Source organism: Streptomyces sp. NPDC023481, from assembly GCF_055560195.1.
The window spans coordinates 57,672-115,342 of record NZ_JBVHJE010000023.1 but is presented as its reverse complement, the minus strand read 5'-3'; the positions used below and the strand labels follow the sequence as shown (position 1 = coordinate 115,342).

The window sequence follows — 57,671 nt, the reverse complement described above, 5'->3', positions numbered from 1 at the left end:
CGCGGGCGGCGGTCCTTGTCGATGACCTGGGCACGGATGCCCTCGACCAGGTCGGGCGTGCCCAGGGTGGCGCAGGAGACGCGGTACTCCTGGTCGAGGACCCGCTCCAGCGAGCCGAGCCGCCGGGCGCGGCGGATCGCGGCGAAAGTGACCTTGAGCGCGGTGGGCGACTTGGCGAGCAGGGTCTCGGCCGCCTCCTTGGCGTCCGGGCCGCCCTGGCCGAGCAGCCGGTGGACGATCTCCTCGACCGTCCCGGCGGTGTAGCAGGCGTCGATCCACACGCGCCGGTCCGCCAACTCGCCTGGCGGGGCGGGCTGTACGTGACGCGCGAGGGCGTCCCGTACGGGCAGGCCGGCGAGGTCGGCCAGGAAGTCCGGGAGGGCGGCGGACGGTATGTAGTGGTCGGCCAGGCCGCACAGCAGCGCGTCGCCGGCGCCGATCCGCGCGCCGGTCAGCGCGAGGTGGGTGCCCAGTTCGCCGGGGGCGAGAGCGAGCAGACGGGTGCCGCCGACGTCCGGGACGAAGCCGATGCCGGTCTCGGGCATGGCGATCCTCGACCGTTCGGTGACGACCCGGACGCTGCCGTGCGCGGAGACCCCGACGCCGCCGCCCATCACGATGCCGTCCATGACGGCGACGTACGGTTTCGGGTAGCGGGCGATGCGGGCGTTGAGGTGGTACTCGTCGCGCCAGAACGCGGCCGAGGCCGTGCCGTCGCCGTCGAGGGCGTCGTCATGGATGGCGCGGATGTCGCCGCCCGCGCACAGGCCGCGCTCCCCCGCGCCCGTGACGACGACGGTCTCGACGGCCGGGTCCCGCTCCCACTCGGTCAGGGCCGCGTCGATCCGGCGGACCATGTCGTGGGTGAGGGCGTTGAGCGCCCTGGGCCGGTTGAGGGTGACGTGCGCGGCGCGCCCCCTGGTCTCCAGCAGGACGGGTTCCTCGCTGCCGGTCATCCGAACGCCTCCCTCAGGCCGCGAGCCACGATGACACGCATGATCTCGTTGGTTCCTTCCAGGATCCCGCGAACGCGCCAGTCACGGACGATCTTGCCCGCTGCGGCAGGGCCCCCGTCGGCGGAGTGCCGGCGGGGGCCCTGGGCGTGCCTGCCGCGAACGGTGAGAAGACGATCACGGGCAGGACGGTCGTGCGGCTACGGCGTCACGGCTTGAGGAGCAGGCTGTCGCCGCGCTCCTTGGCGGCGGCGTAGCGCCTGGCCACGTCCTGCCAGTTGACGACGGCCCACATGGCCTCGATGAAGTCCACCTTCTGGTTCTTGTACTGGAGGTAGAAGGCGTGCTCCCAGGCGTCGAAGACCAGGATCGGGGTGGAGCCCTGGCCGACGTTGCCCTGGTGGTCGTAGACCTGCTCCACGATCAGGCGTCCGCTGAGCGGCTCGTAGGCGAGCACGCCCCAGCCGGAGCCCTGGGTGGTGGCCGCCGCCTTGGTCAGCTGCGCCTTGAAGCCGGCGAACGAGCCGAAGGACTCGGTGATCGCGTCGGCCAGGTCACCCACGCCGTCGGCGGCCAGCGGCTCGCCGCCGCCGTCCTTCGGGCCGGTCATGTTCTGCCAGTAGATGCTGTGCAGGATGTGCCCGGAGAGGTGGAAGGCCAGGTTCTTCTCCAGGCCGTTGATCGATCCCCACGACTCCTTGTCCCGCGCCTCGGCGAGCTGCTCGATCGTGTCGTTCGCGCCCTTGACGTACGCCGCGTGGTGCTTGTCGTGATGCAGCTCGATGATCTCGGGGCTGATCACGGGCGCGAGGGCGGAGTAGTCGTAGGGAAGTTCCGGGAGCGTGTAAAGCGCCATGTCCAACGTCCTCCGAGGTTATTGCGAGTCGTATGCAACTGCACGCTAACAGTAGGAACGGTATCTCGCGATCATGCGTTGGACCTAGGACCCCCGTCCCATGTCGCTCCGTGCCGGAGCCGCGCGAGGGCCGGGGGCGCCGCCGTCGGACCGGGCGCTACTCGGCGCCCTCGTCCGCGGTGGCCGGCCGGGCCGGCCCGGCCGTCCACTTCTCCTCGATGCGGCCGGCCTTCCACACCAGCAGGGCGATGAGCCAGGTGGCGAAGAACAGACCGACGATGACGTAGCCGACGATGTTGAGGTCGAGTCCGGAGACCCAGTCCCAGAACGGGCCGTGCAGGCCGGCCTTCTCGGCGACCAGGCCGAGGAGTTCGACGGTGCCGATGACGAGGGCGACGGCGGCGGACAGACCGGTGATGGTGAGGTTGTAGTAGACCTTGCGGACCGGCTTGGAGAACGCCCAGCCGTAGGCGAAGTTCATGAACGAGCCGTCGATGGTGTCCAGCAGCGACATGCCGGCCGCGAACAGGACCGGCAGGCAGAGGATCGCGTACCAGGGCAGGCCGGAGGCGGCGCCCGAGCCGGCGAGGACAAGGAGCGCGACCTCGGTCGCGGTGTCGAAGCCGAGGCCGAACAGGAGGCCCAGCGGGTACATCTGCCAGGGCTTGGTGATCGACCTCATCAGACGGCCGAGCAGCCGGTTCATGAAGCCGCGGCTGTTCAGCTGCCGCTCCAGCGCGTCCTCGTCGAAGTGGCCGGCGCGCATCTGCCGGAACACCTTCCAGATCCCCGCCATGATCACCAGGTTGAGGATCGCGATGACGTAGAGGAACGTCCCGGAGACCGTCGTACCGATCCAGCCGGTGATGTCGTGCAGGGCGGAGTCGTCGTTCTGGACGGGGCCCGCCAGCGTCCTCACGCCCAGCGAGAGGAGGAAGGCGAGGGCGAAGACGATCGAGGAGTGCCCGAGCGAGAACCAGAAGCCGACCGACAGCGGGCGCCTGCCCTCCCCCATGAGCTTGCGGGTGGTGTTGTCGATGGCGGCGATGTGGTCGGCGTCGAAGGCGTGCCGCATGCCGAGCGTGTAGGCGGTGACGCCGATGCCGAGGCCGAAGGTCCTGGTGCCCAGGCTGTAGTGCTCCGGGGCGACGATCACGACCAGGGTGAACCAGCCGATGACGTGCAGCGCCAGGATGAAGGCGGCCATCCCGCCGACGCCGGTCCACTCCTTCCGCGTCATCGACGTGCGGATACGGTGCCACGAGATGCCGCGGCCGGCAGCAGGAGCGGTCTGCCGGGTGGGTGCGGAATCAGGAGCGGTGGTCATGGGGAGTGACCCTTACTTCTCGGCGAGCGGTTGTTTTCAGCCGCGCCCTCCAGCATTTCTGCAATCGTATTGCAACAACAATAGGGCCGCAGCAAAGCCCCTGCCAGGTTTCGGTCAACGTGCCGCGTCGTGCGGGCGCCCGCCGTGGGCGAGGGGCCGGGCCGCGTAGGTGATGCGGACGACACCGTCGGCGTGCCGTTCGGCGCTCGCCCGGACGCCGAAGACGTCGGCGAGGAGGCCGGGGGTGAGCACCTCCAGCACCGGGCCCGCCGCGGCCACCGCCCCGTCCTGCAGGACGACCAGGTGGTCGCAGAGGCGGGCGGCGAGGTCGAGGTCGTGGAGTACGGCGAGGGTGGTGATGCCGGTGGCGCGGATCAGGTCCAGCAGCTCGAACCGGGCCCGGATGTCGAGGTGGTTGGTGAGTTCGTCCAGCACAAGCAGCGTGGGATTCTGGGCCAGCGCCCGGGCCAGCAGGACGCGTTGGCGTTCGCCTCCGGAGAGGGAGGCGTAGGCGCGGTCGGCGAAGGGCCGTACGCCGCAGCGGTCGAGGGCGTCGGACACGGCCGCCCGGTCCTCGGGTCCGTCGCGGCCGAGGAGGCCGTGGTGGGGGGCGCGGCCGAGGGCGACGATCTCGGTGACGGTCAGGCCGGTGGTGTGGCCTCCGGCGTCCTGGAGAACGGCGGCCGTACGGCGGGCCGCGGCGCGTGGGGACAGGTCCCACACGTCCTCCTCGCCCACCCGGACCACCCCGTCCGCGGGGCGCAGTGAGCGATAGACGGTGCGCAGCAGGGTGGACTTGCCGCTGCCGTTGGGCCCGACGAGGCCGACGATGTGGCCTTTCTCGGCCTCAAGGCTGACGTCGTGCAGGATCGGGGTGTGGTCCAGGGTGACGTGGAGCCGGTCGACGTGGAGTCTCATGGTTCAGTCCAGCCCCTTGTCACGGCGCAGCAGCCACAGGAAGAAGGGGGCGCCGAGGAGGGCGGTGAGGATACCCAGGGGCAGTTCGTTGGGGCGGTCGAGCGTGCGGGAGAGCAGGTCGACGAGGACCAGGTAGACGGCGCCCAGCAGGGCGGTCAGGGGCAGCAGCCGGCGGTGGTCGGCGCCGGTGGTCAGCCGCACGAGGTGGGGGATCATGAGGCCGACGAAGCCGATGCTGCCGGCGACCGCGATGACGGTGCCGGTGAGCAGCGCGCTGAGGACCAGCAGGACGGCACGCAGCCGGTTGACGTCGACGCCGAGCGCGGTGGCCGACTCGTCGCCGGCGAGGAGCACGTTGAGGCGGCGGCCGAACAGGGACAGCAGTACGGTCGTGGCGAGGACGACGACGGACACCGTCGGGAGCTGGTCCCACCGGGCGCCGGCGACGCTGCCCAGCATCCAGAACATCACCGTCCGCAACTCGGTCGGGGTGGCCTGGAGTTGCACGAAGCTGGTGGCCGAGAGGAAGACGTACCCGACGGCGACGCCGGCCAGGACCAGCCGGGTCGGTGCCATCCGGCCCCGGCGCCGGCCGAGCGCGAACACCAGGGCGCCGGCGGCCACCGCGCCGAGGAAGGCCGCCGCCGACACCCCGAGTCCGGCGAGGGCGACGCCGCCGCCGAGGGTGATGACGAGGACCGCGCCGAGCGTGGCGCCGTAGGAGAAGCCCAGCACGATGGGGTCGGCCAGCGGGTTGGACACCACCGTCTGGAGTACCGCCCCGGAGACGGCCAGGCCCGCGCCGACGAGGGCGGCCAGAACCACCCGCGGGGTGCGGAAGTTCCAGACGATCTGGTCCAGCGCGGGATCGCCGGGCCCCGTCCTCGCCCCGGTGACGTGGTGGAGGACGATCCCCCACACGTCACCGACGGGTACGTCGACCGCGCCGATGCTGATCGCCACGATCATGGTGGCGACCAGCGCGACCGGCAGCAGCGTGAAGGCCAGCGGCACCCTGAGCCGGGTCAGAAGGCGTCCGGGTGCAGCATCTCGGCGATCTTCCGGACGGCGAGGTCGTTGCTGGGACCGAGGTACATCGAGTCGGACAGCGTCACGTACGTGCGGTTCTCGGCGGCCGGCCACTGGGGGAACTCCTTGAGCAGTGCCCTGGCGTAGGCCGCCGGGTCGGGGTCGTTGTAGCCGATGACGACGAGGGCGTCGACGTCGGTGGCGGCCACCTTCTCCTTGCTCAGGTCGGCGAAGGAGGTCGGGGAGGCGTTCTCGAAGGCGTTGGTGCCGCCGGCCCTGGCGAGGATGTCGTTGTAGATGCCCTTGGCCACGACCGAGCTGAAGTCGTTGCCGCCCATCGACATGTGGGAGAAGAGCACCATGACCTTGGGCTTCTTCTTCCCCCTCACCTTGTGGGTGACGGCGGCGATGTTCTTCTCGGAGGCGGCGATCAGCTTCTCGGCCCTGCCGCCGACGCCGAAGATCCTGCCCAGGTCGCGCAGCAGCCGGTAGCTGTCGGCGATGGTCATCCCGGACGTGTCCTGACCGCAACCCTGCGGGGAGACGTAGGTGTGGGCACCGACGTCCTTCAACTGCTCGCGCGTGGCGAAGCCGTTCTTCTGGTCGAAGCCGTACGAGGTCGTGGACAGCACCAGGTCCGGGCGCAGGCCGATCATCGCCTCGCGGGGGATGTCGTAGGCGTCGTTGAGCTTCACGTCACCCGTGGGCAGCTTCTTGATCGCCGCGGCCCGGCCCGGCACCTCGGACATGCCGTAACTCTGCTGGTTGGCGACGATCCTGTCACCGAGGCCGAGGGCGAGCAGGGTGGAGATCTCGGCGACGGAGGCGCCGTTCATCACGACGACCCGGCTGGGCGCCTTCTCGAAGGTCTCCTTCACACCGCAGTTGTCGAGGGTGACCGGGTAGCCGTTCTTCGCGGCGGCGATGTCGGCCGTCGTGCTGCCCGCCTTGTCGTCGGGCGGCGAGCCGCACGCAGCCGTGAGCAGGCAGAGTGCGGCGGCCAGGGCTGCGGCGGCGGCCGGCCGGTTCATCGGCATGCGGGCTCCTTGCGTGCGGGGCGTGCGCCTGGGGTGCGGGTTCTGTTGCAGTAGTCGGGTCGAAGTGGCCGCGGGTTCCCGGAAGTTTCCGGCTATGTCGCGGACGGCCGGGTGGGGGCCGGCAGCAGGCCGGCCGTCACCGAGTGGTCCAGGTAGCGGAAGAACAGGGCGCGGTCGACGGGCGGGCAGGTGATGCCGCTGCCGGCCAGGCCCGCGCGGGCCCGGTCGGCGCGGACGTGCCCCGGGCTCGGATCGGCGCCCTGTCCGGCGGTGCCTCCTTCGGCGGAGTCGAAGAAGGCGAGTGCCGTGGCCGCCGCGTCGGCCGAGCGGGGCAGCCGCGCCCGCCAGTCCGCGAGCGGCAGGGTCCGTACCGGATAGCCGTACTCCCGCACCCAGTCGTACACGTCCGCGAGCCGTACGCGGGGCAGGACGGCGTGGTGGAAGACCGGGCCGGCGGCCGTCGGGTCCTCCAGGCCGAGAGACAGACGGACGAGGCAGCGCGCGACGAAGTCCACCGGGGTCCAGACCTCGTCCGTGAAGAGGTCGGGCACGATCCCCGCGGGGATGCCGGCCCGCAGCACACCGAACAGGAAGTCCCGCTCGTTGACGTGTCCCGTCCGGGCGGGTCCGACCACGCGGCCCAGCCGGTGGACGGTGACGGGCAGGCCGCGTTGCGCCGCCTGTTCCAGGAGGCGTTCGGAGGCCCACTTGGACTGCTGGTAGCCGTGGCGCAGGCCGTCGTGGAACGGCAGGAACGCCTCCGGCACCTCGGGGCTGTGGCGCGCCGGCGGGGCGACGGAGAGGGTGGAGACGTAGTGCAGGGGTGTGGTGTTCACGGCCGCGAGGCGCAGCAGTTGCCGGGTGGATTCGGTGTTGGCGGCGCGCAGGGTCGCGTAGTCGCGCAGGATGCTGACGGTCGCGGCGTTGTGGAGGATCGCGTCACAGCCCTCGGCGAGGACGGACCGGGTCTGCGGGGGCAGGCCTAGGTCGGCGCGGGCGAGGTCTCCGGGCAGGGCCGTGACGCGGGCCGCCGCACGGGCGTCCAGGGCGATGCCGTGCCGGGCGAGGGCCGCGTGGACGCGGGCGGTGGCCTCCGCAACGTCGGCCGCCCGTACCGTGCAGACGATCTCGGCGTCCGTGTCGGCCAGCAGCCGCGCCAGCAGGTGCGCACCCACGAAGCCGGTGGCGCCGGTGAGCAGGATCCGTCGGAGGGGGGCACCCGGGGTCCGCTTCCTGCCGGGCCGGATGCCCGGATCGAGTGCGGTCCCGGCCGGCGGGGCGGGGGGCGCGGACCGGGCGGGTCGGGTCCGCTGGGCGGCGGCCGCGGTGAGGAACCGGGCGAGGGCGGCGGCGGTGGGGTGCTGGAAGAGCCAGGCGACCTTCACGGTACGGCCGGTGTCCGCGGCGAGCCGGTTGGCGACCTGGATGACCTGGAGGGACTGGGCGCCCAGGTCGAACACGTCGTCGTCCACGGCGACCGCGTCGGCGCCGAGGATCTGCCGCCAGATCCCGGTGATGGTCTGCTCCAGAGGGCTGCCGTCCGTGGGCTCCCGGTGAGCGGGCGGCCCGGCGAGCGCGGCCCGGTCGGTCTTGCCCGAGCCGGTGCGGGGCAGCCGGTCGACGACCTCGACGGCGGAGGGGACCAGCGCCGCGGGCAGCCTCGGCCTCAGGTGTGCCCTGATCTCGGCGGCGGACGGTGCCGGGGGCTCGGCCACCACGTGGGCGACCAGGCGCCGGCTGCCGTCCGGCAGGACCTGCCCGGCTACGGCCGCCTCCCGGACCCGGGGATGGGTGAGCAGCGCGCTCTCCACCTCGGCGGGCTGCACCCGGTGCCCGCTGAGCTTGAACTCGTCGTCGGCGCGGCCGAGATGGCGCAGTTGCCCGTCCTCGCCGATGCGGACCAGGTCCCCGGTGCGGTAGGCACGGGGAGCGCCGGCGAGGGCCGTGAGCGGGGCGAAGCGGGCGCCGTCCGGGATGTCTCCCCGGTAGCCGTCGGCGAGGGTCGGGCCCAGCAGGTACAGCTCGCCGTCGACCACCGCGGCCCGGGTGCCGGGCAGCGGCAAACCGATGGGAACGTCACCGGGAGCGAGCCCGGGGTCGTTCAGGTCGGCGACGGTGGCGACCACGGTGGCCTCGGTCGGGCCGTAGGTGTTCAGCAGCGTGACCGAAATGCCCACGGCCCTGCGCCACCGCTCGACCCGTTCGGGCAGGGCCGCCTCGCCGCCGATGACGACGGTCCGCACCCGCTCCGGCAGGGCGGCGGCGCCGGTCGACACCGCGTAGGCGACTTCGTGCCAGTAGGCGGTCGGCAGGTCCAGCACGCTGATGCGCAGCCGGGCGCAGGCGTCGAGGAAGTCGGGTACCGACTCCGTCATGTCGTCGGTCCGCACCACCAGGGTGGCGCCCGCGCAGAGGGTCAGGAAGATCTCCTCCACGCTGGCGTCGAAGTGCAGCGGCGCGAACTGCAGGACGCGGTCCTCGCGGCGCAGCCCGTAGCGGTGCGTGGCCGCGGCGACGAAGTGGGCCAGCGCGGCATGGCCGACCGCCACGCCCTTGGGCCGGCCGGTGGAGCCGGAGGTGTGCAGGACGTAGGCGAGGTCCGTGAGCCGTGGCGCGGGCGGGGAGCCGGTAATGGTGCCGGGCCCGGACGTCAGCTTCCCCAGGGGCAGTACGGGGTGGTCCGCGAACCCAGTCGCATGCTCGCCGGTGGTCAGGACGAGCGCCGGCGCGGTGTCGGCCGCCGACAGGGCCGTACGGCGGCCGGGTGCCCCCGGGTCGAGGGGGCAGTAGGCGGCGCCCGACAGCAGCACACCGAGCAGGGCGGTGACGGCGTCCGCACCCCGGGGCAGGGCTACGGCCACCAGGTCGCCCCTTCCGACGCCACGGCCGGCGAGTCCGCGCGCGATGTTTGTTGCGGTACCGAGGAGTTCGGCGTAGGTCAGCCGCGTCCCGGCGTGCTCGACGGCGACGGCTCCGCCCCTCCGGGTGGCGTGGTCGGCGATCAGGCTCAGCACCCGGCGGGCCGGGGCGGGCAGCGGGCCGCCGTCGAGAACGGGTACGGTCCGGTATGCCCCCGATCCGCCGAGCGGCCGATTCGGGGTGCCCGGCGGACGGTTCGGGGCGGTGAGCGGGCGGTCCGAGGCGCCGAGCGGACGGTCCGGGACGACAAGCAGCTGGTCCGGATTGGCGAGCAGCCCGTCTGCGTCGGCGAGCGACCGGTCCGGGGCGCCGAGCGGGCGGTCCGGGTCGGCGAGCAGCTGGTCCGAGGTGCCGAGCGGACGGTCCAAGTCGGTGAGCCCCAGGTCCAGGTCGGCGCGCCCCAGGTCCAGGTCGGCGAGCCGCCGGTCCGGGGCGGCGAGTGCCTCCGTCAGCAGGGCGAGCAGACCGTCCCGGAAAGCGGCTGTCCCGGACCGCGTGTACAGCTCCGGGTTGGCGTCGACGGCGACCCGCAGACCGGTGCCGTCCCCGCGGTCGTAGACATTGACCGCCAGGTCGTCCACCGGGCCGGCGGACACGTTGTGGACGGTGCTCGGGTGCCCGGCGAAGGTCAGGCCGTACTCGAACGGCATGATGTTCACGCCCGGCCCCGACAGCCGGCGCCGGCCGCCCACCAGCCTCAGGTCGCGCCGCAGCTGCTCGTAGCGGTAGCGCTGGTGGGGCAGTGCGGCGCGCAGTTCCCGCGAGACCCGGGAAACGAGGTCGCGGAGGCTGTCGTCGGGGGTGACGGGGATCCGCAGGGGCAGGATGTTGCGCACCATGGCGGGCACCCGCAGGGAGACCGAGCCGAGGCGGCCCATCGCCGGCAAACTCAGGACGATCTCCCGTGCCCGGGTGAGCCGGTGCAGGTGGGCGGCGGTCACCGCGAGCAGGGTCTCCGACCAGGTGACCGACAGGGCGCGGGCGACGGTGCGCAGGTGGTCGGCGGCGGCCGGGTCGAGGTCGGTGACGTGCCGGTGGAAGGTGCGGGCGGGCAGGGCGGAGCGGCCCGCCGGGGTGGCCACCGGCGGGTGGTCGGCGTAGCGCTCGGTCCAGTAGGCCCGGTCCGCCGCGTGGCGGGCGGAGTCGCGGTAGGCGCGTTCCTCGGCGAGGACGGCGTCCAGGGTGCCGAAACCGCTGTCGGGGACGGGTTCGCCCGTCTTGAGCGCGGTGTAGACCTGGGTGACGCGCCGGGCCACGAGGGAGAGGCCGAAGCCGTCGAGGGCGATGTGGTGGACGCGGTGGTACCAGAGGAACTCCTCCGGGGCGGTCCGCAGCAGGGCGTGGCCGAAGAGCGGCCCGCGGGTGAGGTCGACGGGACGGGCCAGGTCCTGGTCCATCCAGGCCAGTGCGGCGGTGTGCGGGTCGTGTTCGGCGGTCAGGTCCGCGATGTGGGTGTGCCAGTCGCCGGCCGGGGTGCCGGTCTGCCGGGGGCGGCCGGTGTCGTCGGTGTCGAAGGTGACGTTCAGGGCCTCGGTCTCGGCGACGACGTGGTGCAGGGCCCGGTCGAAGACGGCCGTGTCCAGCGGGCCGGCGATGCGCAGGTACTCGGCGGTGTTGTAGGCCGGGGAGTCGGTGTCGAGCTGCTGGCCGGCCCAGATGCCCTCCTGGGCGGCCAGCAGCGGGCGCCGCTCAGGCGCCGGCACGGCCGGATCCCGGTGTGCGCTCGGTGAGCAGCTGCCACCACTGGGCGAAGGAGGCGCGCTCGGCGAGTTCCACGAACGTCACCTGGGCGCCCGCCGCCCGCCAGCGTTCCAGCAGGGTGGCGATGCGCAGGGAGTCCAGTCCGGCGTCCAACGGACTCTCGGTCAGGTCGACTTCGCCGGGTTCCAGGAAGAGAAACTCCGCGAGGTCCTCGCGGAAGCTGTCCAGGGTGAGGTGTGCGGGCATGGGGGCTCTCTCTCGGTGGCTCGTCCGCCGGTGCGGCGGTGGGCGCGCCGGCCCGTCCGCGCCGGGAGGACAACGGCGGGCGCGGGCCGGTCAGTTGACTTTGCGTGCGCGGCCGTGCCAGAAGCGGTCACGTAGTTCGCGGCGGAGGATCTTGCCGCTCGGGTTGCGCGGGACCCGGTCCGTGAACTCGTAGCCGGCGGGCAGCTTGAACGCGGCCAGGTGCGGGACGAGGAAGGTGTGCAGGTCCCGGGGGCTGGGCCGCTCTCCGGCCGCGGGTACGACGAAGGCGTGGACCTTCTCGCCCCACCGCTCGTCGGGAACGCCGATCACGACCGCCTCGCGCACCGCCGGGTGGCGCTCCAGCACGTTCTCGATCTCGGCGGGGTAGACGTTCTCGCCGGCGACCAGGATGGCGTCCTTGATGCGGTCGCGAAGGAAGAGGTAACCGTCCGCGTCGAGGTAGCCGGCGTCACCGGTGTGGATCCAGCCGTCCACGAGCGTCTGGGCCGTCCTGTCCGGCAGGCCCCAGTACTCGACCATCCGGGCGGGGGTGTGCAGGCAGACCTCGCCCACCGCGCCCGGGGGCAGTGCGCGGCCCTGGTCGTCGATCACCTTGGCGCGCACCCCCGGGTAGGGGCGCCCGGCGGCCTGCATGAGGGGGCCGCCGGGCACGTGGGCGGCCGGGGGCAGGCACACGGCGGTGTTGCCGGTCTCGGTCAGGCCGTAGATCTGGGCGAACTCGCAGTCCAGGACGGCGAGGCTCTCCTCCAGCAGTGCCTGGGAGATGGGGGAGCCGCCGTACACGGTCTTGCGCAGGCTGGTGAAGTCCTCGGCGCTCACGCCGGGTTCGGTGAGCATCATGCGGAGCATGGCCGGGACCACGCAGGCGGTGGTGATGCCGAGGTCGCGGATGAGGTCCACGGCCTGCCGGGCGGTGAAGGCGCGCAGGGCGACGACGGTCGTGCCGGCGTTGAGGTTCTGGGTGGCCCACCACAGGCCGCCGATGTGGAAGCCGGGGATGCCGATCAGGGCGATGTCGCCCTGCCGCCAGTCGATCCAGTCGAGTTCCTCGCTCGCGAGCGCGTCGCGGATCGCGAAGAAGCTGCGGTGGGCGAGCACCACGCCCTTGGGCAGACCGGTGGTGCCGCTGGTGTAGAGCTGGGCGACCGGTGTGTCGGGAGTGGCCTCGAACTCCGCGTCCGTGTCGGGGTGTTCGGAGCGCCACGCCGGGATCGACCGCACGGGGACGACGGACTCCGGCGGCGCGGTGGGCATGGCCTGGACGACGGGGGCGCACTCGTCCTCCAGGAACAGCAGCCGGGTACCGGAGTCCTGGAGGATGTGGCTCACCTCTGGCGCGGTGAGCCGCCAGTTGACCGGGACGAGCACGGTGCCGGTCTTGGCGCAGGCGAAGAGCGCCTCGTAGTAGTGCTCGGACTCCTTCCCCAGGTAGGCCACCCGGTCGCCCTCGCCGAGTCCCGCGGCCAGCAGGGCGTGCGCCATGCGGTTGCTGCCGCGGTGCAGGTCGCCGTAGGTCAGGGTGCGGCCCTCGCAGATCACCGCGGCGGCCTCGGGCCGACGGCCGGCGTGGAAGCGGGTGGTGTGGACGAGGGTGCTCGGCTCGGGGTGGCGAGGCCTCGCGCCCCGGGGCTGCGGCACCGTGGACATCTCCATGAGCGGTCTCCGTTCGGTGTCGGGGTCAGGGGAGGTTGACGAACGCGAGGGTGGCCTCGCCGTCGCACCGGCCGCCGTGGGCGTCCTGGTAGCGGAACACGGTCCGGGCGTGGAGGAAGGGTCGGGCGCCGCCCGGGGTGCGCCGCGTCACGGAGTGGAACTCCATCTCCCCGGTGAAGTGGCGGGGGTCGACGGGCCGCCGGAAGGTCACCGCGAAGCGGGCGATGAGGATGTCGGGGAGCTGGTGGCGCCAGAAGTCCTCCAGGGTCCAGTCCTCGAACCCGGTCAGCCGTCCCTCGTGCACGGACTTGGCGACCAGGTAGTACATCATCTGGTTGTAGGCGATGTTGACCTCGACCGAGTTCAGGTGGCCGGTGTCGGCGATGTAGCAGGACTCCGGGACGCTGAACGCGCAGTGGGCGGAGGAGAGCCGGCCCGAGGCCGTGACCTCGGCGGACCTCAGGTACCTGCAGTGCCGCTTGTACGGCACCAGGACCCGGGCCAGCAGTTCCTCGTCGGTGGGGTACGACCGCGGTGCCGCAGCGTCCTGGTCGGTGACGGGCGCGGTCACGCGGCGCGCATCCCGTCGTAGAGCCGCCGCTCGTCGTGGACGGTGACGCGGTGGGAGACGGTGGGTTCGGGGGTGGTGGTGTGGCGGGCGCGGTGGACGAGACTGCGGTTGTCCCAGACGAGCAGGTCGCCCTTCTCGAAGGTCTGCAGGTGGATGTTCGGGTGCTCGAAGGAGTCGTCGAGCTGGCCGGTGGCGTCGAGGAGTCTGGTGAGGAGGTCCTCGCCCAGCGGTTCGCCGTCCTGGTCCTCGATACCGAGGGTGAAGCCCTCGCTGAGGTAGAGGATCGTTTCTCCGGTCATCGGGTGGGTGAAGGTGGTGGGCTGGACGACCGGCGGGGTCTTCTTCTCGACCTCCTCGACGACTTCGGAGATCGGGCGGTAGACGTCGTGCGGACGGATCTTGAAGTACCTGCGCACGGAGTGCCGGCAGCGGGTGCCGGCGATCTCCTTCTTCAGCTCCTCGGGCAGCCGCTCGTAGGCCCGGCCCATGTCGATGAAGTAGGTGCCGCGGTCGCGCTCCGGGACGACTCGCGGGTGGATCAGGGTGATGCCGAAGGGGTCGGGCATGAACTGGTAGTCGGCGTGCCAGAACATGCCCGTCTTCGGCACCCCTGTCCGCCTGCCGTTCTCCGGCACGTTGGACGAGACGAATATCTCCGGTACGTCCGGGTGCCGGTACATGGATTCGTAGTACGTCTCGGGGCGGCCCAGGCGCCGGCCGAGGGCGAGGAACTGCTCCGGGGTGAGGTCCTGTCCCTTCAGGACGGCGATCTTCTTCGCGTAGACGGCCCTCTTCAGGGTCTGGACGTCGGCTTCGCAGGCCGTGGTGTGATCGAAGCCCTCGACGGTGACGCCGAGCGCGGCGCCGGGCTGGTCCGTGATCTGCATGGCTGCCGGTCCTTCCGGGGTCAGACGGTGGTGGTGCGGCGGGAGTCGACCAGCTCGGCGAGCCGGCCGAGGGTGAGATCGGGCTGGAGTTCGTCGTCGCCGACGGTGACTCCGAGGTCGCGTTCGATACGGATGCCGATCTCGACGGTGGTCAGGGAGTCGACGTCCAGCGCGCCGAGCGTGGCCTCGGGGCGGACGAGGTCGGCGGGTACGTCGTGCAGGCCGGCGATGACGGCGACGACGCGCTCGTAGGTGGTCATGGTGTGGTCCGTTCCTGTTGCGGGTGTGGGGCGAGCCGGGGCCAGGTCAGGAGGCAGGAGCCCCAGGTGAGGCCGCCGCCGAAGGCGGTGAGCAGGAGGCGGTCGCCGGGGCGGAGCCGCCGGTCCGCCGTGGCGTCGGCCAGGGCGAGCGGTATGGAGGCGGCTCCGGTGTTGCCGCGGGTGTCGATGTTGGTGACACAGCGCTCCCGGGGCAGGCCCAGGTCGTCGGCGACGGAGTGCAGGATGCGCAGGTTGGCCTGGTGGGGCACGAAGTGGTCGACGTCGTCGGTCGTCCAGCCGGCCTCGGACAGCGCGGCGCGCGCCGAGGCGGCCATACGGGTCACCGCATGCCGGTAGACCTCCCTGCCCCGCATCGCGAAGTGCCGTTCGGCGTAGTACTGCTCGGCGGCGGGGGGTTGAGGGAGGGCGAGTTGGGTGAGGGTGGGTCGGGTGGTGACGGGTTCGGGGGTGACGGTGGTGGATCCGCCGCCGGGGGTGGCCGGTCCGCCGCCGGGGGCCGCGGGTTCGGCGTCGGGGGGCGCCGGTTCGCCGCCGGGGGTGGCCGGTCCGCCGCCGGGGGTGGCCGGTCCGCCGCTGGGGGTCGCGGGTCCACTACCGGTGGCACGTCGGCGGGAGCCGCCGGCGGCGACCGTGATCAGATCCTCGTGGGCGCCGTCGCTGCCGAGGTCGAAGTGGCCCACCGCGCCGGGCTCGTCCGCGTCACCCGCGCGCAGGACCACCGCTCCGGCGCCGTCCCCGAAGATGATCGCGTTGGTCCGGTCCAGCGGGTTGACGATGCTGGAGTAGGTGTCCGCGCCGATCAGCAGAACCCGCTCGGCGACACCGACGGCGATCAACCCGGCCGCCGTGGCGAGGCCGTACACGAACCCGGTGCACACGGCGCCGACGTCGAAGGCGGCGGCTCCCGCGAGGCCCAGGCGGGTCGCCACCACGGGCGCGGTGGCGGGGCAGGGGCGGTCCGGGGTCGTCGTGGTGACGATCACCGTGTCGACCGTCCCGGTTCCGGCCGAGCGCAGCGCGCGCCGCCCGGCCTCGACGGCGAGGTCGGAGGTCGCCTGGCCGGGCTCGGCGATGTGCCGTCGGCGTATTCCGGTGCGGGTACGGATCCAGGCGTCGTCGGTGTCCAGCCGCTCGGCGAGTTCGTCGTTGGTGACGACGCGGGGCGGCACCCAACCGGCCAGGCCGCACAGTACGGCCGCCGGCCCCGGCGGTCTGGGGGTGGTGCTGGGCACGGCTGTTCTCCTCTTCGGGTGGGCAACTCGTGGGTGGGGCAGGGGGGTTCACGCGGCGGCGGTCGTGGGGGTGCGCAGGGCCAGGGTGAGCGGCACGCCGCAGCAGAGGCCGGCCGCGATGGCGAAGACGGCGATCCGTATCCCGGTGAGCAGGGCGCCGTCCGGCGGGCCTTGGCCGACCCCCGACGACAGCGCGACCAGCAGGGCGAGGCCGACCGCGCCGCCCACCTGGAGGGCGGTGGAGGCCATGCCGGAGGCCACGCCCTGGTCCTCGGCGGCCACTCCGGAGGTGGCGGCGATCCACATGCCGGTCCAGGCGGCGCCCTGGCCGGTTCCGAGGAGCAGGATGCCGGGCAGCAGCAGGGGGTACGAGCCGTCCTCGGTGAGCGCGAGCCCGAGGACGGCGGCTCCCGCCGCGCCCAGCGTCATGCTGCCGGCCAGCATCCGTCCCACCCCGACCCGGGCGACGACCAGTTCACCGGCCTTGGTGCCCAAGGCGGTCACCACGGCGGGGACGAGGAAGGCCAGTCCGGTCGCGAACGCGCCGTAACCGCGCACCCTTTGGAAGTAGAGGGTCATGAAGTAGTGCAGGGAGCTGAAGGTGGCGCTGTAGAGCGCGGTGACCGTCATCGCGGCGATGAGACCGCGGTGGGCGAACAGGCGCGTCGGCACGAGGGGTTCGCGCGTACGGGTCTCCACCACCGCGAAGCCGGCCAGCAGGGCGACCGCGAGTGCGGCACTGAGCAGCGCGGCCGGGCTGTCCCAGCCCGCCTCGGGGGCGTGCACCAGCACGAACACCAGGAGGGTGACCCCGCCGGTGCCGGCCAGCGCGCCCGTGACGTCGAACCGGCGGGTGCCGGTCGGCGGACCGTCCGCGGGGAACAGCCGGTGCCCCGCCCACGCCAGCGCCGCGGCCACGGGCACGTTGACGAAGAAGACGGACGGCCAGCCGAACGCCTCGACCAGGACGCCGCCCAGCAGGGAACCGAAGCACAGGCCGCCGGCCCCCGCCGCGCCCCACACCGCCAAGGCCCGGTTCCGGGCGGGTCCCTCGTCGTAGAGGGTGTTGATCAGGGCGAGGGTGGCCGGGAACAGCAACGAGCCGCCGATGCCCTGCACCGCGCGGACGGCGACCAGGACGCCCGCCGACCCGGACAGCCCGCCCACCAGCGAGGAACTCGCGTACACCAGGGCCGCGGCGACGAAGGTCCGCCGCCGGCCCAGCAGATCGGCCGTCCGACCGCCGAGCAGGAGGAAGCCGCCCGTCGTCACGACGTAGGCGCTCACCACCCACTGCAGGTCGTGCGCCGAGAAGCCGAGGCCGGTGCCTATGTCGGGGAGGGCGACGTAGACGATGTTGTAGTCGAGCGCGATGACCAACTGGGCCAGCGCCAGGACGAGAAGGGACAGTCGTGCCCGCACCGTCAGTCGTCTCCCATGAGGCGCCTGACCTCGTTGACGAGCGCGGTGAGGGCCGCCCGCTCCGGAAGGGTCGTTTCCGGGTGCCAGAGGTCCACGAGAAGGCAGGTCCGGGGCCTGTCCCCGGCATTGCGCGCTTCATGCTCGAAGGAATAGTCGAAAAGCAGGCACTCCCCCTCCATCCAGGAACGGGTTTCGCCCGCCACCGTGATACTGCACCCGTCCGGAATGTCGACGGCCAGATGCAGATTGATGCTGAAGTTCCACAGGTCGCAGTGCGGGGCGATGACCGCGCCCGGCAACAGGGTGGAGAAATGGCATTCCAGGAGGGGGCATATCCGCTCCGTCGCCACCGCGGACTCGTCGAGCACCTTGTACGCCGTGGGCATGATGTCCGCAGCCTCCTCGACCAGTCCGCCGCCCCGGTACAGGTGGAGGGCCAGCCAGTCGTCCTGGCGGGTCAGATAGTGCTCGTAGTCCGAGAACGCCTCCCGGCGCCCGGCCCAGGCGGCGGCCGCCTCCTCCTTGATCACCGGGTGAGCGGCTTCGAACGCCTCTACGACCGGGGCCAGTTCGGGATGGCCATGAGGGTCGTGCCAGGGGGTGGGCGACAGCCCGGGCAGGACCCACTTGGCGCCCTGCTGGAGCGGGTGCCGCGGCCCCCCTCCCCCGGGCCCGAGCATGAGTTCCACACGTCTGAGGGAGTCCGCGCCGTACTCTCCTCTGATCGCCGCGAAGGCGTCCACGATCTCGGGTGTCATACAGGGCCCCTCCTGACCACTTCCGTCCCGGCCGGCCGCCGGGTCGGTGTCGCAGTAGTAGTCGGGGGGAGGTGCCGGGGAGTTCCCGCCGGATTGCGCCAGTTCCGCCAGACGGCAACGCATTTGTGAGCGCGGTGGTGGTTCCCCACTCCACCAGTCGGCCGGGCTTGTCATCCGGTTCCCGGCGGGACGGCCCGGTCCGAGGACCGGGCCGCCGGGAGGGGGACCGCCACCGCTCGCGCCCCGGAAGGCGTCAGGCGGCCAGGGCGCTCGCGGCCTCGGCCTCCCGCAGGAGCCGTTCGAGCGTCACGCGGGCCCGGGACACCCGGGAGCGGACCGTACCGACGGGACAGCCGACGAAACCGGCCGCCTCCTCGTACGACAACCCGACCACCTGGGTCAGCAGGAACGCCTCCCGGCGCTCGCCGGGCAGGGTCTGCAAGAGGTCGAGCAGGGCGACGCCGTCCTCGAAGCCCGGCAGACCGCAGGCCTGGGCGCCCTCCACCGCCGTCTGCCAGTCGACGGCGTCCGCGATCCTGGGGCGCACCGCGGCGCGCCGCAGGCTGTCGGCGACCGCGCGGCGGGCGATCGACAGCAGCCAGATACGCGCCGAGGCCCGGCCCTCGTAGCGGTGCAGGCTGCCGAACGCCCGCGCGAAGGTGTCCTGGGTCAGGTCGTGGGCGGTCTGGGGGTCGCCGCTGAGGTGCGCCACGTAGCGCAGCACGTCACCGTGCAGGGCGCGGACGAAGCGCTCGGCCGCGTCGGGGTCGCCACCGCGGGCGGCCAGCGCCCAGGCGGTCGCCGACGCGTCCACGGCGGCACGGTCCGCCCGTGCGGCGGGCATGACAGAGATCATCTCGTGATGTCCTTCTCGGGTCTTCCGGGGCCGGGCCCGCACAGGGGCACGGCTCACCGGCGCGTGGGGTGCGCCCTGCGCGGCGGCAGGGCGAGTCCCGGAGCCCGTCGGGAACCGACCGTTCGCGGCGGGGCGGTGGGTGTGCCGAGCGGAGGAGCCGGCTGGGCACACCTGCGCGCGAGAGCACCGCAGAACGGGAGAAGAGGGGGCTCCGGTGGATCCGGCTGTCTCAGCGGACAGCGGCCCCCACGGGTGGGCCCCGGAAGGTGAGGGCGCAGCACAGAAGCAGACGCACCGGGGGCGGCGCGGTCGCGGCGCGGCGCCTGTGCGGCTTCGGGCGGCCGACCGGTGCGGGCAGGGCCCCGAGCAGCCGCAGCGGGGCCGCGAGCCAGGCCGCCGTCGCCCTCAGGACGCGGAAGACGGCCCGTTCGCCGTAGGCGAGCCACAGCCCGCACAGGGCCGCGGCCAGGAGGTGCGCGGCGAACATGCCGACCGAGGCCGCGCCGCTCATGCCGGCCATACCGTACACATGCCCGAGGCCGGCCGCGCCGTGAACGGTGTGGCCGGCGGACCCCATATCCATCGCGCCCATGTGCATGGAGCCCATGTGCATGCCGTCCATGTGGACGGAGCCCATGTTCATCGCGCCCATGGAACCCATCGAGCGCATGTCCATGGCGCCGCCGCCCGTCGAGGGACCGGCGTGGGGCATGGCCGTGCCGCCGGACGCCGACGACTGCGCCAGCGAGAACGTCTCGTGGAGCACCGCCTGGGCCGCGGTCACGACCGCGACGACCGACGTACGGCCGCGCTCCCGGCCGGCCAGCAGCCAGCCGGCCACGCCCGTCCCGACCGCTCCCGCGGCCATGGCCCACCAGGGCACGGACGTACCCGACATGAGCGCGTGACCGAGGGCGGCGAGCAGCACACAGGCGGCGGCGAACACGCCGGCCCGCGCTGCGCGGCACCACCCTGGGACAGTCATAGTCCGCTCATCCTCGCACCCGGGGCCCGATCCTCGTCAGGGGGTACGCACAAACCCCCACCCCCCGACTCACCGACGGGGAGGTGACACACGCCACAGCAGGCGCACGGGAACTCCGGGAGCGCAGGGAACGACTACTGGAGAGACACCGCGCCCGGCCGCACCACCACGGCCAGGCCCCTGACCGGGCCGGAACTCCAGGGTGGACGGCACCAGTTCGCCCGACCGCCGCCCGTCCGAGGGCACGGGCACCGTCAGGTCGGTCCCGCTCGCCGGCATGGCGAGACTGTCGCCCCCCGCGGGGGACAGGACCCGCCCCTGCCGTGACGCGGATCCGCGCCGGGCCGCCGGCCCGGCCCGTGCCGGCCCAGGTGGTCAGCCTCGTCGGCGCTCCCCCCGGAACGGCGTTCCGGGGGCGCTGCGGAAGGGCTGCTGGGCCGAACGCTGCTTCTGGCCAAGTTCAGCGAACTGTGTAGTAGCCGTGATCGCGTTGTGTAGCTTCGAGCAGTCCGGACGGCGTCATGGCCAGGCGCCCAGGCCTGGCGAGCCGTGTCGACCTCTCCCTCACCCTCTCGCAGACGGGAATCGTCATGAGCACTCCGAGCACCGGAACACCTGCCACCACACCGGCGGCGAGCACGACAGCGCCCACGAGCACGGGCTCGGCGAGTACGCCGCCCAAGTACGAAGTGGACAAGGCGATGCTCGACGGCGCCACGCCGACGGATCTGCTGCCGACCACCGGCAACTATCCGACGGAGATCGTCCGGTACCGCTCGGTGGTGCTCACCGACATCCCCGGGGCGAAGCCGGCGCGCAAGCTGACCGGAGCCATCGATCTGGGCGAGGAGAACCTGCCGTTCTACGACCGCCCGGCCGAGGGCATGATCGTCACGACGGAGCAGAGCTGGTCGGCCCAGGGCGTCACGCTCGGCCGGTTACTGCACAGCCTCGCGCTCGCGCCCGGGGAGAGCACCAGGGTCGCGGTCGTCGACTGGCAGCGCACCACCAAGGCCACGGGCACCGAGACGACTGCCGAGGCCGACACGCTGTCCAGCACCACCGACCAGAGCCGGTCGATCAGCGAAGTCGCGAACGCGATCGCCCGTGAGGAGCAGTACGGCACCTCCCAGGCGTTCCAGACGAGCAGGTCCTCCAGCTCCGGCGGCAGCATGGGAGTGTCGCTCGGTTTCATCAGCGGCGGCGCTTCCTGGAGCGAGTCGTCGAACACGGGCTTCGCGACCGCGGTGTCACGCTCGACCGGACTGAAGTCGGTCGCGGACGAGGCGACGCAGCGGATCAGCGCGCGGACCCAGCAGCTGGCGACCGCGGCCCGCAGCCGGAACATGACGGTCGTGCGCGAGACGTCGCAGTCGGAGAAGGATCAGGTCGTCACGCGGGTCGTCACCAACTACAACCACATGCACGCGATGTCGGTGCAGTACTACGAGGTCGTCCAGGTCTACAACGTGACGACCAAGCCGACCAAGCTGGAACGCTGCCTGTTCATCCCGCTGCAGGAACTCACCTTCAACTACTCCAGCCTGCAACGCTACAAGGAGGTGCTCGCCTCGGTGGCACCGGCCGACTGGGCGGCCAAGATCCGGGCCGCGAACCCGTTCGACACCACCGTGCGCAAACTCGACGCCTGTTCGGCGGCGGAGACGCCGCAGGGCCAGGCTTTCGACGGAGTGGATCTGGTCGACATCGCCGCGTCGGCCATGGGCATGTACGGGGTCCGCAAGTACGACGGCAGCCCCCTCCGGTTCGATCCGGCGGGCCGGCAGTGGAACCCGCTGGAGACCACCGGACTGGACAACGACCTGCGCCGCATCGCACCCGGCAAGGACACCGTCTGGGCGCTCAGGACCGACAACGTCCTCGTGCAGTTCGACGGGACGAGCTGGCGAACGGACCCGCAGAACAAGGACGGCCTGGCCCTCACCTGCGGTCCGGACGGCGCGCTGTACCTCGTCGGCACGGACAACAAGCTCTGGCAGCGCGCCGTGAACGGCACCTGGACGGACCTGAACGTCGAGGCCGACGACGTCGCCGTCACCGGCAGGGACAAGGTGTGGTACACCCGGCAGGGGAAGCTCTACGAGCGCAGCGGCACCAGCTGGGTGGATCGAGGAGTGGGGGGCGTGCAGCGGGTGTCCGCCGGTCCGGACGGCGCACTCTGGCTCGTGGCCAAGAACAACAACGACACCCTGGCCGTCGTACTGGAGCCCGGTGCGGCCAGCTGGAGCCTTCCCACGAACGGCCTCAAGGGACTGCCCGGCGTGGCGGAGGTCGTCTCGTCCCCCGGCGGGGACTGCTGGGCGCTGATGAACAACGGGACGCTGCTGAGGTTCATCACCACAGCACGCGAGACGCCCCTGCCCTTCGACGACCCCTCGAAGGCCGACTCCCCTTACGCGACCAAGATCGACGTCTGGTACGACGAGGCCGGAATCCGCAGTATCCAGGTCGTCTTCCCGGGCCGTACCTTCCGCTGCGGCGACACCGGCGGCTCCGGCATACAGCGGCACGTGTCCCACGCCCTCGGCGCCACCGACAAGCTGATCTCCGTCGACGCCTGGTCCGGCACCGCCGCCCGTGGCAGCCTCGCCGGGCTGCGCCTGACGATGACCTCGGGCGTGGTCAACTTCGGCCCGGCGGCCACGACCTCCGTTCCGCCCGACATGTCCGAGGACGCCGGCGGCGCCTCGGCCATCTGCGGGCTGTTCGGTTCGACGGTGAAGTCCGGCAGCCGCACCTACGTCGCCTCTCTCGGTTTCTACGTGCGCGGCGGGAACGTGCCGCAAGCGGTCCTGGACCATCTGAACGACAACCGCCGCCATTACAGCCAGGCCGTGTGGGCCAACGCCGACGAGCTGACGCTCAGCCGCATCCTCGCCAACTACTCGTACACGCCCGCCGGCTCCAACGCCGCCCCCGTCCTGCTCGGCACGCTGCTGGACCCCAAGCCGATCGCCGCCACCGGCAACTACCTCGGCTTCCGGTGGAACTTCGGCAGCGACAAGGAGCGCGACGACTGGACCAACTCCCGCAAGGCGAGCGACAACACCTTCGGGACGCCGGTGACCAACACGATCGCCATCGCCACCAAGGGCGTCTTCGCCGAGGCCGTCCTCGGCCGGGCCAACTCGGCCGAGAAGATCGACCTCACCCGCTTCTGGAACTGGAAGGACTCGCCCATCCAGATCACGCCGGCCGACATCGCTCCCGTGTCCACCGGGACGCGTGCGCAGAACCTCGACACCACGGTGGCCGCCCTGGGCGCCACCCAGGCGAAGTTCACACCGCTGGCGGCCATGCCCGACCCGACCGCCCTGCAGACGGTGCAGGCCATCAGCACCGCGAACCTGTTCCGCGACATGAGCGGCCTCAACACCCTGAGTCAGGTGCTCACCAAGGGCATCGAAGCCGCCGCCGGCAACGACAAGGAAGCCGGCGAACGCGCCCAGGCGGCCATGAAGACCGTCACCGAACACCTGGAGAAGATGGCCAAGATCGTGGCCGATGCCGCCGCCAAGGGCGGAACGGCCGCAGCCACCGGCGGCGCCGGCAACCTCAGCGCGGTCGGCGGCATGATGAACCAGGGTGGCAAGGCCTAGGTGTATTGACCCGCAGGATGGTTGACGCGGCTGATGGGTGGTTGGCCGTCGAGTGCGGTGTGGCACCGGTGGTAGTTGTACCGTCCACGGCAGACGGCTCCTCGTCGACCGGGTCCGCGCTGGCAGGGGTGGGGCACGGGAAACCTCTGGGATGGTGCGGAACCTGATGCGGAGTCTGAGTTTGTGCCCGAGGCCGCCGATCTGGTGATCGACGTCCTCGGGCGATAGAGGGCGAGCCTTTTGTGGGCGGCGAGTCAGGCCGGGGCCGCCTGCGCGCCCCGCTGGATCTATTCGTCCCAGGCATGCTTTAGCTGCGTGCGGAAGGTGGCGGGCTCTCGCCCGATCAGCTCGGCCAGTGTCGAGTCGACAGCGGTGAACTCGCCATTCCGCGCCGCGGCGAAGATGCTCAGCATCAGGTCGCCGATCGGGGCCGGGGCGCCGTGCGCCAGAACCTGCTCGCGGAAGGCGTCGTCGGGGACGACGGTGCGGGTGAAGGGCCGTCCGGTGGTCTGGGACGCGATCTCGGCGACGGTGTCGAAGTCGAGCGCCGCCGGGCCGGTGAGCGGCGGGGTGGGCCCCTCGAAGCGGTGCTCCTCGGCGAGGATCGCCGCGGTGGCCTCGGCGAGGTCGTCGTGGCCGGTCCAGGCGACGGGGCCGTCGGCGGGAAGGGCGATGTCCCCGGTGTGGCGGGCGGACTCCAGGAACTGCAGGGCGCTGGAGGCGTAGAAGCCGTTGCGCAGCGCGGTCCAGGGCAGGCCGGTGGCGCGCAGCAGGTCCTCGGTCTGGGCGTGGTCGCGGCATGCCAAGAACCGGGAGTCGTGGGCGGCGCCCATCTGGCTGGTGTAGAGGATGCGGCCGACGCCGGCCTTCACGGCGGCGTCGATGGCGGCGCCGTGGCCGCTGACGCACTCCTGGCCCGTGCGGTCGAGGGAGACGAGGAGCAGTTGCTCGGCGCCCTCGAAGGCGTGCACGAGCGAGGCGGGGTCGTCGAAGCTCCCCTGCCGGACGCGGACGCCGCGGTCGGCGAGGTCCTGGGCCTTGCGGTGGTCGCGGACGCTGACGCCGACGCGGTCGGCGGGGACACGCTCCAGGAGGCGCTCGACGATGCGGCGGCCGAGCTTTCCGGTGGCTCCGGTCACGATGATCATTGGGTTCTCCTGACCCTGTTTCCGATGGAATCACTTTAACGGTAACACTGGAAATTCCGGTGGAACCAAATTTTCGGTATCATCGGTTCATGGCTACGCGCGACTCCACCGACAGCCCTCGGCGCCGCATCGTCGAGGCGGCCGTCGAGCTGCTGGAGAACGGCGGCCCTGACGCGGTGAGCACCCGCGCGGTCGCCGCCGCGGCCGGAATGCAGCCGCCGGCGATCTACCGCCTCTTCGGCGACAAGGAGGGGCTCCTTGAGGCCGTCGCCGAGCACGGCTACGCGCAGTTCCTGGAGAGAAAGCGCGCGCAGCTCGACCCCGCTCCGCAGGACCCGGTGGAGGAGCTGCGCCGCGGCTGGGACATGGTGGTCGAGTTCGGGGTCTGTCGCCCCGAGTTGTTCGCGGTGATGAACAGGGCCACCGGCCGGGGATCGGACGCAGCACACCGCGCGGGCCTGGAGATCCTCCATGGGCGGGTGCGTCGGCTGGCGGCCGGGGGGTGGCTGCGGGTCGACGAGGAGCTGGCCGCCCAGATCATCCAAGCCACCGGCCAGGGCGCCGTCACCACCTGGCACTCCACCCCCGCGGACCGCCGCAATCCGGCACTGTTGACCGTCCTGCGCGAGTCCATGGTCGCGGCCGTCACCCGCGCCGAGCCGGCGCTCCCCACCGCGGAGTCCGGTCCCGCCGCAGCGGCCCGCGCGCTGCGCGCCGCCCTCCCCGACGACGCCGGTGCCCTGAGCGACGCCGAGCAGCGCCTGCTGCGTGAGTGGCTCACGCGCCTGGCGGCGGACGGTGGCGCGCCGCCTGCCTGATCGCGCTCAGGCGCCCTCGCGCAGGTTGAACCTTCCGAGGGAGAGATCGCGCGATGAAGCGGCGTCCACCAGATGAGACAGTGGACGACCACACGGCTCCGGCCGGCTCCCCCCTTGCCCAATAACGCGCCTCCAGCCTTGATCACGTCTCGGCCGCCCATGGTTGACAACGCTCGTGGTCAATACACCTAGGCAGCATCCAACGGCGGTTCCGCGGCGAAAGCCTGATTACCGCGCCGCACGGATCCGGGCCGCCCTCCGCACCCCGCCCCACCGACCTGTCCGAGTGCCTGCCGATCCACGTGCGAACGACCTCCGGGAGTGGGTGGCTCCGCTGCTGCCACCCACTCGCCCCTCGCCGGCCGATCGCGCCCGCTCCGGCTCCGGGCACCACCCGATCACCGACCGCCATGGCACTCCGCCGGCCGTCACACTCACCGGCGGCAACCGCCACGGCGTCACCCGGCCTCCTCCGTCGTCGAACGCGGTCCCTGCGATCCGGGGCCTTCGCTGACGCCCCGCCGCACGCCCCAGCGCCCGTATGCCGACCGCGGCTACGACTCCGACAGGTACCGCCGCCTTCTTCAGGGGCGCGGCATCATCTGCCTCCGACGGCTCCGAAGGGCGTTCTGAACGATCAGTCAGCCCGGAACGCCGGCACGCTCGGCGTTTCGGCCACCGTCGCTCCACCGCCCGGCCCAGCGGCCGCAAGGGTCGGTGCAACCCGCAATCTCCGGCGCGCGCTCAACCCCGGGGACACCGACCCGGCCGAAACACATGTGTTCGAAATACGGGGCCGGCTCGTTGAGCAGCGGGAGAGAAACGGGACCGTCAAGGGGGACCACATTGACTTCGGCCAGGACACCAGCACACACGACTCCCGACGCCACGGCACGGCCCGCCCGGGACGGGAGGCACGCTGTGAAGAGGTTCTTCGGACGCGTACGGATGGCCGAGCCCGAGGTCTCCGACGCCGAGCAGGAGCTGTTCGGCGGTCCCCTGCGCTACGACATGGGCTGGTCGGAACACGAGCGCGCCTGGCTCGACCTGACGATGATGTCGGCTCTGCGCTCCATGCCGAGGCTGGTCGGGGCGACCCTGCGGACGGCGTGGCAGGCGGACCGCCGCGCGCTGCTCACGGTCGCCGTCAGCGAGATCGGTCAGGGCCTCGCCGCCGCCGTCGGGCTGCTCGCGGTCAACGCCGTCATGCACGCCCTGCTCGGCTCGGGCACCCCCGGGCAGCGGCTGCACGCGGTCCTGCCCGGGCTGCTCGCCGCCGCCGGAGCCGCCGTGGTCAACTCGGGCCTGGCCGGATGGTCGACCTCGCGGGCGGGCCGGCTGGAGCCGCTGATCGAGCGGATCGCCACGACCCGGTACCTGGCAGCCGCCGCGTCCGTGGAGCTGGAGGCCATCGAGGACCCGGAGTTCCGGCGGCTGATCGACGTCGCCCAGTACGGCGCCGCATCCGCCCGCCGCATGATCAGCTCCTGTGTGGCCGCCCTGAACGGGATCATCTCCCTGATCTCCACGGCCGGCGTGCTCACCATCCTCCACCCCGCGCTGCTGCCCATGCTGCTCCTGATCGCGGCGCCGCGCGGCTGGGGCGCGATGCGGGTGGCGCAGGAGCGGTACGTGTCGGTGATGAGCTGGGTCGAGCACGTGCGGGCCAGCCGCCTGATCGGCAACCTGCTCACGGAGCGCACCGCCGCGCAGGAGGTGCGCCTCCACGCCGTAGGGCCGTTCCTGCTCAGCCGTTACGAGCGGATGGCGGAGAGCGCCGAGGCCGAGCAGGAGCGGCTGGCCGGCGGCAAGGCCGTCACCGAGTGGGTGGCCGCCGCGCTGTCCGGGCTCGCCATGGCGGCGACGTACGCGGCCATGTTCTGGCTGATCACCAGCGGGCGCATGGGTCTGGCCGTGGCCGGGACCGCCGTCATCGCCGTCCGGTCCGGCTCGGCGAGCCTGGGCGCGCTGGTGATGAACGTGAACCAGCTGCACGAGGAGTCCCTGTACGTCCGTGACCACGCCCGGTTCCTGGACGAGGCGGCCCGGCGCACCATTCCCGGCGGGGGCGATCCCGTTCCGGCGCAGGTGCAGCAGGTCGTCCTCGACCGGGTGAGCTACCGCTACCCGGACCGGGAAGCCCCCGCCCTGGACGCGGTGTCCCTGACGCTGCCCATGGGCTCGGTGACCGCCGTGGTCGGCGAGAACGGCTCCGGCAAGAGCACGCTGATGAAGGTGTTGTCGGGTCTGTTGCTGCCGCAGACCGGGACCGTGTGGTGGGGAGAAGCGGACATCGCTTCCCTGGACCGCTCCGAGGTCTTCGACCGGGTCGCGTTGCTCACCCAGGACTTCCAACGCTGGCCCGTGACCGCGGCGTTGAACGTCCGCATCGGCCGGCCGGCCCGGGCCGCCGGCCCCGACGACCTCCGGCCCTCCGTCGACTACGCGGGAGCCGGGCCGCTCATCGACAGGCTCCCCCACGGTCTGCACAGCCTGCTGGCCCGGATGTTCCGCGGCGCGAGTGAACTCTCCGGTGGCGAGTGGCAGAAGATCGGTCTCGCCCGGACCCACTGGCGCAGCTCCACCTCCGAGGCCGACGGCGTGCTCATCGTGGACGAGCCCACCTCCGCCCTCGACCCGGAAGCCGAGATCGCCGCCTTCGACCGCATCCGCCGGCTGGCCGCCCCGAACCGGGCCGTCGTCCTGGTCACCCACCGCATGTCCGGCGTCCGCCACGCCGACCACATCCACGTCCTGCACAACGGACGGCTCGTCGAGCAGGGCAGCCACGACGAACTGATGGCCGCCCGAGGGCGCTACGCGGCCATGTTCGACGCGCAGGCCGCCCAGTACGCCCCCGCACGCCCCGTCCCCCGCCCCGCCTCCCCGACCGTCACCGACCCCGCGTGACCGCTGGAGAGGCCCGGCGTGACGACAGCCGGCCACCGGGCCTCCTCACCCTCGCCGACGACAAGGACCCGTCCCGTGACCACTCCACGCCGTGCGACACCCGACGACGCCGACGGCATCGGCCGCCTGTGCTCCGAGCTGATCCTCTCCCCACCGCTCGACCCGGTCCGGCCGGACCCGTGCCGCGACCAGCTGCGCGAGCGTCTTCGGCCCGGCGGCGACGCCCGGGCCTACGTCGTCGACGCGGCCGACGGCGGACTCGCCACCTGTGCCCTGGCGCTGGTCGGTCCGGTGCTGCCCGCGCCCCGGTACCCGAAGGGGCCGGCCGCGTGCATCCAGGCCGTGGCCACCCGACCCGCGTACCGGCGCCGTGGCCACGCCAAGGCCGCCCTGACGGCACTCCTCGCCGATCTGGAGCAGGAAGGCGTCACCCTCTTCGAGCTGCACGCCGACGACGAATCCAGGCCACTGTACGAAGGGCTCGGATTCGCGGGCGATCCGGCACTGATGCGCCGGACCGCTGTGCCCCCACCGTCCCGGGAACGGGTCGTGCACGCCGCCGCGGCCGACGACTGGCACACGATCCACCGTCTGGCCGACAGGTTCAGCCGGTTCGACGCCGACAGCGGACTCGCGCCGGAGGAGCAGTGGACCCTGCAGGTGCTCAAGCTCGCCGAGGAGGTCGGTGAGGCGGCACAGGCCGTCATCGGCGCACGGGGCAGCAATCCCCGCAAGGGGCACAGCCATACGTGGACGGACGTCCAGGACGAGATCGCCGACGCCGTCATCACCGGCATGGTCGCCCTGGCACGGCTGCGCCCCGACGCCCGCGACCACCTCACCGCCGTACTGGCCCGCAAGGCCGCGGCGTTCCTTCCCCCCGAGGACGACAGCGCCCAGCGGTCGCCGGCGGGCACCGGCACGCGTCCCGAGGCGACCGTGTGGCCACATCACGTACCCACGTGATGCCGTGGACCGGACACGCGTTCACGGGATGGGCGGGTCCGCGACTCCGGCCATGATCGTCGGGACGGCGGTGAAAGCACGCCGTCGCACCCTCACCAGCGGGAGAAGGAAGAAGTCCGGTGACTCAACCATCCAGCCCTGTACCGGGTCTCGTGCCGGCCCGCCCGACGCCCGCACCGCACACCGTGCGCAAGGCTGGTCTGGTCGCCGGAATCATCCTGGTCTCCCTCAACCTCCGCCCGGCGATCACCAGTCTCGGTCCGCTGCTTCCGCAGATCGAGGAGGACCTGCGGCTCTCCGGTACCGGCGCGGGCCTGCTCACCATGCTGCCGGTGCTCTGCCTCGGGGTGTTCGCGGGGCTGGGTCCCGCTCTGCGGCACCGCTTCGGCGAGGACCGCGTGCTGCTCGGCTGTCTGCCCGTGCTGCTCGCGGGCATCCTGGTGCGGCTGCTCCACCCGACCGCCCTGCTGTACGTCGGCACCGTCGTGGTCGGCGGTGCGATCGCGGTGGCCAACGTCGTGCTGCCCAGCCTGATCAAGCGTGAGTTCCCGGACCGGATTCCGCTGATGATGGCCACGTACACCATGGCGCTCACCTTCGGCGGCGCCGCGGCGGCCGGTGCGGTCATTCCGCTGGAGCGGGTGGTGGACACGGACTGGCGCGGCTCGCTGGGCCTGCTCGCCGTGCCCGTGGTCGTGGGCATCGTCGCCTGGCTGCCGTACGGCAGGCGCGCTGTGCGGGCGAGCGGGGGCCGCCGCGCGGCCGTCCGGCCGTTGCTGCGGGACCGGCTGGCCTGGCTCGTCACGGCCTTCGTCGGTCTCGAGGCCCTGCTGGCCTATGTGATCTTCGGCTGGCTGCCCGCGATCTGCGTCGACCGCGGGCTGAGCGAGGAGGCGGCCGGCTACATGATGTCGGCGATCACCTTCCTCCAGGCCGCCGGCTCCATGGTCGTCCCGTTCTTCGTCGACCGGGGCGGCCGGGGCCAGCGGGGCTTCTGTGTCGTCGTCTCGCTCGGCACCGCCGTGGGCCTGGTCGGCGTGGTCGTCGCGCCGATGTGGACCATCTGGCTGTGGGCGCTGGTCCTCGGCATCATCGGGGGCGCCGCGTTCAGCCTGGCCCTGACCCTCATCGGCCTGCGCGCCGGTGACGGTGACAGCGCCGCCGGACTGTCCAGCATGTCGCAGGGCGTCGGCTACGCGTTCGCCGCGGCCGGACCTTTCGGGGTCGGCGCGCTGCACCAGCTGTCCGGTGGCTGGGGCGTACCGCTCGCGGTGCTCGTCGGCCTCTGCTTCCTCATGGCCGTGATCGGGCTCGGCGCGGGCCGCGACACGACCCTCTCGCTCCGGCGCTGACCAGGCTGCCGACACCGCGCCGGCCGTCTCCCGCGGTCCCCCACCGTCCCCCCCTCATGCCCCGCCCCCTACCCGCACGTCTTCACACCCACCTGCTCCGGCCGTCCGGCACGCAGGCCCGGCTCGGGCCTCGTGCTGCCCGCGACCGCCGGTAACCGTCCGATGGGAAAGAGAAGATGCAACCTTCACGTTCACCCGTCACCGGCACGGACCCGGGTACGCCCGCCGCTGGGGCCGATCCCGCGGCCGTCGTCCACCGGCACCTGATCCGGGACCGGTCGCCCTCGGACCGTCCGATGCCCGTGGTCGCCCGTCAGCAGGGCGCCCGGATCGAGACCCGGGACGGCCGAGTGCTGCTGGACGCCGCAAGCGGCGGTTTCGGCACCCACCCCCGGGTCCGGGCCGCCATCGCCGACCAGGCCCGCCGGGTCGCGCTCTCCAGCCGGATCCTCGTCAGCCGGCCGCTGGCCGGGGCCGTGGCGGCGCTCGCGGAGTTCTGCCCGGGCCCGCTGTCGGTGTCGTACCTCTGCAACAGCGGGGACGAGGCGCTGGACTCGGCGTTCAAGCTGGCCAAGGGCACCCACCCGGACCGCCCGTACGCGCTCGGCGTGCGCGGTGAGGACTTCGGCGCCCTCAGCCACGGAAGGGCCCTCGGCACGGGCAGCGCCGTGCTTCCCGGGGCCCCGCTGCGCCCGCGCACGGTTCCCGCCGGTGCCCCCGAGGAACTGCTGGAGCAGGTCGACGAGTCGGTGGCGGCCGTGGTGGTCGCCCCGGCGGCGCCCGGCCGTCCGCTCGGCCGGCTGACCCTCGACTGGTGGGTGGCGCTCCGGGAGCGCTGCCACCGCACCGGCACCCTGCTCGTCGTCGACGAGCGCCGCACCGGGCCGGCCCGGCTCGGCCGTCCGCTCGGCACGGGAGCGCTGGGGATCTTCCCGGACGTCCTGGTACTGGGCGAGACGCTCGGCGCGGACGCCGTCCCGGTCGGTGTCTCCGTCATGACGCGGGCCGCCTACCAGCGGGTCTACGGCCGCCGCAACCCCAGCCTGCACGGCTCCACCTTCGGCGCCAACCCGCTCTCCGCGGCTGCCGTGAGCGCCGTACTCGACGCGGTGATCGGCGACGATCTCGCCGCACCGCAGCGGGAGTTCGAGCAGGCGGCCCGCCGGCTGCGGGGGGAGCGGACCGGATCCTTCGAGCTGCACGCGGACGGCTCCCTGCTGTGGGTCCGCACCCGGAGCACGGACACCGCCCGGCGGCTCGCCGCCGAACTCGCCGCCCGCGACGTCCTGGTGCGTGATCCGGCCGCGGACCTGGTCACCCTCGCACCGCCGCTCACGGCCGAGCGGGAGGACACCGACCGGATTCTGGAACGGCTCGCCGAAGCGCTCAAGGAACTCGACACCGAGGAGGCCGGACGATGAGCACCGCGACCGCGGTGGCGGCCCTGGACCGGCAGCAGGTCCTCACCACGCTGGGCCGCCACTGGAACCCCACCGCCGCGTTGATGATGGCCGCGACCGGACGGCAGTTGGAGTCGCACGCCCGGGGCAGCGAGGTGTTCGCCGAGGACGGCTCCCGCGCCCTGGACTTCGCCGGGAGCTACGGCGTCTTCCTCGTCGGCCACCAGAACGACGCGGTCCGCACGGCGGTCCTGGACGCCCTGGAGACGGCACCGGCCCTGGTACCCGGGACCGTTTACCCGGCGACCGCCGAGCTGTTCACCCTGCTGACGGAGATCCTGCCGGCCGGGCTCACCGAGTTCTCGCTGGGCTGCTCCGGCGCGGAGATCGCCGAAATCGCCCTGCGCGCCGTCTACTTGGCCCGACCCGGTCGCCGCAGGATCGTCATCGTGGCCGGCGGCTATCACGGCAAGACGCTCGGCGCCCTCACCGTCCTGGGCCAGCACGAACACCGGGACCCGTTCACACCCGCCGCCGACGACCTCGTGATCGTGGAGCCGGGTGACGCACGGGCCGTACGGGAAGCCCTGCGCGGTGGCGACGTGGCCGCCGTGTACGTCGAACCGGTGCTGGGCGGCGCCTACCTGAGGGTGCCGCCGGCCGACTTCATGCCGGAGGTGGCGGCGGCCTGCCGGGACACCGGCACCCTGCTCGTCGCCGACGAGATCCAGACCGGCTTCGGGCGCACCGGCAGGATGTTCGCCGTCGAGCACTCCGGTGTGCGGCCGGACATCATGCTGCTGTCCAAGGCACTGACCGGCGGCTTCGTACCGGTCGCGGTGTTCGCCACGACGCAGGAGGTGCTGGCCGACGCCCGCCGCTCCCCCCGGTGGTACCCGGGGGTGCTGGACGGCACGGCGGCCTCCGCCCTGTCGATGGCCGCCGCCGTGGCCACCATCCGCGAGGTGCGGGAGAAGAACCTGCCGGAGCGGGCCGAGACCGTCGGCCGGGCGCTGCGGGAGGGCCTGCAGCGGGCGGTCCGCAAGCATCCGCGGCATCTCGTGGACGCGCCCGGCATCGGGCTCATGACCGGACTGCGCACCCGCAACCCGTCGGTGGAGAACCTGATCTCGATGCAGATGGCGGCCCGGGGGATCCACCTCGGGCACTCGCTCAACGAGCAGATGGACCAGCCCGTCCTGCGCTTCTACCCGCCGCTGACCGTGTCCGCCGCCGACATCGAGCGCGTGCTGGTCGCGCTGGACGAGTCGCTGGACTGGCTGGACCGGCGTCCGGCGTGGCTGATGCGCCGGATCACCCGGCTGCTGCGCCGTCAGTACCGGCTGCCGCCGGCGCTGGTGCTGAAGCTGATGCACGCCGACCTCGAAGTGAACTGGTGACCGGGCGACAGGGGAGGATTCATATGGAGATAGCCATCGCTCAGGCCGGCACGCGCGAGTACCACGAGGCGCGGACGTTCGCCCAGCACAGCTACCGCAAGGTCTACGGCGCGACGACGACGCCCGGACCGGACCGCTTCGTCACCGTGCGCGAGGCGCCCGGCGGTCCGATCGCGGCCTGCGCCGGGCTCACCGGGCCGGGCTCGCGGGGGTTCTTCTCGGAGAACTACCTCGGGGCGCCCGTGGAGCGGGTGCTGGCGTCCGTGGTGGAGACCGCCCCGGAGCGCGACGAGGTGGTGGAGGTGGGCCCGCTGGCCGGCACGGGCGGCGCGGGAGGCGAGCTGATCCGTCTGCTGCCGGTCATCGCCTGGTGCCAGGGGAAACGATTCATCCTCGCGACGGTCACCGACAAGGTGGATCGGGCGATGGCCGGTGCGGGCGTGCCGTTCCTGCCGCTGAGGCAGGCCACCACCCACTGGATGGACGAGGACACGCGCGCCGGCTGGGGCACCTACTACGACAGTTCGCCGAGGACCGGAGTGGTGCCGCTGGACAGCATCGGCCGGCTGGTCAACAGTCTCACCGGCCGCTACAACTTCGTCGAGCTCTCCGTGCGGACCCTCGTCGGCACGGCCCAGGAGGTATCCGGTGCGCACGCTTGAAGAGACCCTCCTGGCCCTGGCCCAGGACGAACGGCCCCTCGTGGACGTGCTCGACGCCGACGGCTCGGTGGCCCGCTCGTACTCCTACCGCCGGATCGTCGGCGCCGCTGCCGCCGTCGCCGCGGCCCTGCGCGCACACCCCGTGCGCCCGCGCGGCCCCCGCCCGGACGGCGACCCCACCGACCCCGCCCAGCTCCAGGTGGGCGTGGTCACCGCCAACGGTCCGGAGTTCCTCGTCGCCGACTTCGCCGTCCTCGGCGCGGGCGCCGCCGAGGTCGTGGTGCCCCTGGCCTTCACCGCCGAACAGACGGCCACCATGCTCGCGGACATCGACGTCTGCCTCGCCGACGAGGCGGGGGTACGGCGGCTGCGGGAGTGGGGCCTGGACAAGGTGCTGCCCGCGGACGCCGAACTGCGGGTGCTCGACATCGAGCAGGACCCGTCCGGCACCGAACCGCTGTTCACGGACCTCGACGCCGGTGACCGCCTCTGCAAGATCATCCACACCTCGGGCACCACCTCCACGCCCAAGGGTGTCTGCATCCGCGAGGCCGCGCTGGAGGAGCTGATCGGCTCGCTGCGCTCGGCCATGCCGGCCGACGCCTACCGGCGCTACCTCTCCCTGGTGCCGATGAGCCTGCTCATAGAACAGGTCACCGCCGTCTACCTGGTGGTGTGCGACGGCGGCACGGTCGTCCTGCTCCCGCCCGGGGTCCCGCTCGTGGGCACCTCCTCCTTCGCCCCCCAGGCGGTGCTGCCCCACATCCGCGCCGCGCGTCCCACCGCGCTCGTCGTCACCCCCGCCCTGGCCGAGGCCCTGCTGACGGCGGCGGACGGCGCACGTGCCGCCGGGCGCGATCCGGTGCCCGCCCTGTTCGGGCGCGCCGAGGCCCCGCTCGTGTGCTGCGGCGGCGCCCCTGTGGACGCCGACACCCTGCGGCGCCTGGACGCGCACGGCATCCCCGTGTACGAGGGGTACGGGCTCAGCGAGAACAGCTCCGTGGTCAGCTGGAACACCCCTTCCGCGCGCCGGCTCGGCAGCGTCGGCGCCCCGCTCCCCCACGTGCGGGTGCGCACCGCAGCCGACGGTGAACTGCTGGTCAGGAGCACGTCGTTGTTCGCCGGGTACAAGGGCGGCGACGACCCGTCCGGCTGCGAGGTGGACGCGGACGGCTGGCTGCACACCGGCGACCTCGCCGACATCGAGGACGGCTACGTCTGGATCAAGGGCCGCAAGAAGAGCGTCATCATCACCGCCGCTGGCCGCAACGTCGCCCCCGAGTGGGTGGAGGCCCAGTACCGCTCCCACCCGGCCGTGCTGGCCGTCGCGGTCGTCGGCGACGGACTGCCCGGCCTGCACGGCCTGTTCCTCGTGGACCCGGTGGCCTCGCCGGACACCGTACGCGCCGAACTCGACGCGCTGGGCCGCGAACGGCTCTCGGAGGTGGAGCGGGTCGAGGTCGCCCATCTGGTGCCCGCGGACGAGTCCCTGCACGCCGAGTTCTTCACCGTCACCGGACGCCCCCGCCGCTCCGCGGTGCGGACGGCCCTCGCGGCCGGCCGCTTCACGTGACACTTCCGCTCCCCCAGTCCCGACCCTTACGGCAAGCGAGGAGAAACCATGATCGACCATGCGCGTGTGACCTCCTACGGCTCCGGCACCGGCCTGCTCCTCCAGCCGGCCGAGCCGGGTACGACGTTGGGCGGCCTGGCGCCCGGACAGGTGGCCCGGACGCTGCGCGAGGCGGGTTTCCTGCTGCTGCGCGGCTTCCGCCCGGACCTGGAGGAGTTCTCGCGGTTCGTCGGCGCCCACTCCGAGCGCGTCACCCTCGACCCGGCCCGCTCCTTCCACGGCGGTTCCACCGCGCAGAAGGTGGACGCCGGATACGACGCGGTCGGCCTGCACCTGGAGAACGGCAACAGCCCGTTCGCTCCCACTCTCACCTGGTTCTTCTGCGAGAAGGCCGCCTCGTCCGGCTCGCAGACCACCGTGTGCGACGGCTACCGGGTGTGGGACGCGCTCAGCGAGGAGACCCGCGCCGCCTTCCGGGAGCACGAGATCGTCTACAGCCGACGGGTCGAGGAGGAGAAGTGGAAGGCCTTCACCGCCTTCCACCTCGGCACCCCGGACGCGGCCTCCGTCACTGTCGGCCAACTGCGCGAGCTGGCCGGCGGTCCCGGCGAGACCGTCATCGACCTGCTCGACGACGGCTCGATCCACTACGCGTACCGGGTCTCCGCGGCGCACGGGACCCTCTTCGACGAGCGGTTGGCCTTCGCCAACAGCATCCTCGGTCCCTCCAACCACTACGAGAAGCCGCGCATCACCTTCGCCGACGGCCGGGACATCCCCGTGCACATCCTCAAGGAGGTGGAGAGCGTCACCGAGGAGCTGACCGAGGAACTGGACTGGTCCGACGGTGATGTGGCGCTGATCGACAACACCCGGGTCATGCACGGCCGGCGCGCCATCACCGACCCCGAGCGCTCCATCTACAACGCCCAGAGCGACCTGGACCGGGTGCTGCTGACCGGCTGACCGTGCCGGCCCGACAGAGGTGCCGCCGGGAGGCTCCCGGCGGCACCTTCGTACGCCGGCCACGGCGTACGTCAGGATCCGCGCGACATCAGTCCCACAGCCGGCGCCGGCCCGGCTCCAGCAGCGACTCCAGCAGTTCACCGTCCCGGTCGCCGCCGACCACCCGGGCCGCCGGACGCTCCTGGCGGTGCGGTCGCCAGCCGTCGGCCGGTGTGCCGGTCCGCACGAACTCCCCCCACAGCCTGCGCACCCGCGCCCGCAGCGCGGCCATCTCGTCCTGGTCGGCGTCGGCGAACAACGGGGCGTGCCGCGCCTCGTCACGGCCCAGCAGGAACGGGATCTCCACGCAGTGGCAGGCCCGCAGGCGCGCGTTGCGGCCCGGCACCCGCCAGTCGAAGCGGAACAGCCGGACGGTCGCGCCCGACGCGTCGGCGAGGTCGGCGAACTCCTGGGTGGGGGCGGTGAAGAAGAAGTCGGTCTTCAACTCCTCGAAGGCGACGCGTGGCTCGGCACCCGGGTCGTACCGCCGCAGTGCCTCCTCGGCCCGGGACCCGAACACCGCGGTGAACTCCGCCGCGACCTCCGCCCGGGTCATCGCGTCCAGCGCGGGGTTCGTGCCGTACCAGAGCGCGCACTCGTGCCGGGTGACGCCCGCGAGGAGGTCGAGGCCGTCGAGCCGGGGTGCCGCCCGCAGGGCTCCCGGCAGGTCGGAGGGGACGACCGTCTCGTCGGCGACGAGCTGGAACGGCGGCCGGACGTCACCGCGCGGGCGGGGCCGGGTGAGCACGTCCCGTTGGGCGAGCAGCAGCCGCTCGGCGGAGACATCCCGCAACCGTCCGGGGTCCGTGCCGAGCGCCGCGAGGAAGTCGTGGGCGACCCGCGCCGCCTCCTGTCTGCTCTGCGGCGCCATGCCCAGCGGCGCGCTGTGCAGGACCGCGCGCCGGAACAGCGGGCGCACCTGCTCCAGTGCCAGCAGCGCCGCGAGGGACTGCCCGCCCGCGGACTGGCCGGCCACCGTGATGCGGTCCGGGTCGCCGCCGAAGGCGTGGATCTCCCGCCGGACCCAGCGCAGCGCCGCGATCTGGTCGAGGAGCCCCGCGTTCGTGACATGGGTGCTTCCCGGCGGTGTGCGGAAGGACAGCGAGGTGCCGGCGCCCTCGACGGCGGCCGGTTCCGCCCAGGACGGGGCGAGGAAACCCAGGGCGCCCAGGCGGTAGTTGACGAGGACGACGACGAGGTCTTCCTGCGCGGCCAGTTCCGCGCCGTCGTACCGGGGCAGGTCCGCGCCGCCGGTGAGGAAGCTGCCGCCCGGCAGCCACACGAGCACCGGGTGGGGGCCGCCCGCGGGGGCGGCGGGTGCCCACACGTTCACCGTCAGGCAGGCCTCCGTCCGCGGCGGTTCGACCGGATCGCCCATCAACGCCGCCAGGGGGGAGGTCAGTTGCAGGGGCACGGTGCCGACCGGGCCGTCCGCGCACAGCGGTTCGGTCCAGCCGGGGTGCTCGCGTGGTGGTGCGAACCGGTCCGGGCCGACGGGCGGGGCCGCGTACGGCACACCTCGGTACGCCGCCACACGCTGGCCGGGCCCTTCCAGTCGGCCGACCACGGGGCCGCCCGACACCTCCGTCCGGGTCCGGGTCGTCGCCGAGGCGGTGTCAGCAGCGGGCATGGATGCTCGTCTCCCTGTCGGTGGGGGCTATTTCGGGGTGGGCGCCGGGACCTGGTCGAAAAGGCTGTTCGCCAGCACGTAGCGGGCCAGCTCCACCCGCCGTGACACGCCCAGCTTGGCGAAGGCGCGGCGCAGATGGGAGTCGACGGTGTGCGCGGAGACCGCGAGCCGCTGGGCGGTCTCCCGGTTCGTCAGGCCCTCCGCGACCAGGCGTACGACCCGCACCTCGGACGGTGTGAGGCTGTCCCAGTCGGCCGCGGCCTCCGGGGGGCGGCGCGCGGTGGACGTGGCCAGGGTCCGGGTGGCGGCCGGGACCTGGTGGACGATCCGGCCGGGCGGGAACCGCGTCCGGCGGCGCACCCGCTCCGCGCCCAGTCCCGCTCCGGCGGCCACATAGATGCGCTGCGCCTCCTGGAGCATCTCGGTCGCGCGCAGCGGCTCCCCCTGCGCCCGGGTGGCGTCCGCCGCGTCCTCCAGCGCGGACGCCAGCGCGAGGGGGTGCGACCCGCCCCGCAGGGCCCGTACGGCGCGGTGCAGCGGGACCGCGAGACCGCGGTACAGCCCCTGCGCGTGCAGGGCGGCCCCGGCCAGCGGGACGATGCCGGGGCTCTGCCGGGCCAGCCGGCGGGCCAGTTCGACCGCCTCGGCGGCGTGTTCCCGGGCGCCGGCCCGCAGGGCCATCCGGACCAGGTGGGGCAGGATGAGCGGATCCGCGGCGAGCAGCCACGTGTGCCGCTCCGGATCGGCCCATACGCCCGTCAGGTGCCGCAAGGCTTCCTGCGGGTTGCCCGAGGCGTCGAGGTGCAGGGCGGTGACGAGGGCGGGGAGGGCGCCGGTGAACCCGGACGGCGCCCCGTCGGGCGACGCGAGGTGCGCGGCGGCCCGCTCCAGGTCTCCGCGCACGGTCGCGAGCAGGACGAGCATGGCCCGCAGCGCCCTGTGACTGCCGGGGTCGGCGAGCCGCCCGCAGGCCTCCAGACCGGCCTGTGCCTCCTGCTCGGCGTCGGCCAGCCGGGCGCTGTGCCACAGCTGCACGGACCGGGCGAGGTGCCAGCGCGGTGCGGCCCACTCCCATCCCTGCTCGCTGGTGGAGTCCCGCCAGGCCCTCAGCACCTCGTCCGCGTCCAGCGGGCGCCCGGCCGAGCTGAGGATCAGCGCGGGCACGGCCAGTTCCCAGCCGAAGCTCCGCTCCGCGCCGTACGGCCCGGCCTCGACCGCCTCGCCGGCGACTCGCAGGGCCTCGCCGATGTCTCCGGCGCGCTGGGCGCACCCGGCGAGCAGAGCGGTGCCGAGTGCCGCGGAGGCGGGGTCCGCCGTCCGCCGGGCCAGCGCGACGGCGGAGCGTGCCAGGGCCGCCGCGCCGATGGTGTCGCCGTCCGAGCAGGCGGCCAGGCAGCGGGCCTCCAGTGCCGTGAGCCAGGCCCGGCGGGCGGGGGTGCGCGGGTCCTCGCGTGCCCGCCGCAGGTGCCGCAGCGCCTCGGGGGCCTGCCCCAGCCGCAGCAGTACCTCCACGAGCCCGGCGAACGCCTCGGCCTCGGCGTCGGTCTCCCAGCCCGCGGTGGCGAGGGCCGCGTCGAGCAGCCGGCGGGCGGCACCGGGCTGACCGGTGGCGAGGAAGAGACGCACCGCCGTCCGCACCGGGCCGGCCGCGAGGGGTTCGTACCGGCGCAGTTGGGCGAGCAGGGCCCCGGTCAGCTCCTCCCGCTCGTGGGACGGCAGCAGGTCCTCGTTCCGCTTCAGCCACTCCAGGTGGGCGGCGCCCTGCTCCAGGTCCTCTTCCGTCCCGGAGAGGATCAGGTGCCCGATGGTCTCCGGGCAGGGCCGTTCCTCCGCCGTGCACAGCCGGGCCGCCTCGGCGTGCAGGGCGCGGCGCACGGGGCCGAGGAGGCTGTCGTGCAGGGCCTGGTGGACGAGCGGGGCGCGGAAGCGGAACGCCGCGCCGTCGTCCTCCAGCAGTCCCGCGGCGGCGGCCTCCTGGGCGGCGCCGGCCAGTTCCATCGTCGGCCGCCCGGTCAGCGCGGCAGCCTCCCGCAGCGAGAAGCGCGGGCCCAACACCGCTCCCACCTGCAACAGTTCACGTGTCGGCTGAGCGAGTCCGGACAGCACCGGGGCGGTTGCCCGGGCCAGATCCGCGGGCGGATGGGCGCCGACCACCCGCACCGTGCCGTCCTCGGTGCGAATCCGCCCCTCTTCGCACAGCAGTTGGACCAGCCGCTCGATGAGTGCGGGGATGCCGCCCGCCGTGGTCACGATCCGGTGGATGTCCTCCGGCTGAGCCGGGCCGAGGAGTTGGGCCACCAGCTGTGCGGCGGCCGGCTCCTCCAGCGCGGACAGGGACACGACCTCGGCGTGGGCGACGAGCAGCCGGTCGAGGGCGTCCCGGGTGGGCCGTACGACGGGAAAGTCCGTGTAGGCGGCCAGCCAGAGGACCGGGACGCCGGCGAGCCGCGGGACCAGGGTTTCCAGGGCGTCCAGGGTGAGCTGGTCCGCCCACTGGAGGTCGTCCAGGACGATCACCAACGGGCAGCGGGCGGCCCGTCGTTCGATCAGGCGGTGCAGCAGCCGGATCAGCCGGCTCCAGTGCGTGGGCCGGTCGGCGAACTCGGCCAGCGAGCGGGCCTGCGCGGCATCCACCACCGGCTGCGGCCCGCCACTGAGCGCGGTGAGCAGCGGGGCCATCGCGGAGTGCTGGTCGAGGCGGCCCAGCCGGGCGCTCGACACGGCCATGCCGCGTTGCGCCGCCTGCGCGGCGGCCGTGTGCAGCAGCAGCGACTTGCCCGACCCGGACGGTCCGTGCACCACCAGCAGGGAGCCGCGGCCCCGCGCCGTGGTGTCCAGAGCGGTCCGTAACGCGGCCTGTTCCCGCTCGCGCCCGACGAGGCGCTGGTCCCCGGTTGTCTGCATGGGGTGTTCCCTCCCTGTCGCGCCGCCTCGCACGTGCCCGCTGTCCGCTGTCCGAGCGGTCAGCTGCCGGGCTCGCCGCGGCCCCCGGCCGGGGTGGCGGCGCGCATCGCCAGCAGCCCCTCCAGGGCGTGCAGGCTCGTACGGACGACATGGCGGGCCGCCGCCGCTGCCGCCTCGGAGTCCTGGTCGGCGATGGCCTGGACGAGCGCTTCGTGAGCCTCGGTCCCGCACTCCAGGTGGGTGTCCGCGCCGGCGAACAGGTCCACGCTCTCCTGGAGGCGCCGGACGAAGAACCGGTAGCACTCGGTGAGCGTCACGTTGTGGGCCGCCTCGACCACGGCCAGGTGCAGCGCGGCGTCCCGCTCGCCGAACTCGGCGTCGTCCCGCCCCGCCGCCTCGGCCCGGGCCCGGAGCAGGTGCCGCAGCCGCGCCAGATCCTGGGGCGTACGGCGCTGGGCCGCGGAGTGCGCCGCCTGTACGTCGAAGCAGAGCTGCACCTCGAACACATCGCGGACGTCGGCGAGTTCGATGCTCTGGAGCATGGGCGCCGGGTCGGACACCGACCGCACGAAGACGCCCTTGCCGCGCCGGGCCTCCAGCATGCCGGTGTGCACCAGCGCGCTGACGGCCTCACGGATGGTGGGCCTGCTCACGCCCAGTTCCGCCGCCAGCTCCGTCTCGGAGGGGATCCGGGAACCTATGGGCCAGGCTCCGGCCGCCAGCTCCCGGTGGAGCAGCGCGATGACCTCGCGGGCGGTCGAGAGCCGGGCGATCGGGCGCAGGGCCATCGGGCGATCCCCTCGGTTGTCTGACAACTGACGTCAGGCTAGTCAATGCCGCGTTCGGCTACAAGTCCACGCGCTGTCGCGGGCGTTGGAGTCGGTCGGCTCCGTCGGCGGTGTGCCGACCAGGACGTGGCGGTGATCACCGCCGTCGGCATGGATCCGGGTCCTCATACGGGCTTCGCCTCCAGGGTGTCGAGGACCGCTCGGGCGACTTCGGCGGGGGTACGGCCGTCGGTGGCGACCCTCGCGGAGGCGGCCTCGGCGTAGAAGCGGCGTCGCGCCTCCGCCAGTTCCCGCCACCGGCGCCGCGGGTCGGTCGCGAGCAGCGGGCGGGCGGTGCCGGGCGCGATGCGGCGGGCGGCCTCCTCGGCCGTCATCGACAGCCAGACCACGCGGTGGGCGGTGAGCAGCGCGCGCGTGTCCGCGTCGAGGACCGCGCCGCCGCCCAGGGCGAGGACCCCGGCGTGTTCGGCGAGCGCCCGGCGCACGGCCCGCTTCTCCACACCCCGGAAGTACGGCTCCCCGCGCTCGGCGAAGACGGCGGCGATCGCCCGGCCTTCGGCGGCCACGATGTCGTCGTCGGTGTCCCGGTAGCCGACGCCCAGCCGTTCGGCGAGCAGTCGGCCGACGGTGGACTTGCCCACGCCCATCGGACCGATGAGCACGACCAGCGGCCCGCTCATCGGATGCGCAGGGTGTCGAGGTACGACGTCACGTTGCGGCGGGTCTCGGTCACGGAGTCGCCGCCGAACTTCTCCGCGACCGCGTCCGCGAGCACGAGCGCCACCATCGCCTCCGCGACGATCCCGGCCGCCGGCACCGCGGAGACGTCGGAGCGCTGGTGGTGGGCCTGGGCGGGCTCGCCGGTCGTCACGTCCACCGTGCGCAGCGCGCGCGGCACGGTCGCGATCGGCTTCATCGCGGCCCGCACCCGCAGCAGCTCACCCGTGGAGAGGCCGCCCTCGGTACCGCCCGAGCGGCCGGACACGCGCCGGATACCCTCCGGCGTGCCGACGATCTCGTCGTGCGCCTGCGAGCCCGGCACGCGGGCCAGCTCGAAGCCGTCACCGACCTCGACCCCCTTGATCGCCTGGATACCCATGAGCGCCCCGGCCAGACGCGCATCCAGCCTGCGGTCCCAGTGCACGTGCGAGCCCAGGCCGACCGGCACACCGTAGGCCAGCACCTCGACCACACCGCCGAGCGTGTCACCGTCCTTGTGGGCCTGGGTCGATCTCGGCGACCATCGCCTTCGAGGTGTCCGCGTCCAGGCAGCGCAGCGGGTCCGCGTCGAGCGTGTCGACGTCGGCCGGGGTGGGGCGGACGCCCTGCGGGGCCTTCACCGAACACAGCTCCACCACGTGGGAGACGATCTCGATGCCGGCCGTCTCCTTCAGGTACGACCGGGCGACCGCGCCCAGCGCGACCCGGGCCGCCGTCTCCCGGGCGGAGGCGCGCTCCAGGATCGGGCGGGCCTCGTCGAAGCCGTACTTCTGCATACCCGCGAGGTCGGCGTGACCGGGACGGGGGCGGGTCAGGGGCGCGTTGCGGGCCAGGTCGGCGAGCACCTCGGGATCGACCGGATCGGCCGCCATGACCTGGTCCCACTTCGGCCACTCGGTGTTGCCCACCATGATCGCCACCGGAGAACCGAGCGTCAGACCGTGCCGGACACCACCCAGGAAGGTGACCTCGTCCCGTTCGAACTTCATGCGGGCACCACGGCCATAGCCGAGCCGCCGCCGCGCCAGGTGGTCCGCCACCATGTCCGTGGTGACGGGAACGCCGGACGGCAGTCCCTCCAGGACGGCCACCAGGGCCGGGCCGTGGGACTCCCCCGCGGTCAGCCAGCGCAACCTGCTCAACTCCGCTCCTCACCTCTCGTCGGAAACCCGGGGAACAGCCGGTGCAGTCCGGTGTGGACGGCGACGTGGGTGCGGGGCGGCCGGGTGCCTCGCCGGCCGTCCCCGGTGCGGTCACAGCCGGACGCCCAGCACGTCCGTCATCAGGGCGCCGAAGAGGCGTACACCGTCCTCGGTGAGCACCGACTCGGCGTGGAACTGCATGGAGGCGAAGTGCGGGCCGCGCAGGGCGTGCACCTCGCCGGTCTCCGGGTCGCGGCCCACCTCCACCAGCCCGACGCCCTCGACCTCGGCCTTGTCCTCGGCGCTGCGTGCGGCGAACGTGTTGTAGAAGCCGACCCGCTCGCGGGCGCCGAAGAGGGCGATCTCCTGCTGCACGCCCTGGTTCGGCACCTCCCGGCGGACCAGGGGCAGGCCGAGCCGCAGGGCGAGCACCTGGTGGCTGAGGCAGACCGCGAGGAAGGGCCGCCGCTCGGTGAGCAGGGTGTCGATCGCCGCCCGCAGGTGGGCGATCTTGGGGTGGCCGGCCTCGCGGGGATCGCCCGGTCCGGGGCCCATGACGACGAGGTCGTGACCGTCGAAGGCGTACGGGTCGTCGAAGCGGCGGACCGTCACCTGGAGTCCCAGCGACCTCAGTTGGTGGCCGATCATCGAGGTGAAGGTGTCCTCGGCGTCCACGACCAGCACCCGGCTGCCCGCCAGCCCCGGTACGGCCCGCTCCCGCTCCTCGTCCCCGGCGAGCCAGAACCCGGCGAGCGTGGCGTTGCGCCGCTCCAGCGCGGCCCGCACGTCCGGGTGGCCGGCGAAGCCTACGGCGCCCGCGGCGGCCTGTCCGGCGGCCGGCCCGTCCGCCTGGAGCGCGGCGACCAGTCCGGCCGCCTTCGCCCGGGTCTCGGCGACCTCGGAGTCCGGGTCGGAGTGGCGGACCAGGGTGGCGCCCACGCCGATCCGCACCCGGCCCGTGGAGTCGATGTCGGCGGTGCGGATGAGGATGGACGAGTCCAGTGCGCGGCCGCCGTGGGCGTCGCGGCCGATGAGAGCCGCCACGCCGCTGTAGTAGCCCCGGCCCTCGGGTTCGTACCGGCTGATGACCCGGCAGGCGCTCTCCAGCGGGCTGCCGGTGACCGTGGGGGCGAACAGCGACTCGCGCAGGATCTCACGCGGGTCGCGGGTGCTGTGGCCCTCGATGACGTACTCGGTGTGCGCGAGCCGGGCCATCTCCTTGAGGTACGGGCCCACGACCCGGCCGCCCGTGTCGCAGATCCGGGCCATCATCTTCAGTTCCTCGTCGACGACCATGTACAGCTCGTCGGCTTCCTTGCGGTCGGCGAGGAAGTCCAGCACGTCGGGCAGGGTCGGCCCGGTGGGCGGATAGCGGTACGTGCCGCTGATCGGGTTCATCACGGCGTTGCCGCCGGTGAGGCTGATGTGCCGCTCGGGTGTCGCCCCGACGAAGGTCCGGTCGCCGGTGTGGACGACGAACGTCCAGTAGGCGCCCGACTCGCCGCGCAGCAGCCGGCGGAAGAACGACAGCGCGCTGGACGGGGTGTAGCCGGTGATGTCGGCGACGAAGGACCGCTTGATGACGAAGTTCGCGCCCTCACCGGTGCCGATCTCGTCGGCGATGACCCGGCGGACCGTGTCGGCGTACGTCTCGTCGTCCATGTCGAAGTCGCCGCCGGCCATCTCGATCGGCACGTCCGGCAGCCGGCGCAGGACCTCCTCCAGGGGGAGCGCCGTCTGGTCGGTGACGGTCAGCGCGATCAGCGGTGCGCCGTCGTCGTGGCCGGCGAATCCGCGCTCGGCGATCTGCCGGTACGGGATGAGGGTCAGCAGCTCGTGGCGGGCGCCGCCGGCGGGTGCCGCCGGCTCGGACAGGGGCAGGTCCGCCAGCGTCCGGGGGGTGGAGACCTCGCCGAACAGGACGTCCACGGTGTCCGCTTGGCCGGTCTGCGGACGGTACAGCAGCGCGAAGGCGGGCGGGCGCGGGGCCAGCGCACGGGCCAGGAGGTCTGAGGGCGCGCTCATACGGCGGCTCCCGCCACGGCACTGGGGTCCAGCTGGTCGAGGAGGGTGGCGGTGGTGGTGACGACCGCGCAGCGCTGGGCGGCGTATGCGAGGGCCTGCCGGTGGTACGCGGCGGAGAAGTCCGCGACCGCGTCGGCGACGAGGAACGTGCGGATGTCCTGGGTGAAGGCCTCGACCGCGGTCATCAGCACGCCGACATGGGCGTACACACCGCACACGACCAGCTGGTCGCGGCCCTGCTCACGCATCCACTCCAGCAGCCCGGAGCGGAAGAAGGCGCTGTAGCGCCACTTGGTGAACACCCGGTCGTCCGGCCCCGGTGCCAGCGGCTCGACCACCTCCCGGTCCACGGGGTCCACCCGCATCCCCGGCCCCCAGAAGTCCTTCAGCAGACCCCGCTGTTCCTCGCTCATACCGCCGGGCTGCGCCGTGTAGGCCACCGGCATTCCGGCCGCGGCGGCGCGCTCGCGCAGCAGGGCGGCGTTGTGCACGAGCGGCTCCCGCAGGGACGCGGGCAGCGGCCGCAGGAAGTACCGCTGCATGTCGTGCACGAGAAGCACCGCACGGTCCGGGTCGGCGGACCAGCGGGCGGTGTTGGCCGGCAGATCCTCCGCCGACGGCAACGGGTACGGCTCGATGGGGGGTATGCCCGCCATGACTGTCCTCTCCTCGGGCAACGGGGTGGGGATGGGGGTGGTCGGGGTGCGCCCCCGAGGGGCGCGGGGAGCGCTCACGCGGCGGCGGGCTGGACGCTCCGCCCGGTCGTCCACCAGGCCGAGACGACCGACAGGGCCTGCCCGGGGTTGAGCCGCGGATCGCACAGGCTCGTGTACCGGCCGCCGACCCGGCCGATCTCGGAGGCGTCGCGCACGCACTCGGTGACGTCGTCCGGCGTGGTCTCCAGGTGGAGGCCGCCCGCGACACCGCCCGCCGCGCCGACCGCGTGCTGGAACGCGTCGACCTCGTGCGTGATCGTCTCCAGGAGGCGGGACTTGAGGCCGTCCGGGGTGGTGACGGTGTTGCCGTGCAGGGGGTCGGTCAGCCAGATCACCGGGTGTCCGGCGGCGCGCACGGCGGCCACCAGCGAGGGCAGCCGCTCGACCACGTTCGCCGCGCCCATCCGGGTGATGAGGGTGAGCCTGCCCTTCTCCCTGCGGGGGTCGAGCCGCTCGCACAGGGCCAGCAGCTCGTCGGGGGTCATGGTGGGGCCGACCTTGCAGGCCACCGGGTTGACGACGTCGGCGAGCAGGGCGACATGGGCGCCGTCGAGCTGCCGGGTCCGCTCGCCGATCCACGGCCAGTGCGTGGAGGTGAGCAGGAGCCGTCCGTCCGGCTGCCGGCGCAGCATCGGGACCTCGTAGTCCAGCAGCAGCGCCTCGTGGCTGGTCCAGACGGGGGCGCCGATGCGGGTCCGTCCGGGGGTGTCGAGCCAGCCGAGGCAGCCCATGACGTCGCGGGCGGCCCGGTAGCCGGACAGGATCCGGTCCGGGTCGGGGCGGCGCAGCTCGGGGTCGGGTTCCGGGCTGTTGACCATGTGGCCCCGGTAAACGGGAAGTTCGAGGCCGCCGATCCGCTCGGTGGGGCGGGAGCGGGGCTTGCCGAACTGGCCCGCCAGCCGGCCGACGCGCACCACGGGCCGGCTCGTGCCCATCTCCAGTTGCCCGGCGAGCATGTTCAACAGGCCTGCCTTGCGGGCGACATGGTCCGCGGTGCACTCCGCGGGGTCCTCCGCGCAGTCGCCCGCCTGCACCACATGGGCGGTGCCCTCGGCCACCTGCGCCAGCATCGACCGCAGGGTGCGCACGTCCTCGGCGCCGACGAGCGGCGGGCGTGCCGCGAGTTCCTTGCGCACCCGCAGCACCTGCGCCTCGTCCTCCCACGGGGGCTGCTGCAACGCCTGTTCATATCGAATATCGAGCAGAGCGTCGTCCACTGGTTTTCTCCGATCGCGACGAGGTGTACACCGATGCGGGGCGGCAAGAAGGGGAAAGAGGGGGCGGGACGGTCGCGGAGCACGAAATCCCGGTGACGCACCAGATCGTCCGACGGATTCCGCGGCGCCACCAACAAGGTGTGCGGTACTCCGTCAGGTGACGCGCGATCCGTCAAGTGGTGTCGGATCCGTCAAGTCGGCCCGGGCATCAGGGCTTTCCCTGATGCAATGTGGCCGTAATGCAGTGTGGCCGTCGAATCAACGCGGTGTTTCCGAAAACGGATGGGGCCGCGACACGGATTCCCGGGAATGCGGATTTCTCCGGGCACACCGAAGGACCGGCGGGCGGACGGTCAGGGAACCGTCCGCCGGCCGGCCGGGGCGAAGGTTCAGGCGTGGTTCACCGCGTGCTCTGGGCGAGCGCGACGACCGCGTGGGCGGCCGAGGCCAGGGTCACATGGCGGTGCCATCCGTCGAAGGAGCGCCCGGAGAAGTCCCGGATGCCCACCCGGTCGGTGATCTCCGTGAAGTCGAGGTCGACCCGGTCGGCCAGTCGGCTCAGCCGCACCAGGGAGGCCGCCGGGGCGGCCGTGTTCGTCAGCCACAGCTTGGCCGGCCAGCGCCCGCCCTCCTCGCCGACGCCCAGCAGGTGCACCCCGCCCTGCCCGGAGGACGGTCCGGGCAGGGACGGACCGGTGACCCGTACGGTGGCGGCCCAGTGGGTCCACGGCGTCGTACCGGGTCTCTGCCCGCCGGCCAGGACGGGCCGCCGCAGGTCCTTGGCCGTGATCATGATCTGCTCGGCCGTCAGCGGCCCCCGTCCGGTGTCGGGGAGGGCGGGGTCGGCGACGGTGAGCGGCTGGTCCTCGCAGACGCTCACGAGCGCCGGCATGCCCGCGGCGTGCAGTCTCGCGAAGACGGGTACGGCGTGCACCTCGCAGGAGTCGAGCACGAACGGCCGTACCGGCAACCGCCAGCGTCGCACCGCCTCCAGGCACGCCTCGACGACGGATTCGCTCAGCGTCTCCACCGGCACGCCGTCGGGGATCGACACCTGGGTGCGCCGCAGATCGTCCCTGAGCCAGGTCTGCGGCAGGTGCAGACGCCAGTTGACGGGGGCGCTGGTGGTGTCCGAGGCGGCCCACACGCCGACGGCGCGCTGGGCGTTCAGCACCTGGCCCAGGGTCGGGAAGAAGTGCTTGTCCACTCCGACGGAATGCCGGCCGGTCTTGGGGATGATGACCGGCTGCACCACCCAGGCCTGCGGCGGGCAGGCGGCGATCCAGTGCTCGGCGAGTGCCCGGCGCACGGGGGTCCAGTCCCAGGTGGAGGCCGAGATGAAGTGATGCAGGTTCTGCTCCGACACCTGCTCGCCGAGCAGAGCCGCGATGTTGCGTATGGATTTGCGCCCGGGTGTCTCCAGCAGGCCCCGTAAGTACTGCATGGCCTTTCTGCACTGGTCGCTCCGGGTGAGTGACGCGAACAGCGTCGAGGAGACCTCGGTGAGGACGTCGTCGTGGGAGCTGGACGGAAAGGGCGGAAGGGGTGCCCCTCGTGCTGCGGTCGTGGGACGCGGGTCGAGGCTGAGCATGAATCTCCTATCTGGTGATCCAACCCGTGCTGGTGGCACATCCGCTGTCATCGAACGGGAGCCCAGGGTGAGGTCCCGCCAGAGCGTAAGGGGCATCAGGGGAGGTGAGTCATCACCGGGGGACCGAGAGTGTCACGTTACCGAACGGTAGTCCTGTTGATGAGGGTGACGTCCCCGGGGATCCCCGCGCCGCCGCCCGCGCCGCTCCCCCGGCGGGCCGCCGCGGCGACCAGATGGGCGACGGAGGCCAGCGTGATGTGCCGGTGCCAGCCGGGGAAGGACCGTCCCGCGAAGTCCCGCAGCCCGACCCCGTCGGAGATCTCGGCGCGGTCCCGCTCGACCACGCCCGGCTGCCGGGTGAGCCGCAGGGCGGGCACCAGGTGGTCGGCGCCGAAGTTGCTGAGCCACAGCCGGCGGGCCGCCGGGCGGCCGGGGAGCCACTCGCCCAGCAGCGTCATGGCCTCCCGTCCCGACGGCGACGCCGACACCGGTATCGCCGCGGCCGTCGTGCGCCCGTCACCGGGGTTGACCTGCTGCCGCAGGTGCGGCAGGGACTCGGCCAACTCCCCCGCGGTGCGCTGGAGATCGCCGTACTTCGGCAGCAGCGACCGGTCGATCCGCACGGGTGCCGCGGGACTCACCCGGACCACGAACGGCAGCCCCGTCGAGGCCAGGAAGCGCGCGACGCAGGCGCCGTCGGTCTCCGCGACGTCCACGACCACGGGCAGCCGGGGCAGGCCGTCGACGCCGATGAGCCCGGCGACGGCCTGCCGTACGCACTCCTCCACGGTGCCCGGCACGGCGTACGCCGGGACGCTCGCCCGCCGCCGCAGCGGATCGGCCGTCCAGCGGGCGGACAGACGCAACTGCCAGTCGACCGGTACGGCCGCCCGCTCCGAGGTGAGCCACGTCCCCACCGCCTGCTGGCCGTTGACCGTGCCCAGCGGGGTGCGCTGCGGGTCGGCGCCGACGGAGTGCGGACCGGCCTTGGGGATGAACAGGGAGTCGATCACCCAGGCCACCGGCGTCAGGGCCCGCTGCGCCTGCCGGGCCAGGGCATGCCGGACCGGCACCCACTCCCAGGGCGAGGCGGCGATGAAATGGTGCACGTTCTGCTGGGCCGACGCGCCGTCGAAGTGTCCCGCGATGCTCCGCAGCGTCTTGCGGCCCCGCACGGACAGCAGCCCCCTGACGTACTGCTCGGCCTTCACCCGCTGCCCGCTGCGCTGCAGCGAGCCGAACAACTGCCGGCACAGCTCCGCGTCCAGGGCCGTCGGTATCGGCCCCTCGTCCGCGGGCCCCTCGTCTTCCCGATGGTCGCGCATCTCGCTCCCCCGTTCACCATCGCCACCACGAAAAAGGACTCCCGTCCGGTTTCCCTACGAGCATGCACGACGGGTCGCACATGTACACGACCGGCTGTTCGACCGGCCGACCGCACGCCACCGGCGAGGACGGCCTGCTCTCAGGTGGCCCGGGCCAGGGCGACGGCCCTGTGCGGCGAGGTGTCGAGTCTCGCCAGCACCCCCGGGGAGGCGATGTTGGGCAGGACCAGCTCCAGGAAGCCGGAGACCTCCTCGCAGAGATCGCCGTCGGGCAGCGCCTCGGTGATCAGCCGGATCCCGGTCCAGGAGGCGGTGAGCAGCCGCGCCACCTCCGACGGCTCGACGTGGCCCAGCAGTTCGCCCTGCTCCCGGGCGGCGCGCAGCAGCTCCTCGCCCGCGCCGATCCACTGCGGCCAGCAGGTGCCGAACAACCGGCGCGCCCTGAGGTCGACCGACAGCCGGACGGTGGCACCGAGCAGCGGGTCGCGGGGCAGCCGGTAGCCGAGCAGCAGCGCCGTGTCGACCCATTCCTGCAGCTTGACGGGCTGTGGCGGGACCGGTCCGAGGGCCGCCGTCTCGTCGAGGATGGCGCGTGCCAACTGCTCCTTGGAGGCGAAGTGGAAGTACAGGCCTCCACGGGTGAGCCGGGTGCGCTCGATGAGGCCGCCGATCGTCGTGGCGTCGTACCCGAACTCGTTGAACATCGCGGCGGCGGCCTCAAGGATGACCCGCCGGGTGTGGACCGCCCGTTCCTGCCTCCTCACGCAGCACCTCCCCGGCAAAGCCCTTTACTAGTGCTTGGTTTCACACTTACCTTGGTAAAAAACCGAACGGAGAGCCGGTACTTTAACAGCGTACCGAGTGTGACCCGACCAACTTCGATCAGGGGGACCGTTGAACGACGTCACTCTCGCACCGCACCTCCATGTCCCGTCACCGGCGCTCCTCTGCTCGTATGCCCATCTGCGGCGCGAGGAGTACTTACTGGTCACCGGCTGGACGCGGCTGACCGCCCGGGACTTCGCCCTCGGGGTCACGTGGCCCGCCGTCCGGGGCGACCTGCCGTACGACCCGCGGGTCCTCGCGCAGACCGTCCGGCAGACCGGACTGGTCGTGGCGCACGCCGAGTTCGGCGTTCCGCTGACCCATCAGACCATGCTGAGCACGCTCTCCTTCAGCATCACGCCGGGCCTGCGCCTACCCCGCGGCCGGACATCGGCGTTGGACGTGCACGTCACCGTGTCGGAGAGCGGGAGCAGGCGGCGTACGGCGAGTGCGCTGCACATGTCCTTCCAGGTGCGGCGGGAGGGGGTGACGGTGGCCCGTGCCGCGAGCGAGTTCGCCTGGGTCTCGGAGCGGGTCTACGGGCGCGTCCGCGGTGCCCGGCGCACCGTGGACTGGGGGGCGTGGCCGGTGCCGGCGCCACTGGACGCCCGGCTGGTCGGGCGCGCCGGCGCGGCGGACGTGGCACTGGCCGCGGGAGACCGCCCGGGCCGCTGGCTGCTGCGCAACGACCCGGGCAACCACCTCCTCTTCGACCACCCGGTCGACCATGTGCCGGGCCTGGCGCTCCTGGAGTCCGCCGACCAGGCGGCGCGGGCCCACCGCTCGCCGGCTCCCTTCGCACCGACCCGGGTCGAGGCCGACTACTGGCGGTACGTCGAGTTCGACCAGCCCTGCTGGATAGAGACCGAGCCGCTGCCGGAGCCCGGTTCCGTCCGGGTCACGGGAATCCAGGAGGGCGAGCCCGCCTTCCGCGTGGACTACCGCACGGGCGCCTGACGTCGGGACACGGCTGGGCCCTGCGGTCCGGCCCCTGGTGGCGGGGGCCGGACCGCAGGGCCCAAAGGGCGGGTGCGTCAGTGCGTCGCCGGTACGGTCCCGGCTTCCGCGTCCGATCCGGTGGCCGTGCCGTCCTCCTTCGGTACCCAGCGCAGGGCGAGGACGCCGAGGGCCAGGCAGAGCAGGCTCGCCACGCCGACCGCGACGTGCAGACCGGCGAGGAAGGCGTCCTTGGCCTCCGCGGCGGTGGCGGCGGACACTCCCCGCGTGTCCAGCGTCTCGTCGAGCGTGCCCGCCACGTCGGGGCCGGCCAGCCGGAAGATCAGGGCCGCGAGCGAGCCCAGCAGCGAGATGCCGAGCGCGTTGCCCAGCTCGTTGCTGGTCTCGGCGATCGACGCGGCCGACCCGGCGCGCTCGGCCGGCACCGCGGCCACGGCGGTGTCCGCGACCAGGCTGAAGGAGAAGCCGTAGCCGACACCGGTGACGACCGTGGAGGCGATGAACGCCGCCACGCCGTGTTCGGTGGTGGTCAGCAGCAGGAGCAGCAGGCCGACGCCCATGAAGAAGTGCGAGGCGATCAGCGCCGACCGCTTGCCGATCCGGTCCACCACACCGCTCGCCCCGATGCACGAAGTGGTGAGCACCGCCGCGCCCGGCAGGGCCAGCAGGGCCGCCGTCAGGACGCTGTAGCCGAGGACCGACTGCAGGTACATGCCGCTGAGATAGCCGGCCGCGGCCCAGGCGACGAGCGAGAGCAGGCCGGTGAGGATCGCGACGGCGAAGACGTGGTCCTTGAACAGCCGCAGGTCGAGCAGCGGGTACTCGAGCCTCAGCTGCCGGCGCGCGAACCACACCAGGATGGCGACACCGACGACCCCGATGGCGAGTTGCGTCGCGGAGAAGCCCTCCGCCGCCGCCGACTTGACCGAGTAGACGGCCAGCAGGATGCCGACGGCGGACAGCACCACGCTGAGGGCGTCGACCCGGCCCGGGTTGGAGGTGCGGACCTCGCGCAGCAGCACCGGCGCGAAGACCACGAACAGCACGACGACCGGAATGTTGATGAGGAAGACCGAACCCCAGTCGAAGCGGCTGAGGAGCAGCCCGCCGATCACCGGTCCGACCGCGAACCCGGCGGCGAAGGTGGCCGCGAAGATGCCGATGGCCTGGGAACGTTGCCTGGGATTGTGGAAGAGGTTGCCGATGATGGCGAGTCCGGCGGGCAGCAGGGTGGCGCCGCCGAGCCCCATCAGTGCGCGGCAGGCGATGAGGACCTCGGGGCTGGGCGCGAACGCGGCGCCCGCCGAGCCGGCGCCGAAGACCACCGCACCGGTCACCAGGAACTTGAGGCGGCCGTAGCGGTCACCGAGGTTGCCGAAGGCGATGAGCAGGGACGAGACCACGAAGCCGTAGATGTCCAGGATCCACAGCGCCTGGTCGGTACTGGGCGTGATCGCGGACGTGATGCTCGGCATCGCGAGATAGAGGACGGAGCCGTCCATCGCGACGAGTGCGACCGGGCCGAGCACGATAACGAGGCCCAGCCAGGCCCGTCGGTCGGCACGCTCCGCGACTAAGTCGAGGGAAGTCACGGGGGCAACCTTTCAGGAGAAGGTGCGAAGAAGTTCGAAAAACGCTGCATACGGCGTACGCGACGAGGCTGCATACGGTGTACGCGCCAGCCGGTGCGTACACCGTACGCCAATTCTGTGCGTACGGTGTACGCAAGCTGTTGGGTATAGTACCTCATGACCTTCAATGCACAAGGCAGGCAGGTGAGTTCACGCGGCCTGTCGCGGGGTGCGATCGTGGCGGCCGCGGTCCGTGTCGCCGACGCCGAGGGAATCGCCGCGCTCTCGATGCGGCGTCTGGCGACCGAGCTGGACTCGGGCGTCATGTCGCTCTACCGGCATGTGGCCAACAAGGACGCGTTGCTCACCGCGATCACCCGCGCGGCATGTGAGGAACACCCCTATCCGGAACCCGCCCCGCCGGACTGGCGCGAGGCGATGAGACTCGCGGCCCGGCTCGACTGGGAGGTGTACTGCACACACCCCTGGGCGCTGGTGACGTCGAGCTCCGCCCGGCACTTCTCGGACACCTCGTGCCTCGACTGGATGGTCGACGCGCTCGCGAACCTCACCGACGACCCGGACCTCGCGCGGTCCTTCTCGATCGCCGTGTGGTCGTACGTGCAGGGCGTGTGCATCCAGCACCTGGCCCAGCAGCTGCTCTCCGGCGGGGACAAGCCCGAGCAGTCACCCCTGAGGGCGACCGTGGAGGACTTCGAACTGGGGCTGGAGACCCTCCTCGACGGCATGGAACAGCGCGCCGCACAGCACGGGTCGAACCCCGCCGGGCCGCCCTCGACCCGGACCTTCCCGACCACCGGGCCCCGCTGACCCGGCTCCCAACTTCCGGCTCCCGCCGGGCAGGACGGTGGTGTCCGGCCGGGAGCCGGCACGTCCCCACCGGCGGCGGCTCTCGCGGAGCCGCCACCGCGGGCTCACGAGGCGGAGCCACTCATCTCCCGATGGGGAACACAGCACAGCTCCGCGTCGGACATCGAGCCGCAGGTGTGAGGCGCGGCCCCGTCCGACCGCCAGTGTTCCAGCGGCGGTTCGCCGACCGCGGCGGCGAAGCTGCCGGCGGCCTCGATCCGGTCCCGTACCTGTTCCGCGGCCAGCCGGGGCAGCACCAGCCGCCAGAACGGCGTCACCGACTGCGCGATCCGGTCCCGGGCCGGATCCCGTTCCAGCCCCTCCAGCCCGGCCATCAGCGCCGTGAGGGCGGAGACGGCGTCGTCCAGATCGACGTCGGCCGCCAGGTCGTCCTGCTGCCGGGCGAGGTCGAGCAGCCCGCGCACCCAGTGCCGCCAGTGCTGCCACAGACTCACCCCGCTGCGCCAGGCCGCGTCGTGGGCGAGCGCGAAGCCGGCGCGCAGCACCGGGTCACACGCCACCCGCCGGGCGAGGGTGTGCGAGGTGTCCACGAGGAACTGCAGGGGCGCGGGGTGCCGGTCCGGGACCTGCCCGGTGACGCACAGCAGGATCTCCACCGCCGTCGACTCGACCGCCGCACCGAGGGCCTGCTTGGTCCCGAAGTGGAAGTGGAACGCGCCGCGGCTGACCCCGGCCAGGGCGCAGATCTGCCCGACGGAGGCTCCGGCGAATCCGTCCCGCTCGAAGAGTTCGGCGGCGGAGCGGATCAGTTGTCGTCGCGTCTTTGCGGCACGGTCCTGCATCACGAGGCGCACTCCGGGAGGAGGAGAAGGAAGGAGCGGAATCGGTGAGCGGGGAGTGACCGCGCGCGGACGCGTCGGGCGGCACTGCCGGATGCCCGACCACGGCGGACTCGCAGGCCCCCGCCCCGTGCACCGCTCCACTCCTACCACGTCACCCGCGCACCGGGTACGGAACGTCACCGACAGTGGCGCGATATCGTACCCGTCATGATCGCCATACGGTTCGACCGCTTCGGCGGTCCCGAAGTACTCACCGTCGTCGACGTGCCCGCCCCGGTGCCCGGCCCCGACGAGGTCGTGATCACCGTCGAGGCGGCCGGGGTGAACTTCGCCGACATCCACCAGGTGGACGGCTCCTACCTGGACGCCGGGCTGTTGCCCCACATTCCCGGCAGCGAGGTCGTGGGCCGTACCGAGGACGGCCGGCGGGTGCTGGCACGCGTCTCCCACGGCTATGCGCAGCGGGCCGTGGCCAAGGAGTCCGCGCTGACCGAGATCCCCGAGGACCTGGACGCCGGGGCGGCCCTCGCCCTTCTGGTGCAGGGTCTGACCGCCTGGCACCTGCTGCGCACCGCCGCCCGGATCCGCGAGGGCGAGACCGTGGTCGTCCACTCCGCGGCGGGCGGTGTCGGCTCGCTCGCCGTGCAGCTGGCCAAGGAGTTCGGCGCCGGGCGGGTCTGGGCCCAGGCCTCCACTGCCGAGAAGCGCCGGCTCGCCCTGGACCTCGGCGCGGACGCCGCCGTCGGCTACCCGTTGGACGAGCGCGCCGACGTGATCCTGGACGCCGTCGGCGGTGAACTCTTCGACAGCGCACTGGAATCCCTCGCCCCGGGCGGGCGCCTGGTCAGCTACGGCAACTCCGCGCGGACGGGATTCACGCCCGTCGACCCGGCCCGCCTCGGCCGGCTGAACGCCGCCGTCGTCGGCTTCTGGCTGCGTCCCACACTCGCCGTACCGGGCGCGTTCACCGGGCCGCTGAAGGAACTGCTGTCGCTGACCGCGGACGGCAGCCTCAAGCCGGTGGTGCACCAGCCCTACCCGCTGGCCGAGGCCCGCCGCGCCCATGAGGACCTGCTGGCCCGGCGCACGGTCGGCAAGGTGGTGCTGCGGCCCTGACAGGGCTCCCGGGCGGCCCCCTCCACCCGGGCCGCCCCCGTCGCCGCGGGTGTCTGCCGCCGACCTGACAGATCGTCGGCCGATTGCTCAGAGATCCCGTCACCTGTGCCTATCTTCGGAACACGAGCCGGAAGCGTGGCGTGCACATCCTTCAGCCGCTCCCTTCCCCCTCCCTGAAGTCGGCCGATCCTGCGACGCGGAGACCCAGTATGCGACTTGCGCAAGTGGTGGCATCTCTCATGGAGCGCCACGCGGACCGCCCCGCCGTCGGAGAACGCGTGAAGGAGTTCACGCGGGACCCCGGCACGGGCCGGGTCGCGATCCGGCTGCTGCCCGCATACGAGACGACCAGCTACCGCGAGATGTGGGCGCGGGTGAGGGCGGTCGCCGGTGAGTGGCACCACCGTCCGGACCACCCGCTGACCGCCGGTGACCGGGTCGCCCTCCTCGGTTTCACCAGCCGCGACTACGCGACGATCGACCTCGCCTGCATCCACCTCGGTGCCGTCACGGTCCCGCTCCAGACCAGCGCCGCGCCCGCCCAGCTGCGCTCGATCATCGCGGAGACCGAGCCGTTCGTCGTGGCCGCGAGCCTGGAGCGGCTGGACGCCGCGGTCGACCTGGTACGCGACAGCGATTCGGTGCGCCGGCTCGTGGTCTTCGACGTCCACCCCGAGGTGGACGACCACCGCGAGACCCTCGCCGCGGCCCGTGAGCGCCTCGCCCGGACCCGGCCCGCCGTGGTCGTGGACACCCTGGCGGACATCATCGGGCGGGGCACCGGCCTGCCCGAGGCCCCGCTGTTCACGGCGGCCGACGGCGAGGACCCGCTGGCGATGCTCATCTACACCTCCGGCAGCACCGGTACGCCGAAGGGCGCCATGTACACCGAGCGGCTGGCCGGCGCGATGTGGGGCGGCGCCTGGGCGAAGCTCTTCGACGAGACGTACGCGGTCACCTTCCAC

The 57,671-nt window shown here is 72.8% G+C and carries 44 protein-coding genes and 1 pseudogene (2 of these 45 cut by a window edge); 14 read left to right on the top strand and 31 right to left on the bottom strand.

Going from position 1 to position 57,671, the window contains the following annotated elements:
- From ACZ3ZD_RS34110 to ACZ3ZD_RS34030, 17 genes are all read right to left on the bottom strand, one after another.
- Positions 1-956: the 5' portion of an enoyl-CoA hydratase/isomerase family protein gene (locus ACZ3ZD_RS34110; RefSeq protein ID WP_467406260.1), read on the bottom strand. The gene continues 130 nt to the left of window position 1, outside the view; the window shows 956 of its 1,086 coding nt (coding positions 1-956); it begins with the start codon at positions 954-956; the stop codon falls past the left edge of the window.
- Between the two features lie 205 nt (positions 957-1,161).
- Positions 1,162-1,809, bottom strand: coding sequence for a superoxide dismutase (locus tag ACZ3ZD_RS34105; protein ID WP_467406258.1), 648 nt, complete (start codon positions 1,807-1,809; stop codon positions 1,162-1,164).
- A 157-nt stretch (positions 1,810-1,966) separates the two neighbouring features.
- Positions 1,967-3,136 carry a Nickel transporter NicT gene (gene nicT / locus ACZ3ZD_RS34100; protein WP_467406255.1) on the bottom strand — a complete coding sequence of 390 codons (1,170 nt, stop codon included), beginning with the start codon at positions 3,134-3,136 and terminating at the stop codon, positions 1,967-1,969.
- A gap of 114 nt (positions 3,137-3,250) precedes the next feature.
- A complete protein-coding gene (locus tag ACZ3ZD_RS34095; protein WP_467406252.1) occupies positions 3,251-4,054 on the bottom strand; it encodes an ABC transporter ATP-binding protein in 804 nt (267 codons plus the stop codon).
- Between the two features lie 3 nt (positions 4,055-4,057).
- Positions 4,058-5,023: a FecCD family ABC transporter permease gene (locus ACZ3ZD_RS34090; RefSeq protein ID WP_467406278.1), complete on the bottom strand. Its 966-nt coding sequence runs from the start codon at positions 5,021-5,023 to the stop codon at positions 4,058-4,060.
- A gap of 56 nt (positions 5,024-5,079) precedes the next feature.
- Positions 5,080-6,120 (bottom strand): ABC transporter substrate-binding protein, encoded by a 1,041-nt coding sequence (locus ACZ3ZD_RS34085; RefSeq protein WP_467406249.1) that lies wholly within the window; start codon positions 6,118-6,120, stop codon positions 5,080-5,082.
- Positions 6,121-6,212: 92 nt separating this feature from the next.
- Positions 6,213-10,742, bottom strand: coding sequence for an amino acid adenylation domain-containing protein (locus ACZ3ZD_RS34080; protein ID WP_467406246.1), 4,530 nt, complete (start codon positions 10,740-10,742; stop codon positions 6,213-6,215).
- Complete coding sequence (locus tag ACZ3ZD_RS34075; protein ID WP_467406244.1) at positions 10,729-10,986, bottom strand: phosphopantetheine-binding protein; 258 nt, start codon at positions 10,984-10,986, stop codon at positions 10,729-10,731. The genes ACZ3ZD_RS34080 and ACZ3ZD_RS34075 overlap by 14 nt, the downstream gene beginning before the upstream one ends.
- 90 nt (positions 10,987-11,076) lie before the next feature.
- Positions 11,077-12,660, bottom strand: a complete 1,584-nt coding sequence (locus ACZ3ZD_RS34070) for a long-chain-fatty-acid--CoA ligase (protein ID WP_467406242.1) — start codon at positions 12,658-12,660, stop codon at positions 11,077-11,079.
- A 25-nt stretch (positions 12,661-12,685) separates the two neighbouring features.
- Positions 12,686-13,231: a (2E)-enoyl-ACP glycyltransferase gene (scoD, locus tag ACZ3ZD_RS34065; RefSeq protein WP_467406238.1), complete on the bottom strand. Its 546-nt coding sequence runs from the start codon at positions 13,229-13,231 to the stop codon at positions 12,686-12,688.
- The gene (gene scoE, locus ACZ3ZD_RS34060; RefSeq protein ID WP_467406234.1) at positions 13,228-14,118 is read right to left on the bottom strand and encodes a (3R)-3-[(carboxymethyl)amino]fatty acid oxygenase/decarboxylase; all 891 of its coding nucleotides are present in this window, start codon (positions 14,116-14,118) and stop codon (positions 13,228-13,230) included. The genes scoD and scoE overlap by 4 nt, the downstream gene beginning before the upstream one ends.
- Before the next feature lie 20 nt (positions 14,119-14,138).
- Positions 14,139-14,378 carry an acyl carrier protein gene (locus tag ACZ3ZD_RS34055; protein WP_467406230.1) on the bottom strand — a complete coding sequence of 80 codons (240 nt, stop codon included), beginning with the start codon at positions 14,376-14,378 and terminating at the stop codon, positions 14,139-14,141.
- Positions 14,375-15,631: a beta-ketoacyl-ACP synthase III gene (locus ACZ3ZD_RS34050; protein ID WP_467406227.1), complete on the bottom strand. Its 1,257-nt coding sequence runs from the start codon at positions 15,629-15,631 to the stop codon at positions 14,375-14,377. Before ACZ3ZD_RS34050 ends, ACZ3ZD_RS34055 begins: the two co-directional genes overlap by 4 nt.
- Positions 15,632-15,679: 48 nt before the next feature.
- Positions 15,680-17,053, bottom strand: coding sequence for an MFS transporter (locus ACZ3ZD_RS34045; RefSeq protein ID WP_467406223.1), 1,374 nt, complete (start codon positions 17,051-17,053; stop codon positions 15,680-15,682).
- 2 nt (positions 17,054-17,055) lie between these two features.
- Positions 17,056-17,811, bottom strand: coding sequence for an aspartyl/asparaginyl beta-hydroxylase domain-containing protein (locus ACZ3ZD_RS34040; RefSeq protein WP_467406221.1), 756 nt, complete (start codon positions 17,809-17,811; stop codon positions 17,056-17,058).
- Positions 17,812-18,064: 253 nt separating this feature from the next.
- Positions 18,065-18,667, bottom strand: coding sequence for a sigma-70 family RNA polymerase sigma factor (locus tag ACZ3ZD_RS34035; RefSeq protein WP_467406218.1), 603 nt, complete (start codon positions 18,665-18,667; stop codon positions 18,065-18,067).
- A 229-nt stretch (positions 18,668-18,896) separates the two neighbouring features.
- A complete protein-coding gene (locus tag ACZ3ZD_RS34030; protein ID WP_467406216.1) occupies positions 18,897-19,652 on the bottom strand; it encodes a hypothetical protein in 756 nt (251 codons plus the stop codon).
- 590 nt (positions 19,653-20,242) lie between these two features.
- Between ACZ3ZD_RS34030 and ACZ3ZD_RS34025 the strand changes: the two genes are divergently transcribed.
- Complete coding sequence (locus ACZ3ZD_RS34025; protein ID WP_467406214.1) at positions 20,243-23,272, top strand: hypothetical protein; 3,030 nt, start codon at positions 20,243-20,245, stop codon at positions 23,270-23,272.
- A gap of 287 nt (positions 23,273-23,559) precedes the next feature.
- Here the strand turns inward: ACZ3ZD_RS34025 and ACZ3ZD_RS34020 are convergent, their stop codons facing one another.
- Entirely contained in the window at positions 23,560-24,420 is an 861-nt protein-coding gene (locus ACZ3ZD_RS34020) for an SDR family oxidoreductase (RefSeq protein ID WP_467406211.1), read from the bottom strand.
- Positions 24,421-24,509: 89 nt separating this feature from the next.
- Between ACZ3ZD_RS34020 and ACZ3ZD_RS34015 the strand changes: the two genes are divergently transcribed.
- The 9 genes from ACZ3ZD_RS34015 to ACZ3ZD_RS33975 all read left to right on the top strand — a co-directional run bounded on the left by ACZ3ZD_RS34015 (position 24,510) and on the right by ACZ3ZD_RS33975 (position 36,467).
- Positions 24,510-25,238 (top strand): TetR/AcrR family transcriptional regulator, encoded by a 729-nt coding sequence (locus tag ACZ3ZD_RS34015; RefSeq protein ID WP_467406208.1) that lies wholly within the window; start codon positions 24,510-24,512, stop codon positions 25,236-25,238.
- 921 nt (positions 25,239-26,159) lie between these two features.
- Positions 26,160-28,148: an ATP-binding cassette domain-containing protein gene (locus ACZ3ZD_RS34010; RefSeq protein ID WP_467406205.1), complete on the top strand. Its 1,989-nt coding sequence runs from the start codon at positions 26,160-26,162 to the stop codon at positions 28,146-28,148.
- Between the two features lie 75 nt (positions 28,149-28,223).
- Positions 28,224-29,114 carry a GNAT family N-acetyltransferase gene (locus ACZ3ZD_RS34005; protein ID WP_467406203.1) on the top strand — a complete coding sequence of 297 codons (891 nt, stop codon included), beginning with the start codon at positions 28,224-28,226 and terminating at the stop codon, positions 29,112-29,114.
- 119 nt (positions 29,115-29,233) lie between these two features.
- Complete coding sequence (locus ACZ3ZD_RS34000; RefSeq protein ID WP_467406201.1) at positions 29,234-30,466, top strand: CynX/NimT family MFS transporter; 1,233 nt, start codon at positions 29,234-29,236, stop codon at positions 30,464-30,466.
- 176 nt (positions 30,467-30,642) lie between these two features.
- Positions 30,643-31,887, top strand: coding sequence for an aminotransferase class III-fold pyridoxal phosphate-dependent enzyme (locus ACZ3ZD_RS33995; RefSeq protein ID WP_467406197.1), 1,245 nt, complete (start codon positions 30,643-30,645; stop codon positions 31,885-31,887).
- Entirely contained in the window at positions 31,884-33,266 is a 1,383-nt protein-coding gene (locus ACZ3ZD_RS33990) for an aminotransferase class III-fold pyridoxal phosphate-dependent enzyme (protein ID WP_467406193.1), read from the top strand. Before ACZ3ZD_RS33995 ends, ACZ3ZD_RS33990 begins: the two co-directional genes overlap by 4 nt.
- Before the next feature lie 23 nt (positions 33,267-33,289).
- Positions 33,290-33,928, top strand: a complete 639-nt coding sequence (locus tag ACZ3ZD_RS33985) for a thermostable hemolysin (RefSeq protein WP_467406189.1) — start codon at positions 33,290-33,292, stop codon at positions 33,926-33,928.
- Entirely contained in the window at positions 33,915-35,501 is a 1,587-nt protein-coding gene (locus tag ACZ3ZD_RS33980) for an AMP-binding protein (RefSeq protein ID WP_467406185.1), read from the top strand. Before ACZ3ZD_RS33985 ends, ACZ3ZD_RS33980 begins: the two co-directional genes overlap by 14 nt.
- Positions 35,502-35,549: 48 nt before the next feature.
- Complete coding sequence (locus ACZ3ZD_RS33975; RefSeq protein ID WP_467406182.1) at positions 35,550-36,467, top strand: TauD/TfdA family dioxygenase; 918 nt, start codon at positions 35,550-35,552, stop codon at positions 36,465-36,467.
- Between the two features lie 88 nt (positions 36,468-36,555).
- Here the strand turns inward: ACZ3ZD_RS33975 and ACZ3ZD_RS33970 are convergent, their stop codons facing one another.
- The 11 genes and pseudogenes from ACZ3ZD_RS33970 to ACZ3ZD_RS33920 form a co-directional block, all read right to left on the bottom strand.
- Positions 36,556-38,136 (bottom strand): carboxylesterase/lipase family protein, encoded by a 1,581-nt coding sequence (locus ACZ3ZD_RS33970; RefSeq protein WP_467406178.1) that lies wholly within the window; start codon positions 38,134-38,136, stop codon positions 36,556-36,558.
- Positions 38,137-38,163: 27 nt separating this feature from the next.
- Entirely contained in the window at positions 38,164-41,040 is a 2,877-nt protein-coding gene (locus ACZ3ZD_RS33965; RefSeq protein ID WP_467406175.1) for an ATP-binding protein, read from the bottom strand.
- A 59-nt stretch (positions 41,041-41,099) separates the two neighbouring features.
- Complete coding sequence (locus ACZ3ZD_RS33960; RefSeq protein WP_467406172.1) at positions 41,100-41,828, bottom strand: FadR/GntR family transcriptional regulator; 729 nt, start codon at positions 41,826-41,828, stop codon at positions 41,100-41,102.
- Between the two features lie 164 nt (positions 41,829-41,992).
- A complete protein-coding gene (locus tag ACZ3ZD_RS33955; protein WP_467406168.1) occupies positions 41,993-42,508 on the bottom strand; it encodes a shikimate kinase in 516 nt (171 codons plus the stop codon).
- Positions 42,505-43,690, bottom strand: a pseudogene (aroC, locus tag ACZ3ZD_RS33950) (chorismate synthase). Before aroC ends, ACZ3ZD_RS33955 begins: the two are co-directional and overlap by 4 nt.
- 111 nt (positions 43,691-43,801) lie before the next feature.
- Positions 43,802-45,715, bottom strand: coding sequence for an anthranilate synthase family protein (locus ACZ3ZD_RS33945; RefSeq protein ID WP_467406166.1), 1,914 nt, complete (start codon positions 45,713-45,715; stop codon positions 43,802-43,804).
- The gene (locus ACZ3ZD_RS33940; protein WP_467406164.1) at positions 45,712-46,371 is read right to left on the bottom strand and encodes an isochorismatase family protein; all 660 of its coding nucleotides are present in this window, start codon (positions 46,369-46,371) and stop codon (positions 45,712-45,714) included. Before ACZ3ZD_RS33940 ends, ACZ3ZD_RS33945 begins: the two co-directional genes overlap by 4 nt.
- Before the next feature lie 74 nt (positions 46,372-46,445).
- Positions 46,446-47,648 (bottom strand): 3-deoxy-7-phosphoheptulonate synthase, encoded by a 1,203-nt coding sequence (locus ACZ3ZD_RS33935; protein WP_467406163.1) that lies wholly within the window; start codon positions 47,646-47,648, stop codon positions 46,446-46,448.
- A gap of 400 nt (positions 47,649-48,048) precedes the next feature.
- Positions 48,049-49,239 (bottom strand): IS701 family transposase, encoded by a 1,191-nt coding sequence (locus ACZ3ZD_RS33930; protein ID WP_467406160.1) that lies wholly within the window; start codon positions 49,237-49,239, stop codon positions 48,049-48,051.
- A gap of 137 nt (positions 49,240-49,376) precedes the next feature.
- Positions 49,377-50,564 (bottom strand): IS701 family transposase, encoded by a 1,188-nt coding sequence (locus ACZ3ZD_RS33925; RefSeq protein ID WP_467406158.1) that lies wholly within the window; start codon positions 50,562-50,564, stop codon positions 49,377-49,379.
- A 140-nt stretch (positions 50,565-50,704) separates the two neighbouring features.
- A complete protein-coding gene (locus ACZ3ZD_RS33920) occupies positions 50,705-51,328 on the bottom strand; it encodes a ScbR family autoregulator-binding transcription factor (RefSeq protein ID WP_467406154.1) in 624 nt (207 codons plus the stop codon).
- A 130-nt stretch (positions 51,329-51,458) separates the two neighbouring features.
- Here ACZ3ZD_RS33920 and ACZ3ZD_RS33915 point away from each other — a divergent pair, with 130 nt between their 5' ends.
- Complete coding sequence (locus ACZ3ZD_RS33915) at positions 51,459-52,346, top strand: ScbA/BarX family gamma-butyrolactone biosynthesis protein (RefSeq protein ID WP_467406149.1); 888 nt, start codon at positions 51,459-51,461, stop codon at positions 52,344-52,346.
- A 77-nt stretch (positions 52,347-52,423) separates the two neighbouring features.
- Here ACZ3ZD_RS33915 and ACZ3ZD_RS33910 read toward each other — a convergent pair whose 3' ends face one another.
- Entirely contained in the window at positions 52,424-53,848 is a 1,425-nt protein-coding gene (locus ACZ3ZD_RS33910; protein ID WP_467406276.1) for an MFS transporter, read from the bottom strand.
- Positions 53,849-54,121: 273 nt separating this feature from the next.
- Between ACZ3ZD_RS33910 and ACZ3ZD_RS33905 the strand changes: the two genes are divergently transcribed.
- Entirely contained in the window at positions 54,122-54,748 is a 627-nt protein-coding gene (locus ACZ3ZD_RS33905; RefSeq protein ID WP_467406145.1) for a TetR/AcrR family transcriptional regulator, read from the top strand.
- A gap of 104 nt (positions 54,749-54,852) precedes the next feature.
- On the opposite strand, the gene ACZ3ZD_RS33900 is transcribed toward ACZ3ZD_RS33905, so the two are convergent.
- Positions 54,853-55,590 carry a ScbR family autoregulator-binding transcription factor gene (locus tag ACZ3ZD_RS33900; RefSeq protein WP_467406272.1) on the bottom strand — a complete coding sequence of 246 codons (738 nt, stop codon included), beginning with the start codon at positions 55,588-55,590 and terminating at the stop codon, positions 54,853-54,855.
- A gap of 207 nt (positions 55,591-55,797) precedes the next feature.
- Here ACZ3ZD_RS33900 and ACZ3ZD_RS33895 point away from each other — a divergent pair, with 207 nt between their 5' ends.
- Positions 55,798-56,706, top strand: a complete 909-nt coding sequence (locus ACZ3ZD_RS33895) for a quinone oxidoreductase family protein (protein ID WP_467406142.1) — start codon at positions 55,798-55,800, stop codon at positions 56,704-56,706.
- Between the two features lie 239 nt (positions 56,707-56,945).
- Positions 56,946-57,671: the 5' end (the start) of a carboxylic acid reductase gene (gene car / locus ACZ3ZD_RS33890; protein ID WP_467406138.1), read on the top strand. Its footprint extends 2,670 nt past the window's final position; the window shows 726 of its 3,396 coding nt (coding positions 1-726); the start codon lies at positions 56,946-56,948; the stop codon falls past the right edge of the window.

What these genes read in the sequence shown, in the direction of transcription:
- ACZ3ZD_RS33955 (WP_467406168.1), bottom strand. Translation starts at nt 42,508, where the DNA reads ATGAGCGGGCCGCTGGTCGTGCTCATCGGTCCGATGGGCGTGGGCAAG.
- ACZ3ZD_RS33895 (WP_467406142.1), top strand. Translation starts at nt 55,798, where the DNA reads ATGATCGCCATACGGTTCGACCGCTTCGGCGGTCCCGAAGTACTCACC.
- ACZ3ZD_RS33910 (WP_467406276.1), bottom strand. Translation starts at nt 53,848, where the DNA reads ATGGACGGCTCCGTCCTCTATCTCGCGATGCCGAGCATCACGTCCGCG.
- ACZ3ZD_RS33940 (WP_467406164.1), bottom strand. Translation starts at nt 46,371, where the DNA reads ATGGCGGGCATACCCCCCATCGAGCCGTACCCGTTGCCGTCGGCGGAG.
- ACZ3ZD_RS34090 (WP_467406278.1), bottom strand. Translation starts at nt 5,023, where the DNA reads ATGATCGTGGCGATCAGCATCGGCGCGGTCGACGTACCCGTCGGTGAC.
- ACZ3ZD_RS33900 (WP_467406272.1), bottom strand. Translation starts at nt 55,590, where the DNA reads ATGCAGGACCGTGCCGCAAAGACGCGACGACAACTGATCCGCTCCGCC.
- ACZ3ZD_RS33925 (WP_467406158.1), bottom strand. Translation starts at nt 50,564, where the DNA reads ATGCGCGACCATCGGGAAGACGAGGGGCCCGCGGACGAGGGGCCGATA.
- ACZ3ZD_RS34035 (WP_467406218.1), bottom strand. Translation starts at nt 18,667, where the DNA reads ATGATCTCTGTCATGCCCGCCGCACGGGCGGACCGTGCCGCCGTGGAC.
- ACZ3ZD_RS34020 (WP_467406211.1), bottom strand. Translation starts at nt 24,420, where the DNA reads ATGATCATCGTGACCGGAGCCACCGGAAAGCTCGGCCGCCGCATCGTC.
- scoE (WP_467406234.1), bottom strand. Translation starts at nt 14,118, where the DNA reads ATGCAGATCACGGACCAGCCCGGCGCCGCGCTCGGCGTCACCGTCGAG.
- ACZ3ZD_RS33965 (WP_467406175.1), bottom strand. Translation starts at nt 41,040, where the DNA reads ATGCAGACAACCGGGGACCAGCGCCTCGTCGGGCGCGAGCGGGAACAG.
- ACZ3ZD_RS34040 (WP_467406221.1), bottom strand. Translation starts at nt 17,811, where the DNA reads ATGACACCCGAGATCGTGGACGCCTTCGCGGCGATCAGAGGAGAGTAC.
- nicT (WP_467406255.1), bottom strand. Translation starts at nt 3,136, where the DNA reads ATGACCACCGCTCCTGATTCCGCACCCACCCGGCAGACCGCTCCTGCT.
- ACZ3ZD_RS34075 (WP_467406244.1), bottom strand. Translation starts at nt 10,986, where the DNA reads ATGCCCGCACACCTCACCCTGGACAGCTTCCGCGAGGACCTCGCGGAG.
- ACZ3ZD_RS33960 (WP_467406172.1), bottom strand. Translation starts at nt 41,828, where the DNA reads ATGGCCCTGCGCCCGATCGCCCGGCTCTCGACCGCCCGCGAGGTCATC.
- ACZ3ZD_RS34015 (WP_467406208.1), top strand. Translation starts at nt 24,510, where the DNA reads ATGGCTACGCGCGACTCCACCGACAGCCCTCGGCGCCGCATCGTCGAG.
- ACZ3ZD_RS33970 (WP_467406178.1), bottom strand. Translation starts at nt 38,136, where the DNA reads ATGCCCGCTGCTGACACCGCCTCGGCGACGACCCGGACCCGGACGGAG.
- ACZ3ZD_RS34030 (WP_467406216.1), bottom strand. Translation starts at nt 19,652, where the DNA reads ATGACTGTCCCAGGGTGGTGCCGCGCAGCGCGGGCCGGCGTGTTCGCC.
- ACZ3ZD_RS34055 (WP_467406230.1), bottom strand. Translation starts at nt 14,378, where the DNA reads ATGACCACCTACGAGCGCGTCGTCGCCGTCATCGCCGGCCTGCACGAC.
- ACZ3ZD_RS34025 (WP_467406214.1), top strand. Translation starts at nt 20,243, where the DNA reads ATGAGCACTCCGAGCACCGGAACACCTGCCACCACACCGGCGGCGAGC.
- ACZ3ZD_RS33930 (WP_467406160.1), bottom strand. Translation starts at nt 49,239, where the DNA reads ATGCTCAGCCTCGACCCGCGTCCCACGACCGCAGCACGAGGGGCACCC.
- ACZ3ZD_RS33995 (WP_467406197.1), top strand. Translation starts at nt 30,643, where the DNA reads ATGCAACCTTCACGTTCACCCGTCACCGGCACGGACCCGGGTACGCCC.
- ACZ3ZD_RS33985 (WP_467406189.1), top strand. Translation starts at nt 33,290, where the DNA reads ATGGAGATAGCCATCGCTCAGGCCGGCACGCGCGAGTACCACGAGGCG.
- ACZ3ZD_RS33975 (WP_467406182.1), top strand. Translation starts at nt 35,550, where the DNA reads ATGATCGACCATGCGCGTGTGACCTCCTACGGCTCCGGCACCGGCCTG.
- ACZ3ZD_RS33990 (WP_467406193.1), top strand. Translation starts at nt 31,884, where the DNA reads ATGAGCACCGCGACCGCGGTGGCGGCCCTGGACCGGCAGCAGGTCCTC.
- ACZ3ZD_RS34105 (WP_467406258.1), bottom strand. Translation starts at nt 1,809, where the DNA reads ATGGCGCTTTACACGCTCCCGGAACTTCCCTACGACTACTCCGCCCTC.
- ACZ3ZD_RS34095 (WP_467406252.1), bottom strand. Translation starts at nt 4,054, where the DNA reads ATGAGACTCCACGTCGACCGGCTCCACGTCACCCTGGACCACACCCCG.
- ACZ3ZD_RS33945 (WP_467406166.1), bottom strand. Translation starts at nt 45,715, where the DNA reads ATGAGCGCGCCCTCAGACCTCCTGGCCCGTGCGCTGGCCCCGCGCCCG.
- ACZ3ZD_RS34070 (WP_467406242.1), bottom strand. Translation starts at nt 12,660, where the DNA reads ATGGAGATGTCCACGGTGCCGCAGCCCCGGGGCGCGAGGCCTCGCCAC.
- ACZ3ZD_RS34085 (WP_467406249.1), bottom strand. Translation starts at nt 6,120, where the DNA reads ATGCCGATGAACCGGCCGGCCGCCGCCGCAGCCCTGGCCGCCGCACTC.